The organism is Pseudomonas lurida (assembly GCF_002563895.1).
Classification (GTDB): domain Bacteria; phylum Pseudomonadota; class Gammaproteobacteria; order Pseudomonadales; family Pseudomonadaceae; genus Aquipseudomonas; species Aquipseudomonas lurida.
Window position 1 is genome coordinate 741,428 of record NZ_PDJB01000001.1, and the last position, 57,008, is coordinate 798,435.

The 57,008-nt window shown below is 61.0% G+C and carries 48 protein-coding genes, 2 tRNA genes and 2 rRNA genes (2 of these 52 running past the window's edge); 24 read left to right on the plus strand and 28 right to left on the minus strand.

Annotated features, from left to right (window positions below):
- Window positions 1-2,809 carry the 3' portion of an alpha-2-macroglobulin family protein gene (locus ATH90_RS03235; protein ID WP_098465692.1) on the plus strand. Its footprint begins 2,090 nt before the window's first position, so the window shows 2,809 of its 4,899 coding nt (coding positions 2,091-4,899); its start codon lies beyond the left edge, outside the window; its stop codon occupies window positions 2,807-2,809.
- A gap of 139 nt (window positions 2,810-2,948) precedes the next feature.
- On the opposite strand, the gene ATH90_RS03240 is transcribed toward ATH90_RS03235, so the two are convergent.
- Complete coding sequence (locus ATH90_RS03240) at window positions 2,949-3,242, minus strand: hypothetical protein (protein WP_029297627.1); 294 nt, start codon at window positions 3,240-3,242, stop codon at window positions 2,949-2,951.
- Between the two features lie 236 nt (window positions 3,243-3,478).
- On the opposite strand from ATH90_RS03240, the gene pbpC reads away from it, so the two are divergent.
- The 6 genes from pbpC (at window position 3,479) to ATH90_RS03270 (ending at window position 10,277) form a co-directional block, all read left to right on the plus strand.
- On the plus strand, window positions 3,479-5,791 hold the full coding sequence (pbpC, locus tag ATH90_RS03245; protein ID WP_098465693.1) for a peptidoglycan glycosyltransferase PbpC: 2,313 nt from the start codon (window positions 3,479-3,481) through the stop codon (window positions 5,789-5,791).
- Window positions 5,792-5,884: 93 nt separating this feature from the next.
- A complete protein-coding gene (locus ATH90_RS03250) occupies window positions 5,885-6,193 on the plus strand; it encodes a MazG-like family protein (RefSeq protein WP_016977009.1) in 309 nt (102 codons plus the stop codon).
- Window positions 6,186-6,935, plus strand: a complete 750-nt coding sequence (locus ATH90_RS03255) for a methyltransferase (RefSeq protein ID WP_069021445.1) — start codon at window positions 6,186-6,188, stop codon at window positions 6,933-6,935. The genes ATH90_RS03250 and ATH90_RS03255 overlap by 8 nt, the downstream gene beginning before the upstream one ends.
- A 24-nt stretch (window positions 6,936-6,959) precedes the next feature.
- Entirely contained in the window at window positions 6,960-7,562 is a 603-nt protein-coding gene (locus ATH90_RS03260; RefSeq protein ID WP_069021443.1) for a DUF4136 domain-containing protein, read from the plus strand.
- A 45-nt stretch (window positions 7,563-7,607) separates the two neighbouring features.
- The gene (locus ATH90_RS03265) at window positions 7,608-8,165 is read left to right on the plus strand and encodes a DUF4136 domain-containing protein (protein ID WP_069021441.1); all 558 of its coding nucleotides are present in this window, start codon (window positions 7,608-7,610) and stop codon (window positions 8,163-8,165) included.
- Between the two features lie 165 nt (window positions 8,166-8,330).
- Window positions 8,331-10,277, plus strand: a complete 1,947-nt coding sequence (locus tag ATH90_RS03270) for a pilus assembly protein TadG-related protein (protein WP_098465694.1) — start codon at window positions 8,331-8,333, stop codon at window positions 10,275-10,277.
- Here the strand turns inward: ATH90_RS03270 and ATH90_RS03275 are convergent.
- Window positions 10,262-13,000 (minus strand): PAS domain-containing sensor histidine kinase, encoded by a 2,739-nt coding sequence (locus ATH90_RS03275; RefSeq protein ID WP_098465695.1) that lies wholly within the window; start codon window positions 12,998-13,000, stop codon window positions 10,262-10,264. The two genes, ATH90_RS03270 and ATH90_RS03275, sit on opposite strands and share 16 nt — an antisense overlap.
- On the minus strand, window positions 12,997-13,440 hold the full coding sequence (locus ATH90_RS03280; RefSeq protein WP_098465696.1) for a TadE/TadG family type IV pilus assembly protein: 444 nt from the start codon (window positions 13,438-13,440) through the stop codon (window positions 12,997-12,999). The genes ATH90_RS03275 and ATH90_RS03280 overlap by 4 nt, the downstream gene beginning before the upstream one ends.
- A gap of 72 nt (window positions 13,441-13,512) precedes the next feature.
- Here ATH90_RS03280 and ATH90_RS03285 point away from each other — a divergent pair, with 72 nt between their 5' ends.
- Window positions 13,513-13,962: a prepilin peptidase gene (locus ATH90_RS03285; protein WP_034103212.1), complete on the plus strand. Its 450-nt coding sequence runs from the start codon at window positions 13,513-13,515 to the stop codon at window positions 13,960-13,962.
- Between the two features lie 126 nt (window positions 13,963-14,088).
- The gene (locus ATH90_RS03290) at window positions 14,089-14,877 is read left to right on the plus strand and encodes a response regulator transcription factor (protein WP_098465697.1); all 789 of its coding nucleotides are present in this window, start codon (window positions 14,089-14,091) and stop codon (window positions 14,875-14,877) included.
- An 11-nt stretch (window positions 14,878-14,888) separates the two neighbouring features.
- Here ATH90_RS03290 and ATH90_RS03295 read toward each other — a convergent pair whose 3' ends face one another.
- Genes ATH90_RS03295 through cpaB form a run of 8 tightly spaced genes read right to left on the minus strand, consistent with a single transcriptional unit; the run spans window position 14,889 to window position 22,307 of the window.
- The gene (locus ATH90_RS03295) at window positions 14,889-15,158 is read right to left on the minus strand and encodes a DUF3613 domain-containing protein (RefSeq protein ID WP_034103208.1); all 270 of its coding nucleotides are present in this window, start codon (window positions 15,156-15,158) and stop codon (window positions 14,889-14,891) included.
- A gap of 10 nt (window positions 15,159-15,168) precedes the next feature.
- The gene (locus ATH90_RS03300; protein ID WP_034103206.1) at window positions 15,169-15,879 is read right to left on the minus strand and encodes a tetratricopeptide repeat protein; all 711 of its coding nucleotides are present in this window, start codon (window positions 15,877-15,879) and stop codon (window positions 15,169-15,171) included.
- Window positions 15,880-15,889: 10 nt separating this feature from the next.
- Window positions 15,890-16,777, minus strand: coding sequence for a type II secretion system F family protein (locus ATH90_RS03305; RefSeq protein WP_034103204.1), 888 nt, complete (start codon window positions 16,775-16,777; stop codon window positions 15,890-15,892).
- Between the two features lies 1 nt (window position 16,778).
- A complete protein-coding gene (locus ATH90_RS03310; RefSeq protein WP_098465698.1) occupies window positions 16,779-17,660 on the minus strand; it encodes a type II secretion system F family protein in 882 nt (293 codons plus the stop codon).
- Window positions 17,661-17,670: 10 nt separating this feature from the next.
- The gene (locus tag ATH90_RS03315; RefSeq protein WP_034103202.1) at window positions 17,671-18,942 is read right to left on the minus strand and encodes a TadA family conjugal transfer-associated ATPase; all 1,272 of its coding nucleotides are present in this window, start codon (window positions 18,940-18,942) and stop codon (window positions 17,671-17,673) included.
- Window positions 18,939-20,132, minus strand: a complete 1,194-nt coding sequence (locus ATH90_RS03320) for a CpaE/TadZ family protein (protein ID WP_034103201.1) — start codon at window positions 20,130-20,132, stop codon at window positions 18,939-18,941. The genes ATH90_RS03315 and ATH90_RS03320 overlap by 4 nt, the downstream gene beginning before the upstream one ends.
- The gene (locus ATH90_RS03325) at window positions 20,129-21,346 is read right to left on the minus strand and encodes a type II and III secretion system protein family protein (protein ID WP_034103200.1); all 1,218 of its coding nucleotides are present in this window, start codon (window positions 21,344-21,346) and stop codon (window positions 20,129-20,131) included. Before ATH90_RS03325 ends, ATH90_RS03320 begins: the two co-directional genes overlap by 4 nt.
- 19 nt (window positions 21,347-21,365) lie before the next feature.
- Window positions 21,366-22,307, minus strand: coding sequence for a Flp pilus assembly protein CpaB (cpaB, locus tag ATH90_RS03330; RefSeq protein ID WP_034103199.1), 942 nt, complete (start codon window positions 22,305-22,307; stop codon window positions 21,366-21,368).
- Between the two features lie 331 nt (window positions 22,308-22,638).
- On the opposite strand from cpaB, the gene ATH90_RS03335 reads away from it, so the two are divergent.
- A complete protein-coding gene (locus ATH90_RS03335; RefSeq protein WP_034103197.1) occupies window positions 22,639-22,830 on the plus strand; it encodes a Flp family type IVb pilin in 192 nt (63 codons plus the stop codon).
- 58 nt (window positions 22,831-22,888) lie between these two features.
- The gene (locus tag ATH90_RS03340; RefSeq protein WP_034103195.1) at window positions 22,889-23,293 is read left to right on the plus strand and encodes a response regulator; all 405 of its coding nucleotides are present in this window, start codon (window positions 22,889-22,891) and stop codon (window positions 23,291-23,293) included.
- 80 nt (window positions 23,294-23,373) lie between these two features.
- Here ATH90_RS03340 and ATH90_RS03345 read toward each other — a convergent pair whose 3' ends face one another.
- The 4 genes from ATH90_RS03345 to ATH90_RS03360 form a co-directional block, all read right to left on the minus strand.
- Window positions 23,374-25,056, minus strand: coding sequence for a ShlB/FhaC/HecB family hemolysin secretion/activation protein (locus ATH90_RS03345; protein WP_098465699.1), 1,683 nt, complete (start codon window positions 25,054-25,056; stop codon window positions 23,374-23,376).
- Between the two features lie 185 nt (window positions 25,057-25,241).
- Window positions 25,242-26,741: a collagen-like triple helix repeat-containing protein gene (locus ATH90_RS03350; protein WP_098465700.1), complete on the minus strand. Its 1,500-nt coding sequence runs from the start codon at window positions 26,739-26,741 to the stop codon at window positions 25,242-25,244.
- A gap of 300 nt (window positions 26,742-27,041) precedes the next feature.
- A complete protein-coding gene (locus ATH90_RS03355) occupies window positions 27,042-27,890 on the minus strand; it encodes a MaoC family dehydratase (RefSeq protein WP_098465701.1) in 849 nt (282 codons plus the stop codon).
- Window positions 27,891-27,892: 2 nt separating this feature from the next.
- Complete coding sequence (locus tag ATH90_RS03360) at window positions 27,893-29,236, minus strand: 3-oxoacyl-ACP reductase (RefSeq protein ID WP_098465702.1); 1,344 nt, start codon at window positions 29,234-29,236, stop codon at window positions 27,893-27,895.
- A gap of 114 nt (window positions 29,237-29,350) precedes the next feature.
- On the opposite strand from ATH90_RS03360, the gene ATH90_RS03365 reads away from it, so the two are divergent.
- Both ATH90_RS03365 and ATH90_RS03370 read left to right on the plus strand, forming a co-directional pair.
- Complete coding sequence (locus tag ATH90_RS03365) at window positions 29,351-30,628, plus strand: acetyl-CoA C-acetyltransferase (protein WP_098465703.1); 1,278 nt, start codon at window positions 29,351-29,353, stop codon at window positions 30,626-30,628.
- 134 nt (window positions 30,629-30,762) lie between these two features.
- Window positions 30,763-31,662, plus strand: coding sequence for a PA4780 family RIO1-like protein kinase (locus ATH90_RS03370; protein WP_098465704.1), 900 nt, complete (start codon window positions 30,763-30,765; stop codon window positions 31,660-31,662).
- Between the two features lie 144 nt (window positions 31,663-31,806).
- Here ATH90_RS03370 and cueR read toward each other — a convergent pair whose 3' ends face one another.
- From cueR to ATH90_RS03385, 3 genes are all read right to left on the minus strand, one after another.
- A complete protein-coding gene (gene cueR, locus ATH90_RS03375) occupies window positions 31,807-32,208 on the minus strand; it encodes a Cu(I)-responsive transcriptional regulator (protein ID WP_034103183.1) in 402 nt (133 codons plus the stop codon).
- Complete coding sequence (locus ATH90_RS03380; protein ID WP_098465705.1) at window positions 32,205-34,406, minus strand: heavy metal translocating P-type ATPase; 2,202 nt, start codon at window positions 34,404-34,406, stop codon at window positions 32,205-32,207. The genes cueR and ATH90_RS03380 overlap by 4 nt, the downstream gene beginning before the upstream one ends.
- A gap of 110 nt (window positions 34,407-34,516) precedes the next feature.
- On the minus strand, window positions 34,517-34,897 hold the full coding sequence (locus ATH90_RS03385) for a hypothetical protein (protein ID WP_034103178.1): 381 nt from the start codon (window positions 34,895-34,897) through the stop codon (window positions 34,517-34,519).
- A gap of 147 nt (window positions 34,898-35,044) precedes the next feature.
- On the opposite strand from ATH90_RS03385, the gene ATH90_RS03390 reads away from it, so the two are divergent.
- Window positions 35,045-35,242, plus strand: coding sequence for a heavy-metal-associated domain-containing protein (locus ATH90_RS03390; RefSeq protein ID WP_034103176.1), 198 nt, complete (start codon window positions 35,045-35,047; stop codon window positions 35,240-35,242).
- A gap of 85 nt (window positions 35,243-35,327) precedes the next feature.
- Entirely contained in the window at window positions 35,328-36,521 is a 1,194-nt protein-coding gene (locus tag ATH90_RS03395) for a Bcr/CflA family multidrug efflux MFS transporter (RefSeq protein WP_034103174.1), read from the plus strand.
- 8 nt (window positions 36,522-36,529) lie between these two features.
- Here the strand turns inward: ATH90_RS03395 and ATH90_RS03400 are convergent, their stop codons facing one another.
- The 3 genes from ATH90_RS03400 to ATH90_RS03410 form a co-directional block, all read right to left on the minus strand.
- Window positions 36,530-36,712, minus strand: coding sequence for a hypothetical protein (locus ATH90_RS03400; RefSeq protein WP_010213424.1), 183 nt, complete (start codon window positions 36,710-36,712; stop codon window positions 36,530-36,532).
- Window positions 36,713-36,857: 145 nt separating this feature from the next.
- Window positions 36,858-37,871, minus strand: a complete 1,014-nt coding sequence (locus ATH90_RS03405) for a zinc-binding alcohol dehydrogenase family protein (protein ID WP_034103172.1) — start codon at window positions 37,869-37,871, stop codon at window positions 36,858-36,860.
- A 23-nt stretch (window positions 37,872-37,894) separates the two neighbouring features.
- Window positions 37,895-38,188: a putative quinol monooxygenase gene (locus ATH90_RS03410; protein WP_032887109.1), complete on the minus strand. Its 294-nt coding sequence runs from the start codon at window positions 38,186-38,188 to the stop codon at window positions 37,895-37,897.
- 118 nt (window positions 38,189-38,306) lie between these two features.
- Between ATH90_RS03410 and ATH90_RS03415 the strand changes: the two genes are divergently transcribed.
- Together ATH90_RS03415 and ATH90_RS03420 are read left to right on the plus strand one after the other, a co-directional pair.
- Window positions 38,307-39,233, plus strand: a complete 927-nt coding sequence (locus ATH90_RS03415; protein ID WP_034103168.1) for a LysR family transcriptional regulator — start codon at window positions 38,307-38,309, stop codon at window positions 39,231-39,233.
- 136 nt (window positions 39,234-39,369) lie between these two features.
- The gene (locus tag ATH90_RS03420; protein WP_098465706.1) at window positions 39,370-40,077 is read left to right on the plus strand and encodes an ArsR/SmtB family transcription factor; all 708 of its coding nucleotides are present in this window, start codon (window positions 39,370-39,372) and stop codon (window positions 40,075-40,077) included.
- A 137-nt stretch (window positions 40,078-40,214) separates the two neighbouring features.
- Here the strand turns inward: ATH90_RS03420 and ATH90_RS03425 are convergent, their stop codons facing one another.
- Window positions 40,215-41,168 carry an adenosine deaminase gene (locus ATH90_RS03425; RefSeq protein ID WP_027607950.1) on the minus strand — a complete coding sequence of 318 codons (954 nt, stop codon included), beginning with the start codon at window positions 41,166-41,168 and terminating at the stop codon, window positions 40,215-40,217.
- A gap of 194 nt (window positions 41,169-41,362) precedes the next feature.
- Here ATH90_RS03425 and ATH90_RS03430 point away from each other — a divergent pair, with 194 nt between their 5' ends.
- Entirely contained in the window at window positions 41,363-42,454 is a 1,092-nt protein-coding gene (locus ATH90_RS03430; protein ID WP_034103162.1) for a calcium:cation antiporter, read from the plus strand.
- A 74-nt stretch (window positions 42,455-42,528) separates the two neighbouring features.
- On the opposite strand, the gene ATH90_RS03435 is transcribed toward ATH90_RS03430, so the two are convergent.
- The 6 genes from ATH90_RS03435 to ATH90_RS03460 all read right to left on the minus strand — a co-directional run bounded on the left by ATH90_RS03435 (window position 42,529) and on the right by ATH90_RS03460 (window position 48,551).
- Window positions 42,529-43,887 carry an 8-oxoguanine deaminase gene (locus tag ATH90_RS03435; RefSeq protein WP_034103160.1) on the minus strand — a complete coding sequence of 453 codons (1,359 nt, stop codon included), beginning with the start codon at window positions 43,885-43,887 and terminating at the stop codon, window positions 42,529-42,531.
- A gap of 182 nt (window positions 43,888-44,069) precedes the next feature.
- The gene (locus tag ATH90_RS03440) at window positions 44,070-44,756 is read right to left on the minus strand and encodes an SDR family oxidoreductase (protein WP_098465707.1); all 687 of its coding nucleotides are present in this window, start codon (window positions 44,754-44,756) and stop codon (window positions 44,070-44,072) included.
- 50 nt (window positions 44,757-44,806) lie between these two features.
- The gene (locus ATH90_RS03445) at window positions 44,807-45,388 is read right to left on the minus strand and encodes an IMPACT family protein (protein ID WP_034103155.1); all 582 of its coding nucleotides are present in this window, start codon (window positions 45,386-45,388) and stop codon (window positions 44,807-44,809) included.
- A gap of 12 nt (window positions 45,389-45,400) precedes the next feature.
- Window positions 45,401-46,060: a TetR/AcrR family transcriptional regulator gene (locus ATH90_RS03450; protein ID WP_034103153.1), complete on the minus strand. Its 660-nt coding sequence runs from the start codon at window positions 46,058-46,060 to the stop codon at window positions 45,401-45,403.
- A gap of 87 nt (window positions 46,061-46,147) precedes the next feature.
- Entirely contained in the window at window positions 46,148-47,542 is a 1,395-nt protein-coding gene (locus tag ATH90_RS03455) for a uracil-xanthine permease family protein (protein ID WP_034103151.1), read from the minus strand.
- A gap of 88 nt (window positions 47,543-47,630) precedes the next feature.
- Window positions 47,631-48,551, minus strand: a complete 921-nt coding sequence (locus ATH90_RS03460; protein WP_034103149.1) for a LysR family transcriptional regulator — start codon at window positions 48,549-48,551, stop codon at window positions 47,631-47,633.
- Between the two features lie 125 nt (window positions 48,552-48,676).
- Between ATH90_RS03460 and aptA the strand changes: the two genes are divergently transcribed.
- The 6 genes from aptA to ATH90_RS03495 all read left to right on the plus strand — a co-directional run.
- Entirely contained in the window at window positions 48,677-50,026 is a 1,350-nt protein-coding gene (gene aptA / locus ATH90_RS03465; protein ID WP_098465708.1) for an omega-aminotransferase AptA, read from the plus strand.
- A 39-nt stretch (window positions 50,027-50,065) separates the two neighbouring features.
- Complete coding sequence (locus ATH90_RS03470; protein WP_034103145.1) at window positions 50,066-51,559, plus strand: CoA-acylating methylmalonate-semialdehyde dehydrogenase; 1,494 nt, start codon at window positions 50,066-50,068, stop codon at window positions 51,557-51,559.
- 624 nt (window positions 51,560-52,183) lie between these two features.
- Window positions 52,184-53,720 (plus strand): 16S ribosomal RNA (locus ATH90_RS03480).
- Between the two features lie 122 nt (window positions 53,721-53,842).
- Window positions 53,843-53,919 (plus strand) — tRNA-Ile (locus ATH90_RS03485).
- Between the two features lie 10 nt (window positions 53,920-53,929).
- Window positions 53,930-54,005, plus strand: a tRNA-Ala gene (locus tag ATH90_RS03490).
- Window positions 54,006-54,245: 240 nt separating this feature from the next.
- Window positions 54,246-57,008 (plus strand): 23S ribosomal RNA (locus tag ATH90_RS03495); it runs 129 nt beyond the window's last position.
- The 16S and 23S rRNA genes sit together here with 2 tRNA genes alongside, the layout of an rRNA operon.

Below are 57,008 nucleotides of genomic sequence, written 5' to 3' on the forward strand. Positions count from 1 at the left end.
CCCGTACCGCGTCGAAGTGGAAGACCCGCAGACCGGGCTGGTCAGCAGCCTGCGCTTCTGGGCTGGCTACCAGGCCCAGGACAACACCGAAGGCGGCGCCGTGCGGCCGGACCAGGTCAAGCTGGCGCTGGACAAGCCCGCGTATGGCGACGGCGATACCGCCAATGTCACCGTGACGCCACCGGCGGCCGGCAAAGGTTACCTGCTGGTAGAGTCGGCCGAAGGGCCACTGTGGTGGCAGGAAATCGATGTGCCGGCCGAAGGTAAAAGCTTCGCCGTGAAGCTCGATCCGAAATGGTCGCGCCATGATCTGTACGTGAGTGCACTGGTGATTCGCCCGGGCGAGCGCAAAGCCAATATCACTCCCAAGCGCGCCGTAGGCCTGTTGCATCTGCCCCTGGATCGCACGCAGCGCAAACTCGGCGTGACCCTCACCGCGCCGGAAAAAATGCGCCCCAAACAGCCGCTGACGGTGAAAGTCGCCGCCAGGAATGCCGATGGCAGCGTGCCGAAACAGGTGCACGTGCTGGTCGCGGCGGTGGACGTGGGTATCCTCAATATCACCGAGTACCCGACGCCAGACCCGTACTCCAGCCTGTTCGGCCGCAAGGCCTATGGCGTGGACCAATTCGATATCTACGGCCAGTTGATCGAAGCCGGGCAGGGCCGCCTCGCCAGCTTGGCATTTGGGGGCGACGCGGCATTGGCCAAGGGCGGCAAGCGCCCGGACACCAGCGTGACCATCGTCGCCCTGCAAAGCGCGCCGGTGACGTTGAACGAGCAAGGCGAGGGCGAAGTCAGCGTCAATATTCCCGACTTCAACGGCGAACTGCGCCTGATGGCCCAGGCCTGGAGTGATGATCGCTATGGCATGGCCGAAGCGAAGACGGTGATCGCTGCACCGCTGATTGCGGAGCTGTCGGCACCGCGCTTCCTCGCTGGGGGTGACCAGACGACGTTGGCGCTGGACCTGTCCAACCTGTCGGGCAAGGCGCAGAAGCTCGATGTGCAACTGAGCGCCGACGGGCAGTTGGAGTTGGTCGACAATGGCGCGCAAACCGTGGAGCTGAAACAAGGCCAGCGCACCACCCTGCGCATTCCGGTGAAAGCCTGGGGCGGGTTGGGGCAGGGCAAGGTCAAGGTGACGGTGAATGGGCTGGATCTACCGGGCGAGAACCTGCCACCGTTCACCCGTGAATGGACCCTGGGCGTGCGGCCTGCGTATCCGGCGCTGCTCAAGCATTACCGTGCGGTGCTCAAGGATCAGCCATGGACCCTGCCGGTGGGCACCCTGGAACAGTTCGATGCCTCGGGGCGCCAGGCGCTGCTGAGCCTGTCGAGTCGGCCACCGCTGAACCTCGGTGCGCAGATCAGCGCACTCAAGGCCTACCCGTACGGTTGCCTGGAACAGACGGCGAGCGGCCTGTACCCGTCGCTGTATGCCGATGATGCGTTGCTCAAGCGCCTGTCGATCAAAGGTGAGTCCGACAGCGAGCGCAAACGCAAGATCGAGCTGGGCATCGAACGCTTGCTGGGCATGCAGCGCTACAACGGCAGCTTCGGCTTGTGGGGCGCTGATGGCGAAGAAGAATACTGGCTGACGGCTTATGTCACCGACTTCCTGCTGCGTGCCCGCGACCAGGGCTTCGCCGTGCCGCCTGAAGCGTTGAAGAAGGCCAGCGAGCGCCTGCTGCGATACGTACAGGAACGCAACCTGATTGACGTCGACTACAGCGATAACGCCGACCACACCCGTTTTGCCGTGCAGGCCTACGCTGGCATGGTGCTGGCGCGCAGTCAGCAGGCGCCGTTGGGCGCGCTGCGCAGCATCTTCGAACGACGCAGCGATGCGCGCTCCGGTTTGCCGCTGGTGCAGTTGGCGATCGCATTGCAGAAAATGGGCGACCAGCCGCGTGCTGACGAAGCCTTGCTCGCCGGGTTGGCGGCGCAACGCAATGCCAATGAATGGCTGGCCGATTACGGCAGCCCGCTGCGGGACCAGGCGATGATCCTGGCGTTGCTGGAAGAGAATGACCTGGCCAAGGGCAAGCGTGAGGAGCGCTTGTTCACACTGTCGGATCAATTGGCGGCCAGCCCGTATCTGTCGACCCAGGAGCGTAACTCGCTGTTCCTGGCGGGGCGACTCGGGTTCGCCAAGCCTGACTCGAACTGGCAGGTGTCGCTCACCGGCAGTGGCGGGGTGCAGGAATTGAACAATCAGCAGCCGACGCTGGCGTTGGAGGGCAAGGCGCTGTCCAGCGACTTGAGCCTGAGCAATCAGGGCGAGACGCCGGTGTACCAGCAACTGACGATCTCGGGTTATCCACAGGTGCCTCCGGCGCCTGGCGGTGACAACCTGAGCATCCGCCGCGAATACCTGGGCATGAACGGCCAGCCGCTGAACCTGCGCAACCTCAATAGCGGTGACCTGGTGTTGGTGCACTTGGCGGTGAGCGCCAAGCAGCGTGTGCCGGACGCCCTGGTGGTAGACCTGCTACCGGCCGGGCTGGAGTTGGAAAACCAGAACCTGGCACAAAGTGCCGCCAGCCTGGAAAACGCCAGCAGCCAGGTGAAGGAGTGGCGTGAATCAATGCAGAACGCGTCGCTCAAGCACCAGGAGTTCCGCGACGACCGCTACGTGGCGGCGATCAATCTGGAAGGCTCTGGCACTACGCACCTGCTGTACCTGGCGCGTGCCGTGACGCCGGGTACCTACCGTGTGCCGCCGCCGCAGGTGGAGTCGATGTACCGGCCGAACTGGCAGGCAGTGGGGGAGACGCCGGCGGACCTGGTGATCAAGGGGCGTTGAAGCTCTTGCTCTGAAAGTGGGGACCCCATGCGGGAGGGGCTTGGTCGCGAGGCGGTGTTATCAGTCAGCTTATACGGCACCTGATACGCCACCTTCGCGAGCAAGCCCGCTCCTACAGGGGATTTGTGGTGTCTTGGGGTTAGTGGACGACCCAGCTGAGGAGCCATAGGCCCAGCAGCAACCAGATGATGCCCATGATGATCGACGCGCGCATGAAGGCGCGCACGGCCGAGTACAGCAGCATCAGGCCGATGATCAAGGTGATGATGCTGATGATCGAAGTGTCCATGCCCAAGGTGCGGGACAGGCCGTCGATGAAGTTGCCACCGGCGTTGGTCAGGGCACCGAACAAGCCGCTGAGACCATCGACGATAAAGCGGATGACGGAACCGAGCGCCTGGCCCAACCATTCGAAAAAGCTTTCTACCTGCATGTGTGTGTCCTGATGAGAAGGTGGGCGGATCTGTGCCTTTGGTTGTTATTGCGACAGGCTAGTTCCCTACAAGCATAGAGGTTTGCCGGTTTGAGTTTGCGATTAATGATGCGTTGCGTAAGTTGCAGGTGTGCGCGGTTCACTGTGGGAGCTGGCTTGCCCGCGATACCGGTGTATCTGTGACCTATCTGCCAACTGACCCACCGCTATCGCCGGCAAGCCGGCTCCTGCAGGGTTTGCGTTGGGGCCTGGGAATCGTGGTGGTGGTTGTTGCGCTGATGTGGCTGGCTGATCGGATTTGGCCGTTGCCCCTGCCCAAGGATGACTTGGCGCGGGTAGTGCTGGCTGAGGATGGTACGCCGTTGTGGCGGTTTGCCGATGCCAATGGGGTGTGGCGTTATCCCGTGCAGACGAGCGAAGTATCACCCTATTACCTGGACGCGCTGCTGACCTATGAGGACCGTTGGTTCTATCAGCATCCCGGCGTAAACCCGCTGGCGCTGGCAAGGGCGACGTGGCAGAACCTCTCGGGCGCACGGGTGGTGTCGGGTGGCAGTACTTTATCGATGCAGGTGGCGCGGTTGTTGGACCCGCATTCGCGGACGTTCCGTGGCAAGTTGCGCCAGTTGTGGCGCACGGCGCAGTTGGAATGGCATCTGTCCAAGGAGGAAATCCTCAACCTCTACCTGAATCGCGCACCCTTTGGCGGTACGTTGCAGGGTGTGGCGGCCGCCAGTTGGGCGTACCTGGGCAAGTCGCCCTCGCAACTCACCCATGCTGAAGCCGCCCTGCTCGCGGTGCTGCCCCAGGCGCCGAGCCGTCTACGCCCCGATCGGCATCCACAGCGCGCCCAGGAAGCCCGCGACAAAGTGCTGCGCCGTCTCGCCGAGTTCCAGGTGTGGCCGCACGCCGCCGTCGATGAAGCCCTGGAAGAGCCGCTGCTGCTTGCCCCGCGCCTGGAACCGAGCCTGGCGCCGTTGCTCGCGCGCCGCCTCAACCGTCCTGACAGCCCACCGCTGATCCGCACCACCCTGGACGCCACCCTGCAACGTCGCCTCGAAGACCTGCTGCTGGGCTGGCGTGCACGCTTGCCCGAGCACACTTCTGCCGCGATCCTGGTGGTAGAGGAAGAAACCATGGCCGTGCGCGCCTACCTTGGCTCGGTGGACATCAATGATGCCAAGCGTTTTGGCCATGTGGACATGATCAGTGCCCTGCGTTCGCCGGGTTCCACCTTGAAACCCTTCCTGTACGGCATGGCCCTGGACGAGGGGCTGATACATTCCGAATCGCTGCTGCAGGACGTGCCCCGGCGTTATGGTGACTACCGGCCGGGCAATTTCTCCATGGGCTTTACCGGTGCCGTGCCGGCGAGTACGGCGCTGTCCAGTTCGCTCAACCTGCCGGCGGTGCAGCTGCTGGAAGCCTATGGGCCGAAACGGTTCGCCGCCGAGATGCGTATGGGGGGCGTGCCTTTGGCTTTGCCCGCATTGGCCGAGCCGAACCTGGCGCTGATCCTGGGCGGCGCAGGCAGTCGCCTCGAAGATTTGGTGAGCGGCTACAGCGCGTTCGCCCGGGACGGCAAGAGTGCCACCCTTCGATTACAGCCGGACGATACGCTCAGAGAACGCCCCTTACTGTCGCCAGGGGCTGCCTGGATTGTGCGGCGTATCCTCAGTGGCCAGGCCCGGCCGGATCGCGATCCGCGTGCGGAGCTGGTGCAACGCCCGGTGTTGGCCTGGAAAACCGGCACCAGCTACGGTTTTCGCGATGCCTGGGCGATTGGCGTAGGCCCCCGTTATTTGATCGGCGTGTGGATCGGCCGCCCGGACGGCACGCCGGTGCCGGGGCAGTTCGGCCTGGCCTCGGCAGCGCCGTTGATGTTGCAGGTGCACGATGTACTGACCAACCGCGACAGCCAGCGCGGCATCAGCGCGCCGGTCAAACCGGTGCCGGCCAACGTCGGCGTGGCGGCGATCTGTTGGCCACTGGGACAGCCCATGAGCCGAAGCGATCCCAATTGCCGTCGCCAGCGCTTCGCCTGGACGCTGGACAACACCACGCCGCCGACCTTGCAGGCCCTGGACCAACCCTTGAGCGTGGGCTTGATGGAAAGCGTGTGGGTCAATGCCAAGGGCCTGCGGGTAGACGCTCACTGCCCTGGCGCCGAGCGCAAGAACATTGCCCTGTGGCCCGCGCCCCTGGAGCCCTGGCTGCCCAGGGCCGAGCGACGTGAAGCGCGCATCCCTGCGGCTGACCCCGATTGCCCGCCACCGGCGCTGGCTGCGTCTTCGCCGCTGTCGATCGTCGGCGTCCGTGAAGGCGACCAACTGCGCCTGCCCGCCGCCAGCCAACAGGCACTGCGGCTGAAAATCTCCGCCCTGGGCGGCAGTGGCCGGCGTTGGTGGTTTCTCAACGGTGCGCCCCTTGGCGACAGCGCCAACCAGGACTTTATCAGCGCCAGTTTCGAACAGCTCGGTCGCTACCAGCTCAGCGTTCTCGACGAGGCAGGCCAAACCGCCAGGCTTGAGTTCAGCGTCGTCGACTGAATCGCCATCGCCGGCAAGCCTCAAGGGCATCCAGAGATTCACTTGCCTTCACGTCTAATCCCCCCGAAGCTATCCACCTTCAGGAGCCCCCGCATGAACCTCGAACACCTCACCGAACGCCTGCACCGCATCCGCGATAACAACGACTGGAAGCAGTTCCACAGCCCGAAAAACCTGGCCATGGCCGCCAGCGTGGAAATGGCCGAGCTGGTGGAAATCTTCCAATGGCTGACCGAAGACCAATCGCGCCAGCTGCCGGCCGACACACTCGCCCATGCCGGGCAGGAAGTCGGCGATATCGTGTTGTACCTGCTGTTGCTGTGCAGCGAGCTGGGCCTGGACATGAACGAGGTGGTGCGCGCCAAACTGGCCGACAGCGAACGGCGGTTTGCCCATGAGTGATCGTCATTTCGACCAGCTCGCCACGCGCTTCGCCGAGAAGATCTATGGGGGCGCCAAAGGTGCTATCCGCCTGGCGGTGCTCCAGGCCGACCTGACCGAAGCCCTGCCAAAACGTCCGTTGCGAGTACTGGATATCGGCGCGGGCCTGGGCCACATGTCGCTGTGGCTGGCCGAGCAAGGCCATGACGTCACCCTGGCCGAACCTGCCGAACCGATGCTCGAGGGCGCGCGTCAACGTTTCGCCGACGCCGGGCAGGCTGCCACCTTCATCCATGCGCCCTGGCAAGACCTGCTCGGCCAGCTCACCGAACCTTACGACTTGGTGCTGTGCCACGCGGTGCTGGAGTGGCTGGCCGAACCCCATGCGATCCTGCCGGTGCTGCACCAGCTCACGGTGCCCGGTGGCTGGTTGTCGTTGGCGTTCTACAACCGCGATGCGCTGATTTACCGCAACCTGCTCAAAGGCCACTTCCGCAAAATGCGCAAGAACGACATGGCCGGTGAAAAGCAAAGCCTCACGCCGCAGCAACCGCTCGACCCTCGTGAGTTGGCGGCGCAACTCGACGGGCTTTGGCAGGTCGAAAGCCAAAGTGGTGTGCGGGTATTCCACGACTATATGCCGGTGGAGTTCCAGGCCCGCGCGGATGTGCAGGACCTTTTGGAGATGGAACTCGCTCACCGTCGTCACCCAAGCTTTGCCGGACTTGGGCGTTATTTGCACTGGATCTGCCGTCCGGTTTAAGCGGCCCAGTCTGCGGAGGTCGAAATGCGTCGTCTCTGTTTGATCCTGTTGTCCCTTGGGCTGGCCGCGTGTTCCAGCCCTAATCCTTATGTGGCGGCCTCGGCACCGATCCCGCCGGCGCCGCCCCAGGCCGCCAACACCTTTGATGCCAGCGCCTACCCGGCGCCCGTGCGCGATTATGGTGCCTACCGCAATTGGGCCTGGCGTAACGGCCAACTACCCGCGGGCACGGCCTGGGCGGATTCGGCGCAGGTTGCCGAAGCCGTCAGCGGCGCCCTCGACCAGCGCGGCCTGCGCCCCCTGCACGACAACCGTCCGGCAGACCTGCTGGTGAGCGCGGACGTGCGCTTGGAGAAGCGTCTCAAGCAAGTGCAGGATGACTATGGCTACGGTTATGGCGGTTATAACCGTTATGGCAATGGCTACGGCATGTACAACTCGGTGCCCATCGTGCGCACCTATGAAGTCCAGGTCGTGGTGGTTCGCGTCAACTTGTTCGATGCGCGCACCGGTCAGCCAGTGTGGAGTGCCAGCGCGGAGACGGGCAGCCAGGGAAGCCTCAGCGAGCGAGGAGATGCCTTGCGCCAGGCGGTGCAAAAGGCAATGACGGCGTATCCTCCCAGTTAACAGCTATTCTCATTTAAAGCGCGGGTCGCTCTCTGGAGAAAAACCATGTTTCGTCGTATCGCTACACTCGCCTTTGTCGTGCTGCTGGGCGGTTGCCAGACCAGCCAGGTGAACCACGATTTTGATGCCAGCCGGGATTTCGGCGCCTATCGGAATTGGGCCTGGAAAGACCCGGCGCTGCAGTATCGCCCCGATGATCCGCGCATCAAGAGCGACCTCACCGAACAGCGCATTCGCCAGGCCGTGACTGAACAACTCGACCAGCGCGGCCTGCGCCCGGCGGCTCCCGGCACCAAGGCTGACCTGAATGTTCAGGCCTACCTGATCGTCGAAGAACGCCAGCAACAAGTCACTACCAACTACGGTGGCGCCTGGGGCGGGCCGTGGAATGGCTACTGGGGCGCGCCGATGTACAACGAAACGCGCAACATCACCTACAAAGTCGCGACCATCCAGATTGACCTGCTCGACGGCAAGGACGGCAAACTCGTGTGGCGCGGCAGCGACGAGCAAATGATGGCCACCTCGCCCAACCCCCAGGATCGTGACAAAGCCATCCGCACCACCGTCACCCGCGTCCTCTCCAGTTACCCGCCACACTGACCCCTGTGGGAGCTGGCTTGCCTGCGAAAGCATCACCTCGGTATTACCGACCCACCAAGGTAATCGTCTCGCAGGCAAGCCAGTTCCCCCATTGATTTGTGGCGACTGGCCAGCCCTTGTCTACACTCCAAGCAACTACGGAGAGTAAGCGCTAAGGAGTGCCAGATGTCTCCCGGACTTCCTTCCAGGCAGCGTGGTGCGATTGGCTTGATGGCAGCAGGCACCCTGGCGGTGGCCTTGGTGTTCATGTTGCTTGCAGTGGACAGCGGTCGCCTGTACCTGGAAAAGCGTAAGTTGCAGTCCATAGCCGACACCGCGGCCCTTGAGGCGGCCAGCCGTGGCGGCCTGTGCACCCCTACCACCTCGGCCAACGACTACGCCAAGGAAAACGCCGCGCGCAATGGCTTCACCGTGGTCGCCGGCGACAACAGCCGGGGCCTGGCTGTGACCTGCGGCTCACTGGTGACCAATGCCAGCAATGTTCGCGTATTCACCCCTGACGCCAGCAAAAACGATGCAGTCCGGGTGGTGGCCACCCGCAGCGTGATGACCAGCATCGCCAGTGGCATTTGGAATATGTTCAGTGGCGCGCCCATGGCGACAGAAACACTCCTGAGTGCAACCGCTGTGGCAGCCTATGCGCCACCGGTCGCGCAGCTGACGATTCGCAGTAGCCTTGCCACGGTCGACTCCACAAAGTCTCCCCTGCTCAACGCCACCATTGGCGGTTTATTGGGCGGCAGTCTTTCGCTCACTGCGGCGGGGTGGAATGGGTTGATCCAAACCAACTTGAACCTGCTCAGCTACCTTGATCAATTGGCGATTCAATTAAGCGTCAAGGCGGGCGACTACGACGCATTGCTCAACACTGCCGTGTCCGCGACCCAGTTGATCGACGCCGCGGTGAAAGTGTTGCAAAAGAACGGCGCGGTGGCCACGGCGATCATCAACGATGTGATTTCATTGAAAGCCATTGCGCCCAATACCCAGCTTTTGAAGGTTGGGGATCTACTCAAGGTCGTGACTGGAACCCCGGCGGCGGCCTTGAATACCAACGTGCAGCTGTTTCAGCTGCTTGAGGCCGTCGCACAGGTGTCCAGCAGCAAGAGTGCGGTGAGTGCAGCGGTCCAGTTGAATATTCCACTGATTGGCAATGTTTCGATTCAAACCAAGGTGATCGAGCCGCCGCAGATGTCTGCCATAGGCAATCCAGCGAAGGCGAAGGCGGGATTGTTGAATACCCCGCAGACGGATCAGATTTACGTTCGCACGGCGCAGGTCAGGACGTTGGTTTCCATCGACATGTCCGTGTTGAAACTGGTCTCTGGGCTGGCCTCGACAGTCACCAGTCTTGCCACTCCCGTTGCAGGTGTGGTCAATAATTTGCTGCACTTGAATCTTGCGGGGGTCGTCAGTTCAGTATTGTGTGCGGTCGCGTGCGATTCCACCGATGTCGAGATCGCTAACAAGTTGGATATCCTGATTGAAGCGGGTGGCGCGGAAAGCCGCGTGACCGATTTCAGTTGCGCCAGTAGCACCACCAAGTCGCTCACTGTGCAAGCCACAACCACCGTAGCCACGCTGGCGGTCGGGAGTATCGATGCGACCTCCGCGTTCTCTTCTTCGGCACCGATTGCTGTGCAGCCCATACGCCTGATAGATATCGGCTCCAGGCATTGCCTGCTGGTGGTCCTGTGCGGGCCGCGCACGCCTAACGTGGGCGGCGGGCTGATGTTGAAGGCCCAATCCACCCTCGGTTCTCAAACAGGCACGCTGTTCTATTTACCGGTCGCAGAGATGAATCTGGCACCGACCTACAAGACGCTCCAGCCCGCCGGAGACATTGTTGCGAGCCTGAGCGCGACCCTGAGCGGTCTTCAAGTGACTTATGTACCGCCCAGTGGGTCGGTTTCAAGCGGTGCGCTTGCTGGCGTCGCAGGCCTTTTGACGACGATCACCACGACGCTCGTGGGGGCGATTCAGAATCTGCTGGCGCCGATCCTGGATCCCATCATCAACACCTTGTTAAAGGCCCTGGGCATCAGCCTCGGCAACGCTGAAGTCGGCGCCAACCTCACCTGTCGCATGGGGTATGCCTACCTGGTGATCTGATCCACCGGCAACTCCACGCAAAACCGCGCACCTTCCTGCCCGTTGACGACGCTCAGGCGTCCGCCCATGTTTTCCACAATCCCATAGCTCACCGACAGCCCCAACCCTGTGCCTACGCCGATGGGCTTGGTCGTAAAGAACGGTTCGAAAATCCGTTCCAGCAACCGGGGGTCAATGCCGCCAGCGTTGTCTTCGACCCAGATCCGCACATGGCGGCTGTCATGCTCGCAATGCACCGCGATCCAAGGGCGAAAGGCCGAATCCTTGTCCCGTTTGCTCAACAGCGCGTCACGCGCATTGACCATCAGGTTGATCAATACCTGCTCAAGTTGGTCGGCATACCCTCTGACTTGCACCGTAAAGTCCGCCGGGGTGATTCGCAGCTCCACGCCCTTGCCGCGCAGGCCTTCGCTCAGCAGCGACAGCGTGCCTTCCACGGCCTGGTAGGGGTCGAAGGGCTGCTGTTCGATTTCCGAGCGGCGGCCGAATACGCGCATGTGGTCCACTACCCGCGCCGCGCGCTGTACCTGGGTGTCGATGCGCTGGAGTTTTTCGGTGAGGTAGTCGATCTGTGCATCGCCGTTGCCCAGGCGCTTGAGCACATTGACGACGGCCATGCGCATCACATTCAGCGGCTGGTTGATTTCGTGGGCCAGGCCGGTGGCCATTTCGCCGAGCGTGGCCATCTTGGCGCTCTGGGTCAGTTGTTGCTGGGAGCGGCGCACTTCAGTGTTGTCGCGGCCCACCGCTTGCACCTCCACCAGCGTGCCGTGTTCGTCGAACACGCCGCGGTCCGACCACACCCACCAGGCATGCTCGCGCCCGGGCAATTGCAGGCTGATTTCGGCGGTGCTGACCGGGAATTCCGGGGTCAGCTGGCCGATGCGTTGCACAAATGCCAGGCGTTGTTCCTGCGACAACCAATGCCCCAGGTTCAATCCTGGCAGTTGCGCGGGCAGGCATTCCAGGTAGTTGGCCAGCGGCGTGTTACCGAAGGTCAGGGTCAGGTCGGGACGATAACGGCAGATCATGGCCGGTGAGTCTTCCACCAGGATGCGGTAGCGTTCTTCGCTCTGCTTGATCTGTTCGGCGGCCAGGGTTGCTTCGGTCACATCGAGCCATAGCCCGACCGCTTCCACCGGCAGGCCGAGGTCATCGCGCAGCAACTTGGCTTCGTCGAGCAGCCAGTGGTAATCGCCCTGCTTGTCCCGCACCCGGTAGCGGCTGCGCACGCTGCCTTCGCGCAGCAGTTGGCGGGTACGCTCGAAGTACAGGTCGCGGTCTTCGGGGTGAACCAATGACGCCAGGCTGTCGTGGCAGCAGTCGTCCAGGGTCCAGCCCAGCAGCGGCACCAGGCTGGCGCTGAAGAATGCCGGGTGCAGCGCACCGCTGGCATAGCGCTGCACGTAGATCACTGCCGGCGAGCTGGCGATCAGGTTATCCAGGCGCGCGTGTGCGGCGGCGGCTTGGAGTTGCTGATTCTTGATGTCGCTGATGTCGAGCATGAAGCCGATACAGCGCCGGCTGTCGCCCACGCCCAGCACTTGGCCCTGCACCCGATACCAGAGGGGGTTGTGCTCGGCGTCGGTGCGTTGCAGGCGCACGTTGGTCAGTAGCGGTCTGCCGAGGGCTTGCAGGTCGTGCAAGCGGCTGTGCAATTCCTCGCGATCGGCAGGGTGGATCCGTTCCAGCCAGAGGTCCAGCGGCTGGCGTACCGCCCCGTCTTCCTGGCCAAGGCTGTGCAGCAACTGCGGGGCCAGCTGGACTTCCTGAGTGGCCGGCAGCAGCTCCCACCAGCCAGTGCCGAGCAGGCCTTGCAGGGCTTCCATGCGCTCCAGGTGTTGGTGGTTGCGTTGTTCGCGCAGGCGGCTGAGCAGCGGCGCGGCGAGGGCGGCGGTGAGGTCCAGCCAGTCGCGTTCGCGGGTGTCTTGCGGGTCGCTGTAGAGGCCGCAAAGTAGCCAGGCGGCGACGCCCTGGCTGTCACGGTAGGGCACCAGCAATCCGTCGGTATTGCCGAAGACGCTGTGCAGGCGCGGGTTGTCGCTGAGCGCTCGGGCCAGGCCAAGCGGCGCGTTGCCATGGGCACTGTCCAGTCGGGTGCCGAGGTGCTGGCCCGTCTGCCACAAGGCCGGGGCGTCGTGTGCAGCGTATTGACCGTAGACCCGCCACCCCAGGTCTTCTTCATCGAGCAACGCCAGGGCGATACAGGGGATTCGCCAGCGCTGCGCCAGGTCGCGCAAATGCTCGCCGGTCACCTCGGCTAATCGGCTCAGGCTGCACACTCGCAGTTGCTCGCTCATCCGGCAGGCGAGTTGATGATTCTGCTCGCGGTGTTCGGCCAGTTGCCTGTCGCCGAGCAAGTCGCTGACGTCCAGCAGGCGCAGGAGCCAGCCGTCACCCTCGGGTTCGACCCAGCCACGCGTGTGCAAGATCCGCCCGGTCGCGCCCTGGAAGTCCAGGTCCAGGTGCTGGTGCTGCCAGTCGGCGGGGTTGCCTTCGATACTCAGGGCACTGCTGGCGCACAGCAGTTCACGCAGCGACGGCCGGTGCTCGCCTACCCCGTGCGGGACAAGCTGCGGATGCAGGGTGCCGCTGATGCTCAACACATGGCCCTGACCATCCAGTTGCAGCTGCAGCCCTGGCGTCGGCGCGGCTGGCATGTCGAGGGCAAGGGTGCTGGTGCGGCCGAGCAGGCGCCCGAAGAGCTTATCCCCCGAGGTCAAAACTGCAGACTCGAACGGGCGATCAGGTTTGCTGGCAGGTTCGGAACCGGACCGATGCCAGGCACCATCAGGGCCGGGAATACCGAATAGATATTGGTGGTGGGATACCTGATCTCCACGGTCAGCAATGTGCCGTTGTAGGTGGCGGTGATGAAGTCGGGGGAGAATTGAAAGCTGGGTGGAATCCAGCTCAATTGGTTGATCACCGTGGTTTTAGCGCGGTCTCGCACCTGGGTGGAATAAGCGGTGCCGGCGGCCACCGGGTCCACCGCCATGGCCTGGCGCACGGCTTCGGCTGCCGCCTGGTTGAACGACTGCATCAGCAGCAATGGCAGGCTATAGCTGATCAACCCATAGAACACCGCAAAAAAGATCCCGAAGACCAGGGCGAATTCGATCGCCGCGGCACCTTTTTGCTTTCTGGGGAGGCCTGTTTTCATGACTGCGTCTACCCTGACGGCTACTACTTGATATCAGCATAGAATCATTCAGCGAAAAGGGATGTTTTTTACGTGATCCATAGCGTGGCAATGCTGCTCTGGCTGGGGCTCTGTGCGGTGCAGGATGGGCGTCAGCGGCAGATCGCCAACAGCTTGACCCTGGGGGCGGCCCTGCTGGCGCTGATCTACCTGCTGTGGGTAGGCACTACCTGGCTGGGAGCACCCGCCAGCGAAGGGGGATGGGCCTTTGCCGTGGCACTGCTGCTGACCTTGCCCGGCTATGCGCTGGGCCGCTTTGGCGCGGGGGACGTCAAGCTGCTGGCTGCCCTGGCCCTGGCCAGTTCGCTGGACGTTTTGTTGTGGTCGCTGATCGGTGCCGCGGTGTTCCAGGGCGCCTGGGTGCTTGTCAGTCAAAGGCTTAGCGTGCGCCGACAACGGTCGGAGACGGGGGTGTCAACAAAGCAGCCTTTTGCGCCGTTTGTATTGACAGGGTTCGCGCTGTACTGGTTTTGGATCCATTAGTCGCAGCAGGTCGCTATCGCTATGTACATAGTCTGAAAGTACGTCTACGTTTATTGGGTAGATCTATAGGATTCTTCGTCAAAAGGGATAGGTCAATCTTTTGGCTTGCCAGGCATGGAGTAGCGCGTGAACAAGCTTACCTCGGCGGTGAAAGTGCTCGTGGTCGACGATCAGCCGTTGATCGTGGAAGAGCTCTGCGAATTTCTTGAAGGCAGTGGTTACCGCTGCGTCCCTTGTGAGTCCAGCCGGCACGCCTTGCAGCGTTTCAGTGAGGACGCCGAGATCGGCCTGGTGCTGTGCGACCTGCATATGCCGGACATGGACGGCATCGAGCTGGTGCAAGCCATGCAGAAAGTGGCTGGCAAGCAACGGGCGTTCGAGGCGATCATGCTGACCGGGCGTGCCGACAAACAGGACGTGATCAAGGCCCTGCGTGCGGGGATCTCGGATTACTACCAGAAGCCGATCAACCTCGATGAATTGCTCGAAGGCCTGCAACGCCAGGAAGCGGCATTGGAGGAGCGGCAAAAAGAGCTGCAACTGGGGCACCTGAACCAGAAGCTGCAGTACCTCTCCGAATCCATCAATGACCTGTACCAGGACCTCGACAAAGTACGTCGCAGCCCGAGTACTGGGTCAGTGGATGAGGGCGAGCTGGCCACCGAAGAAGCCGGTCCGGTGGAAATCCCGACCATCTTCAACCAACTGTCACCCCGCCAGCTGGACGTTGCGCGCTTGGTGGGCAAGGGCCAGACCAACTACCAGATCGCCTGTGAGCTGGGGATCACGGAGAACACGGTCAAGCTGTACGTGTCCCAGGTATTGCGCCTGACGCATATGCATAACCGTACCCAACTGGCACTGGCCTTGTCGCCGAACAACGTCGCGATGCGCCAGCGGATGACGGCGCACTGAAGCACCAGGCACTATTGACTCTTACCGCCGTTGGACGACCCACCGGATTGTGATTCAAAAAACTCCGGAATCGGGTGCTTGTGAGTGTCCAGCCAACGCTGCAAGGCCTGCTCCCGTTCCGCGGGGGTGGTCCTTTGCGGCGTGGGCGAAGCGACACGCCCATCGACCTGCACGGCCAGCCAGTTTTCCGTTTCCGCCTGCTGCGGGGACGACGGGCCGGGTTCGATGGCCAGTGCGCTCAGCGGCAGCAACGCCAGGCCGACAAGGTAATGTGCTTTCATCGATCACTCCTCACTTGATGGTCATCGGCAGGGCATCGCGGACCGCCGCGACTTTGCGAGCCGCCACACGGGTTCCTTTGAGCTTCTTCGCGCGAGCCTGGGCATCGGTGACTTGTTCTGGGCTCAGGCCCAATTGGCTGACCACCTTCGCCGCTTGCCCCCAGTCTTCCTGATAGATCAGCAAGGTCACCAGGTTGACGGCGGCCAAGGGGTCGCTTTGCTTGAGCTCGATGGCGGTCATGAATTCAAAGCGCGCGTCCTCCATGCGCAGTTGGTTGAGGTACACCACGCCCAGGTCATTGCGGATCTTTTCGTCGGTGGGCGCCAGTTGCGCTGCCCGTTGCATATGCGCCACGGCCTCACCGTTGTCGCCCCTGGCCGCCGCCAGTTGCCCCAGGCCGTGCTCGCCTTCGGCGGTCATGCAGGTGCCGAGCAGGCTGCGGTACAACGGCTCGGCCTCGCTGCGCCCGAGCAGGCGATAGTTACGGGCCTTGCGCTGGCGTACCTGGGGCAAGGCCTCGGGCAGGTTTTGCAGGTTGGCCAGGCTGGCGTGCAGCTTGCCTTCGTTGGCGAGGTCATCGGACAGGTTGAGCGCCAACTCCTGTTCCGAACTCGGCTTGGCGCAACTGCCGGGTGTGGTCAACGCCGCCCACGGTGATTGGCCATTGGTGGCGCAGCCGCCGAGCATCAGCAGGGCCATACCGGCGATCAGTGCTTTCATCAATGACTCCTTAAAAGTGACTCAACGCGCGGGCGATGCCGATGAAGGCCGGGCCGCCGAGCACGATCAGCAAAGCAGGGAATAGAAACACCATCATCACCACCGACATTTTGGCCGACATCTTCGAGATGTATTCCTGCAAGCGGGTCAGGCGTCGGTCGTCCAGCAGTTGCTTGAGGGCCAGCAGGGACTTCATCGCGCCGCCGCCTTGGTGGATCAATTGCTGCAGGATGATGCAGGTGTCGGTGAATTCATCCACTTCCAGCAATCGCGCGGTCTTGCCCAGTTCTTCGCTCAACTCCAGCCCGGAATCGACCCGCGCCAGGATCAGGCGCAGTTCATGCGTGAGGTTAGGGAGTAAACGCTGGGCTTCATTGCCCAGCACGCGCAGCGACTGCTCGACCGCCATCCCCGACTCGAACAGGATGCGCAGCAGCGGAATGAACGTTGAGATTTCCTTGGCAATGGCTTGCTGGCGATGTTTGGCGGCAGCGGCCAGCACGCGTTTGGGCAGCAGGTAGCCAATGCCCAAGGCAAACATCGGCGCGATCCATGCGGGGTCCGCGTGAGGAAAAAGTATCTGCTGGCTGAGGAGGGTCAGGCCCAGTAGCACGATGGGCGTACCGATCTGGAAGGCCGCAAACAGTGAGCGTTGACTTGCCTTGCGCCAGCCAACCCGGTTGAGCAGGGTCTGGGACTCGTTGTCCAGGCTGACCGAGCGCTGTGCCAGGGCGCTACTCCCGAGTTGGCGCATGAGCGTGCCGAGTCGGTCGTCGCTGCCCATTCGCCCTTGCAAGCGCTCAGCCACCCTGCGCTCGCGCCGGCGGTTCTCGAGCAACTGGCCCCCCACCATTACCGCAGCGGCAAGCAACAACAGCGCGCAGGCCAGAAGTGCCATTTCAGACACTCCTCAGCATGCGCCACATCACGAAGGTGCCACCCAGGTCCATCGCCAGCGCGCTGAACAGCATGATGCGCCCCGTGCCGTCATTCCACATGGTCATCAAGTAGCTCGGATTGACCAGCATGAAATAGCCCACGATCAGCACCGGCAGCCCACCCAGCACGTAGGCGGTCATGCGTGTTTCGCCAGTCATGGCCTTGAGTTGACGGGCACCCTGTTCGCGCTCGCGAATCATCTTGATCAAATTTTCCAGCAGCTCGCTGGCGTTGCCGCCGTAACGGTGATTGACCTTCAGCCCCAGGGCGAACAGGCGGAATTCATCCTGTTCGTAGAATTCCGCAAAGTCGTTGACTGAGTCCGGCAGGCTGACCCCCATGCGTACGTTGCGCTGCACGCGGGCCATGGCGTCCTTGAGTGGGTTCTCGACACCCTCGACACCTCCCAGAACCGCATCTGCCAAGGTTCTGCCGGACTTGAGGCTGCGTACACTGTGGTCCAGCAGTTGCGGAAGCTGCTCGACCATGCGCTGTACGCGACGTTGGTAACGCCAGCTGATGTACACGCGCAGTACCAGGGGCGGTCCTATGATCATCGTCATCAAGCCCAGCCCGTCGGCGAGTAGCCAGCCGAGCAACGCGCCGATCACCCAGGCGCTTAGCCACAGGCCCAGGCGGTCCGTGGGTTTGCCCAGCCCGGCGCGTTGGAACATGCGCTCCAGGCCCGTCCACGTGGTGTTGGGTTCCTGGGGCTCGGGCTGGCCATCACCGAGCCGCTCCAGCACACGGTCCGTCCGGGCCTTGCGCAGGCCATGATGAAACTGCCAGAACGACAGGCCGATCAGCAGCAGGCAGATGAGCAACAACACCGGTCCGGTCATCAAGCACCCCCTAAGACTGCAACGTCGATTCGCGGCGCAGCTTGTCGCCGGCTGGGTTGAGGGCCTCGCGCAGGAAGCCGAACCCGGTGCGCCGGTCCAGCCGGAAGAGCGTATTGGTGACATACACGTCATCGCGCACGCCGACCACTTCGACCACTTCGCTGACGCAGCGCCGGCCATCGGGCATTCGCGTCAACTGGATAATCACGTCCAGTGCGGCGCAGATCATCTGGCGCAGGGTTTTCTCCGCGACCACGCGGCCGGTCAGGCCCACCAGGGTTTCCAGGCGCAGCAAGGCATCCTGGGCATTGTTGGCGTGCACGGTGCTCATGGAACCGTCGTGGCCGGTGTTCATTGCCGTCATCACGTCGAGCACTTCCACGCCACGGATCTCCCCGAGGATGATGCGGTCCGGGCGCATCCGCAGGGCATTGCGGATCAGGTCGCTGGACCTGACCTCGCCGTGGCCTTCGGCATTCGGCGGGCGGGTTTCCAGGCGCACGACGTGGGGGTGGCCCAGTTGCAGTTCGGCCACATCCTCGATAGTTACCAGGCGCTCGTGCGGGTTGATCAACTGGCTGAGGATATTCAGCAGCGTGGTCTTGCCGGTGCCGGTACCGCCGCTGATCAGGATGTTGCAGCGCTTGCCCACGGCCTCCTGGAAGAATTCGAAAATGCTCTGGTCGATGGTCTGCATGGCCACCAGGTCACTGCTCTTGAGCATGTCCTTGCGAAATTTCCGAATCGACAGGCACGGCCCGTCCAGGGCAATCGGCGGGATAATCGCGTTGACCCGGCTGCCGTCGGGCAGGCGCGCGTCCACCATCGGCGAGGACTCATCCAGGCGTCGGCCCAATGGCGCGAGGATACGTTGCATCACGCGTTCGACATGGTGGTCGTCGATGAAACGCAGGTCGCTCTGGTGCAGCAGGCCGTCACGTTCGATAAATACCCGGTGCGGTCCGTTGACCAGGATCTCGGTCACCGAGGGGTCGCGCAGCAGCACTTCCAGGGGACCGAAGCCGGTGAGTTCGTCGACGATCTCTTCGGCCAGGCGCTCCATCTCGTAGCGGGAGATCGCCAAGCGCATGCGCGTGATGTATTCCGAGACCTTGTCGATGACAAACTGGGCCAGGGATTGGCGCGTGCCTTCGAGCAGGTTTTTACCCGACTCCTCGATGGCGTCGATGATGTAGCGGTGCAGCACCAGTTTCAGGCCGTCGTGATCGCTGTTGCCACTGGCACTGCGCGCCGGGCCGCCAAACAGTTTTTCGCCGCTCATCGTCCCGACCCCAGGAAGCGCTCAAACCAGCGCATGGAGGGTTTTGCAAGGCCCTCGGAGCGTTTTGCCAGGCGTTCGCCCAGGGTACGCACGGCTTGGGTCAAGGGTTCTCGTGGGGCCAGGGCAAACAGGGTCTGGCCCTGGTTTTTTACATTCAGGCGCAACTCGGCGCTCAGGGGCAGTACGGCGATGCATTCGAGGCCGAAGCTTTTTTCCAGGGCCTCGGTGTCGGGTGCACAGGCCTTGATGTAGCGGTCCACCACCAGCTTGGCGTGATCGAGCTTCATGCCTTTTTCACGCCAGCGGTTGATGACCGCCAGGTTGCGGCGGCAGTCCAGCACGCTCTGGTCGGTGCACCACAGCAGCTTGTCGCAGTGGCTGACAAAGGTGCGCAGTGCTTCGCTGTCCGGCTGCCCGGTAATATTCACGACGATGTGCTGGAAGTGTTGGCGCAGGGCACTGAGCAACATGAACAACTCGGCAGCGCTGGTGAGCTTGAGCGGTTCGTCGCCGGTGGCGTACGCCAGGATGCGCAGGCCATCCAGGGCGGTGGTGAAGGCACTGTTGATCAAGGTCGTGTCGAGGCGGCGCAAATGCCGCAAGGCATCACCGAAATTGAACGTGCTTTCCAGGCCCAGCAGCGCCAGGCTGTCGCTGCGCGGCAGGCCCAGGTCGAGGAGCAGTGTCTGCTGGCCGCTCCGCTGTACCACCAGCGCCAGGTGGGTAGCCAGCATCGCCCCATCCGCGTTGCTCTGGGTACCAAACAAGACGGTCAGGCCACCCAGCTGGGCATTGGGCGTGACCGTCGGCAGGCGCTTGCTCAGGCGCCGCACCAGCCCTGCCACTTCACTGGAGCGCGAGCCGTAGGCAACGAAGTCGCGGGCACCGGCACGCATGGCGTTCAGGACAAGCTGGTTGTCCATGCCATCGCCGAGAGCCACCACCGCGAGCATCGGCTTGGCTTCCAGGGCGCCTTCGATCAGCGCGCTCTGGGCCACCACGTTTTCCCGGTCCAGGCCGACAAACACCAGGTTGGCAAAGGTCACGTCGACCAGTGCCAGCAGTTCGTCCAGGCTGCCGGTGCCGGCGCTCACGACTTGGCCCAGGGGCGCGAGTGCACCCTGCAGCCACTCCAGGTCAGTGGTGTTGCGGGTGATGGCGAGGAAGGTCTGGCTCAGGCTATCGCTCATTGGGAAAGTCCACTGCGACGGTCAAAGTTGCCGTTTTCCAGGAAGAACAGGCGGTACCAGTTCGGGTCGTAGTTGCGCAGTTTTTCGCCGGGCAAGGAGGGCAGTTGGGCGTTGGCGGCCAACGGCTGCACCAGGTGCGGCGTAACGATCATCAACAGTTCTTTTTCCTCGCGGCTGATAGTGGAGTCGCGGAAAAACGCGCCGAGGATCGGGATGTCGCCCAGCCCGGGAAACTTGCTGATGGTGGAGCGGTTGTTGGTGCTGATCAGGCCGCTGATCACGAAGCTTTCGCCATCGGCCAGGGACACGCTGGTGTCGGTGCGGCGTACGGTCAGCGCCGGCACTTGAATGCCTTGGATCTGCACGGCGTTGCTGTAGTCCAACTCGCTGACTTCCGGCGCCACCTTGAGGGTGATGCGGTTACGGTCGATCACCGTGGGGGTCAGGGTCAGGCGGATGCCGAACTCCTTGTACTCGATGGAGATGGTATCGCTGCCGGCGCTGGGCACCGGCACCGGCACCTCGCCGCCGGCCAGGAAGGAGGCACTCTGGCCGCTCATCGCCACCAGGCTCGGGCGTGCCAGGGTGTAGGCGAAGCCACTGCGCTCCAGGGCGTTGATCATGGCCGAGACCCGCCCGCCGCCAAAACCGATATTGAAGTTGCTGCTGCTGATCTGCAGCGCCTGGGTGGTGGGCGTGGGGAACAGCAAATTAGGGCTGCCGAAAAAGGCGTTCTTGGCGGTACCGAGAATCGTGGTGCTGGCTTCCTTGAGCTTGGTGCGGCTGACTTCCACAAAACGGATATCGGTCTGCACCTGGCTGGGCAGCAGTGGATCTTCCGACGGCGACAGCGACAGGCTGGTCAGTGCCGAGGTGGCCTTGCCCTTGACGAACACCATGCTCTGGCGCGGCGCGCTGGCGCAGGCGGTCCAGACCATCAGGCTGGTGGCGCCGGACGCGACACCGGTCAGCAGGAAATTACGGTCGCCGTTGACCCGCACATCGGCGATTTTCGGATCGCCGATGGCCAGGCGCGTGATAGCTACCGGCGATTGCAGCTCCTGTTGCAGGCCTTCTCCCACTTCAACGACGGCGGGCAACTGGCCGAGCGCGCTGCAATTGCCCGGCGCCGCCAGCGCCATGCCGACCGGCAGGCTCGACAGCATCAGGGCCCAGGCCAGTTGCGTGAACAGGGGTGCGTAGCGATGGCTCATTCAAGGCATCCTTGCTCGATCACGGAGTTTGTGGCGCCGATTGGGCGCCGCGAATCACTTCAACACCACGGCGTACACCAGGCTGACCACCCGCTGCGGCGACTCGTTTGGGCGGGCCGGTCAGGGCCAGTTGAGTAAATTGGTAGAGGTCGCGGTTGGCACTTTCCAGTTTGTCCGGCGCATCGCTTTCACCGGCCCAGTAGCGACTGAGCAGTTGCTCTTCGGCGCTGCGTACGGCCAGGCGCAACACACCCGCTTGCGCCGCGAGCATCAGGCGGCTTAATAGAGGCTCCGGCACGGCCAGCACGACGGTGCGTGCGCTCGCCCGACGTTGGGCGGCCTGGGCGCGCTCTTCGGCCGTGGCCGGCGGTGGGACAGCCGGCCGGCCATCGTTGGCCAGGCCCAATTGGTCGCCGACGCTGAGCAGGCGCATGGCGGGCAGCACGATCTGGGCCGATTGCTCGGCATTGCTGGTGTCCTGACGCAGGAACAACAGCACATCCACGTAATCGCCTGGGCTGAGTTGGCCTGCGGCGCCGATCACCTCATCCACGGCCACGGCCAGGGCGCGTTCGTCGGGGCGAATCATGCGGGCGAGCGGGCCGCCGCCGGTGAAGCTTTCTTCGGTGAGCCAGGTGCCGGCACCGAGGGTGCGCAGTGGCGTGCGGCCGATGGCTTGGTCAAGCCGAGTCAGGCTGCCAGCGGGCACGGTGCGCAGTTTTTCCACGGCCAGGTCAGCGGCGGTCAGCGGGATAAGGGCAGGCACGTCGTGCACCAGGACCACTACGGGTTGGCGGGTCTGGTCTTCGACGGTAGCGACGGTATTTTCCACGGAAACGACAGGTGCAGCGGGGGCGGCGACAGGCTCCGGCGCGCGGCTCAAGACCAGCCCCCAGTACCCGGCGATCAGCGCCCCGATCAGCAGCAACCCGGCCAGGACCATGCTGATACGACTGTTCATGACGGCTCTCCCTATCCCGTTGCACTGCGCGCCCGTTTAATCCAAACGGGTTAATCCGCAACCTGGCTGTGATGAACATCTAACGATTTCGCTATTTGAAGGTAGCTCAGCTAGGACGAAATGCCATTACCGTGGGAAAAATTTATCTGAACTAGAGCAGCAGCTGTTTAGCGTGCGGTTTTGTGGCGTCAACGTTGTGACTAATACTTTGTGATTAATCCGTTATTACAGTTGTGAGGGTGGGGTTTGTTGACAATGCTCTAGTAGCAAGCCGCGATCATCTGGTACTAGAGCCGTTCCGGCTTCCGGTAGCGTTTTTTGGAGAAGTCTTATGTTCATTGACCTGATGTTGAAACTGTATGTCCACACTCAACTATTCTTTCAACGCAAAGACGGTGCTTCAGGTATTGAATACGCGATTATCGTGGCGATGGTTGCACTGGTGATCGTGGGCGCTGGTTCTGGGCTTGGAACTAAGATCAAGTCCATTTTTGATAGCGTCGCGACCAAGATGACGACTTGATAGTCTGCTTGTAAATGTGGAAAACCCTCATTGACGTTCTTCAAGACCAGGTACAGCCATGAGCGCCTCATCGCTTTCCCGCCAACAAATTCTTTTGGTGGACGACGAAGAGGACGCCCTGATTGAACTCGCCGAATCCCTCGGGAACGAGGGGTTTGTCTGTTTTACCGCCAACTCCGTCACCTTCGCCCTGCAAGAATTGACACTTCACCCCGACATCGCCCTGGTCATTACTGACCTGCGCATGCCTGAGGAAAGTGGCATCTCTTTGATCAAGCGCCTGCGCGAGCACACCTCACGTTCTCACCTGCCGGTGATTGTGATGTCCGGTCATGCAGAAATGGACGACGTCAGCGACATGCTGCGCCTACAGGTGCTGGATCTGTTCCGTAAGCCGATCTACCTGGTGCGGTTGATCGATACGTTGAACAATCTGTTTCCTCTCCCTAAAGCCAGGCCCTAGGCGTCAGGCTTGTCGAATCGTCCTTGCGGCGATGGCGTCGATAAAATCGCCATCGCCGGGAAGCCGGCTCCTGCCGAAGGTTACAGCTGATAACTGAAACTCAACGAATACCGCGGCCGTCGATCGAAGCTGTCCAGCGCCACGTCCGACATCGGCTTGGCGACTTCCAGCGCGATGTTGTAGTACTTGGCGTCGCCGAAGCGCAGCCCCAGCGCTGCCGATGACATGTCGTTACCCTTGACTGGCAAGTCGTTGAACCAGGTCTTGGCGCGGTCGAACACCACATAGGGTTGCAGGATCCTTACCCAATCACCGGCGCGGTTGTAGCTGTAGTTGACCTCGTAGGCCACGCCCCAGCCCTTGTCGCCCGTGCCTTGGTCATCGGGATAGCCGCGGCCGAAACTTTGCCCGCCGAAGGTAGCGCGTTCGCTGTCAGGCAGGTCGTCGTTGCTCCAGTAGAGCGCGCCAGACAGCACGCCTTGCCAGTTATCGAACAGCTTGTTGCTCTGCACGCCAGACAAGCGCAGGCGGAAGAAGTCGAGGTCGGGTTTGAGGCCACCGAAATCCGTATGGGTCTTGGCGCCCATGCCATTGATGCCTTGGTACACACCGCCGCTGATGATGCGTAGTTGGGTGGTGTCAGCCTTGCGCCAGTCCCCTTCGAAGGCCAGGGCGCGCAGGTTGGTTTCCAGTTCAAACCGTTGGGGGAAACCCTCCAGTTTGTAACGGTTGGTCTGGTCGACGGCGTAGAGGCGCGTACCCAGGCTGAGCGACTCGCTGGGCGAGGCGATGAAGGGGTGGCTGATGCCAATGGAGTAACGGTCGATCTGCTGGTGCGGCTTGAGTTCCAGGCCGTCGCCCAATTGCAGGCTGGTGCTTGGATCGGCGCGGTAGCGTTCCCCCGAGAGTGCAAGCTGGGTGCCCTCGGCGTTGATGAACTGGCTATAGGCCGCGCGGTAGTAGTGCTCTTTGTCTTCGCCAGGCGGAAACAGGCCGCTGACGCTCAGTTGTTCACCCATGGATGTCCATGAATTGCTGGTGCCAGTCAACAATGCCTGGGTACCGCCACGGCTGGCCTCGTTGAGGCTCATGCTGGTGGTGAAGGGCTTGCGGCTGGCACTGATTTGCATGTGGGTGCCGCCATCGGTGGTGCTTGGCGGTGGCACCTGGGCCTGCAAAGTCACGCCTGGAATGGCACTCATCAGTGTGGTGTAGCGCTCGAAGGTCTTGCGTGTGAGCGGGCGCTCGGCCTTGAGTTTTTCCGCCAGTTTGTCGACGTAGGACGAGACCGCGCCGATGTCGCCTTGCAGTTGGTAATCACGGATGTAGCCTTCTACCAACACCACTTGCACCAGGCCGTCCTCGAAACGTTGTTCCGGCAGGAAAGCGTAGGACAGCAGGTAGCCGTCTTCCTGGTAGCGTCGGGTGATGCTGCGTGTGGCTTCGATCAGTTGCGCCAGGTTGGTTTCATGGCCAATCAGCGGCTCGAATACCTGGGCGACCTCCTTGAGCGGGTAGACCGTGCCGCCGTCGATCTGCAGTTTGCGGATGGTCACTTTGGTGTCCATCAGCAACGGCTGCCCGGCGGTGGGCGCCGGCGTCGGCACCTGGGTTGGCGTGGCAGCCGGCCGATAGGCGTCGGCGGGCAGGTTGGGCACGGGCAGGTTGCGGATGGTGTCGTTGCTATTGAGGAAGCTGGGTAGGGTATCGGCGTGGGCGTAAGCACTGAGGGTGAGCATTAACATCGGCGTCAAGGCGCGCATAGGACACTCCATGGTCATAACTGCAGCAGCATTCGCAGATTCCCGCCGGGCTCTGGGGGCGCGGTTCGGGTGTTTTCAGGGATCGATCATTGATCCATAAAAAAGACGAGAGACTTAATGGGGTCTCTCGTCTCAACCAAGCGTAGGCGCTGTAGGTGAGGCCGTCTAATCGGCCAGGTGCAATTCTATTTTTTGCCGCCCAGGCCACCCAACAGCCCGCCCAGAAGACCACCATTTGCGCTGCCGCTCGCCCCCGCAGAAGCCCCGGCGCCTGCACCGACACCCAGGTTCAGGCCTCCACCGAGCAAGCCGCCACCGGTGTTGGTGCCGCCGGTGACCAGGCCACCGATCGACGCCACCGTGCCGCCCACTGCACTCACGGTACCGCCCAGGGCGTTGGTGACCGGGTTGGCGTTGGTGCCGCTGATTTTGCCGCCCAGGTTGCTGACGGCGCTGCCGACATTGGTTACCAGGCCATTGACCGGAGCACCCAGGCCGGTGGCGCCGCCGATGTTTTGAGTCAGGCTCTGTACGCCGCTGGTAACGGGGTTGAGTGCGTTGCCGATAGGGCCGGTCAACCCTGCAACGGGAACGCTTGTCTGGGTGCTTGGCGTGCCGCCTCCGAGTGCGGCCACGGTGGTGCCCGCTTTGACACCGGTCACCCCAGCTGCGCTGACCACGCCGTTGGTGCTGCCTGCATCCAGGCCGCTGCCAGCACCGGCGATCACGCCACCAATGAGTTCGGCCAGGTTCAGACTGCCGCTGCTACCGCCTGTACCACCGCCGTTGCCGCCACCACTGTTATCCGCATCCGGGTCGACGTAGCCACTGGCCTTGCCGGCCGCAGTGCCCACACCATTGAGCACATTGCCCAACGCGCCGGTCACAGGGTTGCCGGTGCCGCCGGTGTCGGCCACTTTATCGCCCAGGCCGTCGACGGTATCGCCGACTTTTTTCAGCAAGCCGCCTACCGGTGAGTCCAGGCCTGTCGCGGTGCCGACTTTACCGGTGGTTTTTTCCACCAGGGATACCACAGGCACCAGGACTTTTGCGCCGACGGTATTAGTGACCGAACCCAGCGGACCGGTGGTGCTGGCAGTGCTCAGGGTGTCGCCCAGCATGGTCACGGCATTGCCGACCTTGCCGACGGTATTGCCCACCAGCGGTGCAGCGCCGCTGACCACAGGCACTTTGCCCAACAGGGTGGCGACGTTAGTACCGGTAACGGTCACGCCGTCGCCCAGGTCAGAAACCCCGTTGGCCACGCCAGCGACGGTTTTGCCCAAGGCATTGCTGTCGGTACCCAGCGTACCCAGGCCATCTGACAGACCGGTGCCGATGCTGCCGACCGCGTTGCCGGTGGCGGTCACCAGGCCGCCAGCGGTTGCGCCAACAATCGGCAGGCTGCCGAGGGTGGTGCCCAGGCTCCTGACGGTGCCGCCGAGGCCTGTCACGGTATCGCCAACGGTGTCGACCACGGTCGCGGTGACCAGTGGCGTTGCAGTTCCCCCTGGGGTGCCAGGGTCGGTACCGCCACCGCCCGTGCCGCCGCCACCAGCGCCAGCGCTTGAGGAAGAACCACCACTCTTATGCCCACCACCACCGCTGCTGCAGCCGCCGAGTGCCAATGCTACTGCCAGGGCCAGCGCGGTACTTGCTTTCCAAAACACGACGTGAGTTTTCATGATTGAGTTCCCTGCACCTGTACAACCTTAGTTGTCTTCAAACGCTCACTATTTCTAGGGATAGCGATACGTTTGTCCGTGTGGCTATAACAGCCCCGGCGGTGCGTTCTCTCAATGCTCAACTTGGTATTAACGATTTATATATCGTGCGGATGTACCGTTTAAGTAACTAATACCAAGGGTGTAGTGTGAGGATGTATCAAGATGTATATCTGTTTAAAATCAAATAGTTGAATAAAAGAGCGGACGTTAAAAAGTCCGCTATCACTTAGGTTGTATATATACAATTAATCAGTTTTTTCAGGCGATCGGCTGCCACTTGCCTACCATGTGTTCAATATCGCCTGCGCCTTTCAAGCACAACTCACCGCTGGAGCCGGCGGCGCTGGCCAGTAAGGTCACTTCACTGGGCAGGCGTACGGGTTTCCTGAACTCGACGTGTATCTCTATATTGGCGGCGGGCAAGTGTTCGCCAAGTGCGGCGAGAGTGTGTGCCTTGTTCCACAGGCCGTGGGCGATGGCTTGGGGGAATCCAAACAGCTTGGCGGTCAGGGCGCTGAGGTGGATCGGGTTGTAGTCGCCAGAGACCCGTGCATAACGGCGGCCGATGTCGGCGGGAGCCTGCCAGCGGGACAATTCGCTGACCTGGGTGGGGGAGGGTTGGGCGGTATCTTCTGCCTCACCGTACAGTTTCACGCCCCGGCACAGCATGCGGCTCTCGGCTTCCCACAGCAGGCCGAGGGCATCTTCGACGGTGGTGATCAGGTCGAAGGTCGCGCCCTTGGGGTGAGGCTTGAGGTTTTGCGCGCAGACACCGACGGACAGTTGGCTCACACCCCCCATCGGGCGGTGGATGCGGATTCGGTTGCTCAGGTGAATCAACCCCAGCAGCGGGAAAGGAAAGCCTTTATCGGTGAGCAGCTGCATCTGCAGGCCGAACGCCAAGACATGCGGATAAGTCGCCGGCAGGATCGGGCTGTCGGCAAAACCACAAACCTTGCGGTACGCGGCCACCTGCGTGGGGTTGATGCTCACCCGGCAGCGCAGTCCCTGCTCAGGCAGGGTGCTGCCGGTGATCTTGCGCTTGAGCGCGGCGCGCCAATACAGCGGCGGCAGAAACGGCGTATTGCCCAGTGTCTTCCATTGCATGTCTATGCTCCCAGGAGACTTTGCCCACACACGCGCAGCGCTTGCCCGCTGACCGCACCGGAACCCGGTTGACCCAGCCACGCCACCGCTTCGGCGACGTCCTGTGGCAGGCCGCCCTGGCCCAGTGAACTCATGCGTCGCCCGGCTTCACGCAAGGCGAACGGAATATGCGCGGTCATTTGGGTTTCGATAAAACCCGGCGCCACGGCGTTGATGGTGATGCCGCGCTCCTTGAGCAGCGGCGCCCAGGCCTGTGCCAGGCCGATCAACCCCGCCTTGCTCGCCGCATAGTTGGTTTGCCCACGGTTACCGGCGATGCCGCTGATGGACGCCAGCAACACCACGCGCGCGTTGTCGTGCAAAGAACCGCTGTCGAGCAGCGCCTTGGTTAGGACTTGGGGCGCATTGAGGTTGACCGCCAGCACCGCGTCCCAGTATTCAGGGGTCATGTTTGCCAGGGTCTTGTCACGGGTGATACCGGCGTTGTGCACCAGGATGTCGAGGCCATCGGGCAGGTGCTCGATCAATTGGCTGGCGGCGTCCTCAGCGCAGATATCCAGTGTGACGGTGCGTGCTCCCAGGCGCGCCGCCAGGGCTTCGAGGTCGGCCTTGGCCTGGGGCACGTCGAGCAGGATCACCTCGGCGCCATCGCGGGCCAGGGTTTCGGCGATGGATGCACCAATGCCTCGGGCGGCGCCGGTAACCAGTGCCTTGCATCCGGCGAGGGGCCGGGTCCAGTCTTCGACCGGCGTGGCGCAGGCTTCCAGGCGAATCACCTGGCCGGAGATATACGCGCTCTTTGGTGACAGGAAGAAGCGCAGGGCCCCCTCTAACTGAGCTTCGGCACCCTCGCCGACGTAGAGCAGTTGCAGCACGCCGCCATTGCGCAGCTCTTTGGCCAGCGAGCGGCTGAAACCCTCCAGGGCGCGCTGGGCGCTGGCGGCGAAAGGATCGCTGAGGCTTTCTGGCGCCCGCCCGAGGATTACCAGGTGCGCGCTGTTATCCAGGTTTTTCAGTAATGGCTGGAAGAATTCGCGCAGCTGCTTGAGTTGATCCGTGTGTTGCAAATCGCTGGCGTCGAACACCACCGCCTTGAGTTTGGGGCCGTGGCCGGGAATCCAGGTCGACGTCTCGGCGCCGTAGGTGTAGATGGCGTCGGTGAGCCGGTTGGCAAACGCCTGTACCTGAGTTGCCAGCGCACCGCCGCCCAGCAGCAACGCACCTTCCACCGGACGCAGGCGCCCGGCTTGCCAGCGTTCCAGGCGTACCGGTGACGGCAGGCCAATGGCGGCGACCAGGCGATGGCCGAGGCTTGAGTTGGCGAAGTCGATATAACGGTCAGACATGGAACGCTCTCCGAAGGCTGGGGTTCAAAGGGTTGACCACCCCGGGGTGGCAGTCGTTCGATTGAGCCTAGGCTAGGCTTGGTGATTCCACCCACAACCATCAGGGAGCTTTCCATGACTCAATTGCGCCGTGTAGCGATCATTGGCGGTAACCGCATTCCATTCGCCCGCTCCAATGGCCCCTATGCCACGGCGAGCAACCAGGCGATGCTGACCGCCGCCCTGGAAGGCCTGATCGAACGCTACAACCTGCACGGCCTGCGCATCGGCGAAGTGGCTGCCGGTGCGGTGCTCAAGCATTCCCGCGACTTCAACCTCACCCGCGAATGCGTGCTGGGCTCGCGCTTGTCCCCGCAAACCCCCGCCTATGACATTCAGCAGGCGTGTGGCACCGGCCTGGAAGCGGCGTTGCTGGTGGCTAACAAAATCGCCCTGGGGCAGATCGAATGCGGGATTGCTGGCGGGGTGGACACCACGTCCGATGCACCTATCGGCGTGAATGAAGGCCTGCGCAAGATCTTGTTGCAAGCCAACCGCAGCAAGTCCATGGCGGATAAATTAAAAGTCTTGTTACAAGTTCGTCCCCATCACCTCAAGCCGGAACTGCCGCGCAACGGCGAACCACGGACGGGTTTATCCATGGGCCAGCACTGCGAATTAATGGCGCAGACCTGGCAGATCCCCCGCGCGGAGCAGGACCAGCTGGCCCTGGAAAGCCACCAGAAAATGGCCGCTGCCTACGCCGAAGGCTGGCACAACGATTTGCTCACGCCGTTCCTGGGCCTGACCCGCGACAACAACCTGCGCCCGGACCTCACCCTGGAAAAACTCGCTGCGCTCAAGCCCGCCTTCGAGCGCAGCGAAAAGGGCACGCTCACCGCCGGCAACTCCACGCCCCTCACGGATGGCGCGTCGCTGGTGCTGCTGGGCAGTGAGGAATGGGCCGAGGCGCGTGGCTTGCCGATCCTCGCGTATTTGCGCGATGGCGAGGCGGCGGCGGTGGACTTCGTCAATGGCGCCGAAGGCCTGCTGATGGCGCCGGTCTACGCGGTGCCGCGGTTGCTGGCCAGGAATGGTCTGACGCTGCAGGACTTCGATTACTACGAGATCCACGAAGCGTTCGCTGCCCAGGTTTTGTGCACGCTCAAGGCGTGGGAGGATGCGGACTACTGCAAGACGCACCTTGGGCTGGATGCACCGTTGGGGTCGATCGACCGTAGCCGGCTCAATGTGAAGGGCAGCTCCCTGGCCGCCGGGCACCCGTTCGCCGCCACAGGGGGGCGTATCGTCGCCAATCTGGCCAAGTTGCTGGATGCGGCGGGCAAGGGCCGTGGTCTGATTTCGATCTGTGCCGCAGGCGGCCAGGGTGTTACGGCGATCATTGAACGATGATTGCGCCGAAAATTGGCCTATTGGATGCATTCTTGAGTGGTCAGAGGTCGGTAGCCTCTCCCACCGGCGAGCCGATTGCCGTATAACGAGTGCCATAAGCGTATTTGGTAATAAAGGACCCACAATAAAAGCTGATGAAGACTCCTAAACGCATTGAACCCCTGATCGAAGACGGTCTGGTCGACGAAGTGCTGCGCCCACTCATGAGTGGTAAAGAAGCAGCTGTTTATGTGGTGCGCTGCGGCAACGAATTGCGTTGCGCCAAGGTTTACAAGGAGGCGAACAAACGAAGTTTTCGTCAAGCGTCCGAATACCAGGAAGGCCGTAAGGTCCGTAACAGCCGGCAGGCCCGGGCCATGGCCAAAGGCTCCAAGTTCGGCAAGAAAGAAACCGAGGATGCCTGGCAGAACGCCGAAGTGGCGGCGTTGTTCCGCCTGGCGGGTGCCGGCGTTCGTGTGCCTCAGCCGTTCGACTTCCTTGAAGGCGTGCTGCTGATGGAGCTGGTGGCCGACGAGTACGGCGATGCGGCGCCGCGTCTGAACGACGTGGTGCTGGAGCCGGACCAGGCGCGTGAGTACCACGCCTTCCTGATTTCCCAGATCGTGCTGATGCTGTGTACCGGCCTGGTGCACGGTGACCTGTCCGAGTTCAACGTGCTGCTCACGCCAACGGGCCCGGTGATCATCGACCTGCCCCAGGCGGTGGATGCGGCGGGTAATAACCACGCGTTCAGCATGCTCGAACGGGATGTGGGCAACATGGCTTCCTATTTCGGGCGCTTTGCCCCGGAGTTGAAGAAGACCAAGTACGCCAAGGAAATGTGGGCCCTGTACGAAGCCGGCACCTTGCACCCGGCCAGCGTGTTGACCGGTGAGTTCGACGAGCCGGAAGAGCTGGCGGATGTGGGCGGTGTGATCCGTGAGATCGAAGCGGCGCGGCTGGATGACGAGCGTCGCCAGGCGATTCGGGCGGCGGACGACGCGCCACCGAGCAAGGTGCCGGACGAGCCACCGCCGCCGCCTTGGATGCAATAACGCAATCCAGTGTAGGAGCTGGCTTGCCTGCGATGCAGGCGCCTCGGTATGTCAGTCACACCGAAGTCATGCTATCGCCGGCAAGCCAGCTCCCACAAAAGCCCGCTCCCACATTGGGTTGTGTGCCTGTCCAGCGAGGTTCGATCAGGTGCAACAGTGACCGGACGCCAATTCCTTGAGTATCGGACAGTCCGGCCGATGATCGCCCTGGCAGTGCTCCACCAGGTCCTGCAACGTATCGCGCAGTTGCCCCAGCTCCAGAATCTTCTGGTTGAGCGCATCGATATGCTGGCGTGCCAACGCTTTCACGTCGGCGCTGGCCCGTTGTCGATCCTGCCACAGGGTCAGCAGCTTGCCGACTTCCTCCAATGAAAACCCCAGGTCCCGCGAGCGTTTGATGAACGCCAGGGTGTGCAAGTCGTCGCTGCCATACACGCGGTAGCCGCTGTCGGTACGGTGGGCGGCTTTGAGCAGGCCGATGGATTCGTAGTAGCGAATCATCTTGGCGCTGAGCCCGCTCTGGCGTGCGGCTTGGCCGATGTTCATGGACGTTGATCCTCCAGGTCCTTGGGTTTCCAAGTCTTCAACAGTAATGCGTTGCTGACCACGCTGACGCTGGACAAGGCCATCGCCGCGCCAGCCAACACCGGGTTGAGCAAGCCGAATGCCGCGAGTGGAATGCCGATCAAGTTATACACAAAGGCCCAGAACAGGTTCTGACGGATTTTTGCGTAGGTTTTGCGGCTGATCTCCAGGGCCGCCGGCACCAGGCGCGGGTCGCCGCGCATCAGGGTGATACCGGCCGCGTGCATGGCCACATCGGTACCGCCGCCCATGGCGATGCCGATATCGGCAGCAGCCAGGGCCGGGGCGTCGTTGATACCGTCGCCGACCATGGCCACCACACCGGTTTTTTTCAGTTCGGCGACGGTGGCGGCTTTGTCGGCGGGCAGCACTTCGGCGTGCACATCGTCGATGCCCAGGGCTTGCGCGACCACGCGGGCGCTGCCGCGATTATCGCCGGTGAGCAAATGGCTGGTGATGTGCTGGGCCTTGAGTTGCTGCACGGCTTCCAGCGCACCGGACTTGAGGGTGTCGCCAAAGGCGAACAGCCCCAGCACACGCGGTTGCGCACCTTGCTCGATCAGCCAGGACAAGGTGCGACCCTCGGCTTCCCAGGCGTTGGCGGAGTCGGCGAGGTCGCCCGCGCTCAAGCCGTTTTCTTCCAGCAGCCGACGATTGCCCAGGGCCAGCGGTTGCCCATTGAGCGTGCCAGCAATGCCGCGCCCGGCCAGGGATTGGCTGGCCGTCACATCGGCTACGGCCAGTGCTTTTTCGTGGCATGTATCCAGCACCGCCTTGGCCAATGGGTGTTCGCTGCCGCGTTGCAGCGCGCCGGCTTGTTGCAGCAGTACATCTTCGTTGCCATCGACTGCCGCCAGGTGGGCAATTTTGGGTGTGCCGGAGGTGAGGGTGCCCGTCTTGTCGAACACCACGGCGCACACTTCATGGGCACGCTCCAGCGCCTCGGCGTCCTTGATCAGGATACCGTGGCGCGCGGCAACGCCCGTGCCCGCCATGATCGCAGTCGGCGTGGCCAGGCCCAAGGCGCAGGGGCAGGCGATCACCAGCACGGCGACGGCATTGATGATTGCGGTCTCCACGGACGCACCATACAGCCACCAGCCCACCAGGGTGATCAGCGTCAGTAGCAGCACGGCCGGCACGAAGACCTGGCTGACTTTGTCGACCAGCTTCTGGATCGGAGCCTTGGCGGCCTGGGCGTCTTCCACCAGGCGGATGATCCGCGCCAATACACTTTCTGCGCCGAGGGCCAGGGTGCGAACCAGCAGCCGGCCCTCGCCATTGATGGCGCCGCCGGTGACCTTGTCGCCCGGTTGTTTTGGTACGGGCAGGCTTTCGCCGCTGATCAAGGCTTCGTCGGCATGGCTCTGGCCGTCCACCACCTCACCGTCCACCGGGAAGCGCTCGCCAGGCTTGACCATGACCAGGTCACCCAGCTTCAACGCATTGATGGCGACATTTTCTTCACGGCCTGCAATGACCCGAATCGCCCGTTCAGGTCGCAAGGCTTCCAGGGCGCGGATGGCGCTGGCGGTCTGGCGCTTGGCGCGGCTCTCCAGGTATTTGCCCAGCAGCACCAGCGCAATCACCACCGCCGAGGCTTCGAAGTACAGGTGCGGCGCCATGCCTGGGTGAGCGGTGAGCCACTCATAGATACTCAGGCCGTAACCGGCGCTGGTGCCGATGGCTACCAGCAGGTCCATATTGCCGGCACCGGCACGTACGGCTTTCCAGGCGGCGATGTAGAAGCGTGCGCCGAAGATGAACTGCACCGGTGTGGCCAGCGCGAATTGAGCCCAGGCGGGCAGCATCCAGTGCAGGCCGAAGGGGGCGACCAGCATCGGCAGCACCAGCGGCAATGCCAGCAGGATCGCCAGCAGCAGCGCCCAACGCTCGCGGTGCAGGCGCTGGGCCTGGTTGGCCTCGGTGGTGGTTTCGCTTTGGGGCAGGGTAGCGGTGTAGCCCGCTTTGTCGACGGCGGCGATCAGCGCGCCGGGGTCCATCTGGCCCAGCACTTCAACATGGGCGCGCTCGTTGGCCAGGTTGACGCTGACGCTTTGCACCCCCGGCACCTTGCCCAGCGCGCGCTCGACCCGGCCAGCACAACTGGCGCAGGTCATGCCGCTGATGGGCAGGTCAAAGGTGGTGGATCCATTCATGGGGCAGTCCTCCAGGAGAAGTCGCCCTTAGGATCAACCTTGACCTGTAGGGAAGGTCAAGCACCTGTTTATTGCAGGCATCGGCTTGCCGGCGCCTACAGGGTGGATACTTAATATTCGAGGGCGGCGGGTTTGAGGTACATGCCGTCCGGGCCTTGGGCAATGCGCAATTTGCGCACGTCACCAGCCTTGAGCGTGATGTTTTGCGCGGGCGGCGCCAGCAATCCCGGCAGGCAGCCTGGCGACTGGCCCGGCAGCAGCTTCAGGCGCAAGGACAGGTTGCCCGCCGGCAGGTTGAACGAAGTGGCTTGTTCCTGGAACAGCCGGCCTGCCAGCTGGTCATTCAGGTACAGGCCGATTTCGCAGTTGGTCGGCACTTCCAGGCGTTCCCGGGAAATGATCAGCACCGCATAGTCTTCGGCGGCGACAGCCGGCGGTGCAGCGGCAGACAAACTCATCAGGCCGAGAAGGGCAAAGAACGACCAGCGCATGGCGAATGCTCCGTGGTGTGAATCGAAGAGAGGTGAAGCTTGGCCGACGATGCCAACGATTACCAGCCCGGCAGCTATTCCAGGAACTTGACCTTGCCATCGTGGCAAGGTCGAGACTGGGTCCAACCTCATCAAAGGAGTCATGTCATGCAAGTATTCAGTGTTGACGGAATGACCTGCGGCCATTGCGTTCGAGCGGTGACCCAGGCGGTACAGAGCCAGGACCCGGCGGCCAGTGTGAAAGTCGACTTGGCGGCAAAGGAAGTGGGCGTCGAAAGCCGCCTTTCTGCCGAGCAAGTCATCCGCCTGATCACCGAAGAGGGCTACAGCGCCAAGCTTGCCTGACGCGGTAAAATAGTTAGCGAGCTATCGTGTTCAATGCGCTCCAGCGCGGCTAGACTATCGGGCTGCCGTCTCACTTGGGTGCCCGATGAACCTCCGCATAATCCTGATTCTGGGTGCCTTGAGCGCCTTCGCGCCGCTGGCGATCGATTTTTACCTGCCGGGCTTCCCGGCGATGGCCAAGGCGTTCGCGACCGATGAAAAACACATCCAGTTGACCCTGGCGGTGTATTTCGGTGGCCTGGCCATCGGCCAATTGATCTACGGCCCGTTGGCTGACCGCTTTGGTCGGCGCGGCCCGTTGCTCAGTGGTGTCACGTTGTTCACCTTGGCGTCCTTTGCGTGTGCCTTCGCGCCATCGCTGGAGTGGCTGATCGCTGCGCGCTTTGTGCAGGCCCTGGGTGGGTGCGCGGGCATGGTGATTTCTCGCGCGGTGGTCAGCGACAAATGCGACGCGGTGGGCTCGGCCAAAGTGTTTTCCCAGCTGATGCTGGTCACCGGCCTGGCGCCGATCCTCGCCCCGCTGGCGGGTGGGTTGATGGTGGGGCTGTGGGGCTGGCAGTCGATTTTCCTGGCACTGTCGATATTCAGTGTAATGGCGGCCGTCGCCGTGGCGGTCGGGCTGCCGGAGACCTTCCCGGCTCATCAGCCGCGCCAGCCGTTGTCCGGCTCGCTGCGCCGCTACGCTGCATTGTTGTCAGACCGTGTCTACCTGGGTTACGCGCTGACCGGCGGTATCTCGATTGCCGGGATGTTTGCCTACATCGCCGGATCACCTTTTGTCTTTATCCAACTCTATGGCGTGCCTGCCGAGCATTACGGCTGGCTGTTCGGCTCCAATGCTGCTGGCTTTATTCTGGTCGCGCAGGTCAATGCGCGGTTGCTGTCCAAGCGTGGCCCGGCGTTTCTGCTGTCGCGCAGTGTATGGGTCTACCTGCTGGCAGCGCTGACGCTGCTTGGCATCGCTGCCTTGCGCACCGACGCGCTGTGGCCATTGCTGGTGCCGTTGTTTATCTGCATCGCCAGCCTGGGTTGCATTTTGCCGAACACCTCGGCATGCGCCATGAGCGGGCAGGGGGCACGGGCGGGTAGCGCTTCGGCGTTGCTCGGCTGCATCCAGTTTGGCGTGGCGGCGGGGGCGGCATCGTTGGTGGGGATCTTGCACGACGGCACAGCGATGCCGATGGCAATGGTCATCAGCTTGTGCGGTGTATTGGCGGTGACGATTGCGATGTCGACCCAGCGCCTGCAACGCAAACGGGCCTTGCAGGCGCAGGCCTGAAGCACGGGTCAGCCAGCGGCGGAGCGTTGCTGGCTGTTCGGAAAGCGGTGAGGCGCCTGGATACGGGCTTGCAGGGTGTCGGCAAAGGCACGGGCCTCGGCTTCGGTGCGGAAGGTGAACGCGTCCTGGTCGAGACGTACCTGCCATTTATTGCCTGCGGATTTTGCTAACGCTTTTATCAGGATTTTCATTGCTGACTTCCTCACGTAAAAGAATCGTGGCAAAGGCGGCCAATATAAACCCGATAGCGCTCACAAATGTGACAAGGATCAACTCTCTGACTAGCGGTGCCGTCCATTACTCAAATGAATAATGGACGGCACTGAAAACCGCCTCTCAGAACCCTTCGAGCACGATCTTGCCCTTGGCCTTGCCGCTTTCCAGCAGTGCATGGGCGCGGCGCAGGTTGGCTGCGTTGATCACACCGAAGTGCTCGCCCACAGTGGTTTTCAGGGTGCCGGCGTCGATCAGCTCAGCCACGCGATTGAGCAGGTTGTGCTGTTCGATCATGTCCGGGGTCTCGAACATCGAGCGTGTGTACATGAACTCCCAGTGCAGCGACAGGCTCTTGCGCTTGAGCTTGCTGACGTCCAGCGCCTTGGGGTCGTCGATCAATGCCAGCTTGCCTTGTGGTTGCAACGCTTCCACCAGTTGGTCCAGGTGATGATCGGTCTGGGTCAGGCTGGCGACGTGGGTCACTTGCGGGTGACCAGCGGCTTTCAACGCGTCGCTCAGCGGTTGGCTGTGGTCGATCACCAGGTCGGCACCCAGGGCCTTGGTCCATTCCTGTGTTTCCGGGCGCGACGCCGTGCCGATCACTTTCAAGGCAGTGAGCTGGCTGGCCAGTTGGGTCAGGATCGATCCCACGCCACCGGCGGCGCCAACGATCAAAAGGCTCTGGCCTTCGTCCTGCTTGCCCTCACGCACGTGCAGGCGTTCGAACAGCAGTTCCCAGGCGGTAATGGCGGTCAGCGGCAGCGCGGCGGCTTCGGCAAAGCCCAGGCTCTTGGGCATGTGGCCGACGATGCGCTCATCCACGGTGTGCAGTTCGCTGTTGCCGCCCGGGCGCACCAGGGAGCCAGCGTAGAACACCTTGTCACCGGCCTTGAACAGCGTCACTTCGCTGCCGACCGCCTTGACCACACCGGCCACGTCCCAGCCCAGCACTTTGGCGGCGCCGTTTTCCGGGGCGACGTTCTGGCGCACCTTGGTGTCCACCGGGTTGACCGAGATGGCTTTGACTTCCACCAGTAGGTCGCGGGGGCCGGCGACGGGCGCTGGTAGTTCGATGTCTTGCAGGGCGCTTGGATCGTTGATCGGCAGTGAGGCGTAGTAGGCAATGGCTTTCATAGGGGCTCCGAAAGGGCGGGTGATCAGGCGAGAAATTTCAGGCGCTTGAGTTCGAAATGTTCGAGCACATCAGCGGCCTTGGCGCGGAAGCTCTGGATATGTGCGCTCTGGTCGTGGTCGGCCAACGCCGCGTCGTCGCTCCAGCGTTCGAGCATGTAGAAGGTTTCGGGGTGTTGCAGGTCCTGGTGAAGGTCGTACTGCTCGCAACCGGCTTCCAGGCGCGTGGGTTCCAACAGGCCGCGTAGCAGGGTTTCCAGAGTGGCCTGTTGGCCGGGCTTGGCGATCAGCGTGGCGATGACGTTAAAGGCAGTGGGCATATTCAACTCCAGACACGTGATGAACGGGATGCACAGATGATTGGCTATTTCCCGGGCAGATAAAAGCGGCTAAAACAGCAGTCTGTTTCAACGAAATTTTGATAATGAGTGGGAAAGCATGCTGCGTTTTGATGATTTGCAGTTGTTTGTACGTGCGGCGGACCTGGGCAGCCTGTCTGCTGCGGCGCGGGTCATGGACCTGTCGCCGGCCGTGGCCAGTGCGGCGCTCAAGCGTATCGAGCAGCAATTGGGCACGCGCTTGCTGGCACGCTCCACGCGCAGCCTGCGCTTGACCGCCGAAGGTGAAGGCTTCCTGGAATATGCCCGCGCTGCCTTGAGCTCGCTGGATGAAGGGCGACGCTTATTGGCCAGCGGGCAAGACCATGTCAGCGGGGTGCTGCAGCTGTCAGCCCCTTCGGATTTCGGGCGCAACCAACTGCTGCCATGGCTGGACGAGTTCCAGCATGAGTACCCGCAACTTACGGTGCGACTGTTATTGGGCGATCGTATTGCCGACCTGTTCCGCCAACCGGTGGATATCGCCCTGCGTTACGGCGAGCCCGAGGACTCCAGCCTTATCGCGCTCCCCGTTGCGCCGGATAACGTCCGCGTGCTGTGTGCGTCCCCCCGTTACCTTGCGCGTTTTGGTGAGCCTCGGCATCTGGAGCAACTGGCCCAGCACAATTGCCTGCTGTATATGCTCGGCAGTCGGGTCCACGACCACTGGACCTTCCGCGACGGCAAGCGCGAAGTCAGCCTGACCGTCACCGGTGACCGCTTCAGTGACGATGCCGATGTGGTCCGTCGCTGGGCAGTGGCGGGTGTGGGGATTGCCTACAAGTCGTGGCTCGATGTCAGCTGCGACGTGCTGGCCGGGCGCTTGCGTCTAATACTGCCGGAGCTGCGTGGCGAGCGTACGCCGCTCAATTTGTTGTGTGCCCATCGTGCACAACTGAGCAAACCCATCAACTTGTTGCGGGAAATGCTCGTGTCCCGCTGTGCGACGTTGACTGCCCAGCTGCCGGAGCGATTGAGCACGACGTAACGGCCTCCATCACAACAGGAAATTTCACTCAGTTACTGTCCCTATCCGGACTGTCAGACGCCATGGAACCGGCAGTTTGCGCCCCTATACTTTGGCGCCAACCTCAGCAGAAAAATAATCAACAGGGAGTGAAAAGATGGAAGCAGCACTGTGCATCAGTCAAATCGCCAGCTTGCTCGCCGATCCCAAACGTACTGCGATGCTGTGGGCGTTGATGGATGGCTCGGCCAAGTCGCCGGTGGAGTTGGCGACACTCGCCGGGTTGTCGCCGACATCCGCCAACGCGCACCTCGCGCGACTGGCCGCAGGGGGGTTGCTGCGCGTGGAGGCCCGGCGTGGCAAGCGTTTGTTTCGTGTGGCGGCGCCTGATGTCAGCGCGGCGATCGATGCCATGGCCAAGACCACCGTGGCCTGCGCCACACGCAATGCACCGAATACGTTGCCGCCCCCCTTGGTTGCACCGCCGTCGTTGCGCCATGCCCGATTGTGCCATGGGCACCTAGGCGGCGAGCTGGGCGCGCAGCTGTATCAACACTTGCTCGAGGCGGGTTGGATCGAGCGCTATGAACAGCGTACCGATGTCACACTCAAGGGCGCGCAGCGCCTGGCGGGCTTGGGTATTTTCACTCAGGCGCTGGCGTCGCCGTTGGTGTGCAACTGCTTCGACTGGAGCCAGGAGCAACCTCACTTGGGCGGTGCTTTAGGGGCAGGGTTGTTGCAACTGTTTTTGCAGTCGAACTGGATCAGTGTGATCAATGATTCCCAGGCGTTGCAGGTCAAAGCCCCCGGGCAGCTGGAAATCACCCGACTGGGCATGCCGGTGAGACCGGGGGCGGGTGCGTGATGGCGGTGCCGGGCGGGATGGGGATGAAGGCTTTGTGCGTCGACTGTGCTGGAACGGGCTTGCCGGCGATAGCATCACCTCGGTCATCCTGAAACACCGAGGGGGCTGCATCGCCGGCAAGCCGGCTTGCGTGGGTATTACGGTTTGACCAGTCGCGCATCCAGGCTGTTTTGCGCCAGGCGTTTGGCCTGGTCCTGGGTCATGCCCAGCGAGGTGTACAGCGCGTGGAAGTTCTCGGTGACATAACCGCCGAAGTACGCCGGGTCATCGGAGTTCACCGTGACCTTAACGCCGCGCTCGAGCATGTCGAGGATGTTGTGCTGGGCCATGTCATCAAACACGCACAGCTTGGTGTTGGACAGCGGGCACACGGTCAGCGGGATCTGCTCGTCGATGATGCGCTGCATCAGGCGCTCGTCTTCGATGGCGCGTACGCCATGGTCGATACGCTGGATTTTCAGCAGGTCGATGGCTTCCCAGATGTACTCCGGCGGGCCTTCTTCGCCGGCGTGGGCCACGGTGAGGAAGCCTTCGTGGCGCGCACGGTCGAACACGCGCTGGAACTTGCTCGGCGGGTGACCCATTTCCGAACTGTCCAGGCCCACGGCCACGAACGCGTCCCTGAACGGCAATGCCTGGTCGAGGGTTTTCTCTGCTTCGGCTTCGCTCAGGTGGCGCAGGAAGCTGAGAATCAAACCGCTGGTGATCCCCAGCTGCTGCTCGCCATCTTTAAGTGCAGCGGCGATGCCGTTGAGCACCACCTCGAACGGTATGCCACGGTCGGTGTGGGTTTGCGGATCGAAGAACGGTTCGGTGTGGATCACGTTTTGCGCTTTGCAGCGCAGCAGGTAGGCCCAGGTCAGGTCGTAGAAATCCTGGGAAGTGCGCAGCACGTCAGCGCCCTTGTAATACAGGTCGAGGAACTCTTGCAGGTTGTTGAAGGCGTAGGCCTTGCGCAGGGTTTCGACGTCGTTCCACGGCAGCGCAATCTTGTTGCGCTCGGCCAGGGCAAACAACAACTCCGGCTCCAGCGAACCTTCCAGGTGCAGGTGCAATTCAGCCTTTGGCAGGGCATTGAGCCAATCGTACATTTTCTAAATTCTCATCAGGTGCAATGGCGGCATTCTACAGGCCATCGCCGAAATAATCGGCAAAACCTGACCAGCAGGAGAGTTTTGCTTTCATTCACGCAAGGGCCGCGTGAACTAAGGTGTAACGAAACGTTAGCGGCTTGGCGCAGTCTGTACCCCATCAATGACTGATTTGCCGTATTAAAAGGCCCGGAATGCTCACATCCCTCAAGCAAGAAAAATTCATGTTGCTGGCGCTGATTGCCGCCGTCGCCGCCTATCCATTGGAGCACTGGATGCTCCATAGCGGGCAAGCGGTGGCGTTGCTGTCGGGCGTGGTGCTCATTGGCTTTATCGTGGTGGCGTCGATGCGCGTGGCCCATCATGCCGAGCAACTCGCGGAAAAAGTCGGCGACCCCTACGGCACCATGATCCTCACCCTCGCCGCCGTGCTGGTGGAAGTGGTGATCCTGGCGATCATGATGAGCAATGAGCCGTCGCCCACCCTGGTGCGCGATACCATCTACTCGGCGGTGATGCTCGACATCAACGGGATTCTCGGCCTGGCAGCGCTGATGGGCGGCATCAAGCATGGAGAACAGTCCTACAACGACGATTCGGCGCGAACCTACAGCGTGATGATCCTCACTGCCATGGGCGTGTCGATGGTGGTGCCGGAATTTATCCCCGAAGCTGACTGGAAAATTTACTCGGCCTTCACCATTGGCGCGATGGTGGTCTTGTACACCCTGTTCCTGCGCATGCAGGTAGGGCCACACAGTTACTTCTTCAGCTACAGCTACCCGGAAAAGCGTCGCAAGAAGCAGCCCGAAGAAGAGCAGGCGCCATCGGTCAACCTGGCATTTTCCATCGGTACGCTGGTGTTCGGGGTGATTGTGATCGGCGCGCTGGCCGAGGTGATGTCCAAGACTCTGGACCTAGGCCTGGAAGGCACAGGCGCACCGCCGGTGATCACGGCGATTGTGGTCGCGGCCATTTCGGCAGCGCCGGAGATCCTCACCGCGTTGCGCGCGGCGTTGGCGAACCGCATGCAGTCGGTGGTGAATATCGCGCTGGGTGCTTCGCTGTCGACGGTGATCCTGACGGTACCGGTGATGGAGGCCATGGCGCTCTACACCGGCCAGCCGTTCCAGATGGCAATGACGCCAGTGCAGACCGTGATGGTGTTTATCACGCTGATTGTCAGTGCGATCAACCTTAACGATGGCGAAACCAACGCCATCGAAGGCATGACCCATTTCGTATTGTTCGCGACCTTTATCATGCTGTCGCTGCTGGGTTTGTAACTGACCTGAACAGCACCGCAGAGCCCATGTGGGAGCGGGTTTGCCCGCTCCCACATTCTTGATCGCTACTCGGCCTAGGTCCCGGCGATCAGTTCCCGCGCCGCCTGGCGGTGATCGGCGATCAGGCCTTTCAGATCCAGGCCTTCCACTTGGCCGTCGATCACCCGCCATTGGCCGCCGATCATCACCCGATCCGCACGGTCCGCGCCGCACAACAGCAGCGCCGAGATCGGATCGTGGCTGCCCGAGAAGCGCAGTTCATCCAGCTTGAACAGCGCCAGGTCGGCCTGTTTGCCGACAGCCAGTTCACCGATGTCCGTGCGGCCGAGCAACTGCGCCGAGCCTTTGGTAGCCCAGCCCAGCACGCCTTCGGGCGTGATTTTTTGCGCACCATAGCGCAGGCGCTGGATATACAGGGCCTGGCGGGTCTCAAGGATCATATTCGATGCATCGTTGGAGGCGGAACCGTCCACACCCAGGCCGATAGGCGCGCCCGCTGCGAGCAGGTCCAGGGTCGGGCAGATGCCGGACGCCAGGCGCATGTTCGAGCTTGGGCAATGACAGATGCCGGTGCCGGCGGCGCCCAGGCGCGCGATTTCATCCGGGTTGAAGTGAATGCCATGAGCCAGCCAGGTACGCGGGCCGAGCCAGCCGACGCTGTCGAGGTAATCCACGGTGCGCAGTCCGAAACGCTGCAGGCAGAAATCTTCCTCGTCGAGGGTTTCCGCCAGGTGCGTGTGCAGGCGCACGTCCAGGCGGTTAGCCAGTTCGGCGCTGGCCTCCATGATGTGCGGAGTGACGGAAAACGGCGAGCAGGGTGCCAGGGCAATCTGGATCTGCGCGCCGTCACCACGCTCGTGGTATTCGCGGATCAGGCGCTGGCTGTCGTCGAGAATGACTTGGCCTTGCTGCACGGTCTGTTGTGGCGGCAGCCCACCGTCGGCTTCGCCCAGGCTCATGGAGCCGCGAGTGAGCATGGCGCGCATGCCCAATTCGCGCACGCTGGCGACTTGCACATCAATGGCGTTTTCCAGGCCGTCGGGGAACAGGTAGTGGTGGTCTGCCGCTGTGGTACAACCCGAGAGCAGCAACTCCGCGAGGGCCACCTTCGATGCCAGCGCGAGTTTTTCCGGCGTCAGCCGCGCCCATACCGGGTACAGGGTTTTCAGCCAGGGAAACAACGGCTGGTTGACCACCGGTGCCCAAGCGCGTGTCAGGGTCTGATAGAAATGATGGTGGGTATTGATCAGCCCGGGTAGGACCACATGCTCGCGCGCATCGAACACTTGGGCGCAGGGCTGTGTGGGTGCTTGTCCCAGGGCCAGCACTTCGCTGATCACTCCGTCGTGCAGCACCAGGCCGCCACGGGCGTCGAGGTCGTTGGCAGTGAAAATCGCGAGGGGGTTTTTTAACCAGATACGGGTCGCAGGCATTGGCCGGCTCCTCTGAATGATGGGTTCAGGTTTGCCAGCTCAGTGTTGCCCTGTCTGCTGATCCAGGGTCGCCGGTGAGGGCGAGGGCACAGTCTACTGCTAGTCGGTGCTCGGGTCTATTTGCAGGAGCGAGGTGCTCTTGAGAACATCGCGGGCAAGCCCGCTCCCACAGGGCCTTGCCCTTACCAGGCGATGGTGTCGCCTTTGTAGTCGATGAAATGATGACCGCCTTTGCCGGTGTAGGCATTCACCTGGTCAACCAGGCCGCGCACGCTGGTGTCGACGTCGATGTGCGCGTTTTCGCCGCCCATGTCAGTCTTCACCCAGCCCGGATGCAGTGACAGTACCGTCAACGTGTGATCACCCAGTTGGTTGATAAAACTGTTGGTCATGGAGTTGAGTGCGGCCTTGCTGGCTTTGTACAGCGCCAGGTCGGAGCCGTCGGGGATGGTCACGCTACCCAGTACCGAACTCATGAAGGCGAGTACGCCAGTGTCCTTGCGGATCTGCCCGACAAAACGCTGGGCCAGGTTGATCGGCGCAACGGCGTTGGTGAAGAACAGTTGGCCGACCTCTGCCAGGGTGGCGTGCCCCGGCTCCTGATTGGCGGGGCCCTTGACGCCCGCATTGACGAACAGCAGGTCGAAGGTGCGCGCCTTGAGCCGCTGGCTCAGGGCGATCACGGCTTGCTGATCGTCCATGTCGAGTTTCTCGATCTGTACCGGGCCGACTGCTTTCAGGGCATCGGCCTTGCTCGGATCACGCACGGTGGCGGTCACGTCCCAACCGTCCTGAAGCAGTTGCTTGACCAGGCCAAGGCCCAGGCCGCGCGAGGCACCGATGATCAATGCGGTTTTTGGCGTAGACATGAAGGCTTCCTTTTAAGCGTCGCTGTTCAGGGAGTTCAACATTAGCAGTTTCAGCGTTGTAGCAGGATACGTCCACGGCTGAGGTCGGCGAGTTGGGTTTGCAGGGTATCGATATGCGCTTCGCCCACTGCGAGTTGCAACTCGACACCGTTGGCGGTGAAGGTTTCTTCGACCACCAGCCCACCCAGTTCAGCGACGCGAAGTTTCACCAGGTTCAGCTCGGCGAACCCACAGGCGCAACTCAACGGGACGCGGCTGATCAGTTCGATGCGTTCGGCACTTTGCAGGCATTTATTCGCGCCGCCACCGTAGGCCCGGGCGAGGCCGCCGGTTCCCAGCTGGATGCCGCCGTACCAGCGAATCACCAGCACCGCGACCTGATCAAACCCCTGCGCCTCGATGGCGGCGAGGATCGGCCGCCCGGCGGTGCCACCGGGTTCGCCGTCGTCATTGCTGCGGTATTGGTCGGCAAGTTTCCAGGCCCAGCAATTGTGCGTGGCGTTCAGGTCGCTGTGTTGCTCGAAAAACGCCTGGGCGTCTTGCGGGCTAGTGATGGGGGCGGCGAGGGTGATAAAGCGGCTTTTGCGTATTTCTTCGCGAAACTCGCAAAGGCCGGTAAGCGTGAAAGGCATAAGTCGCTTCGTTTAATAGGCGGGCTTGATGCCACAGCCCTTGAGAATGATGTGGATCAAGTTGGTGCCGGCGTCTTCCATGTCTTGCTTGGTCAGCTTGGTGCGACCCGTGACGCGGCAGATCTGGGTGGCAAAGTCGGCGTAGTGCTGGGTGCTGCCCCACAGCAGGAAGATCAAGTGCACGGGGTCTATCGGGTCCATCTTGCCGGCGTCGATCCAGGCTTGGAACACGGCAGCGCGGCCACTGAACCAGGCGCGATAGTCCTGGCTGAAATATTCGGTAAGGCATTCGCCGCCGCTGATGATCTCCATGGCGAAGATCCGTGAAGCCTGGGGGTGGCGCCGTGAAAACTCCATCTTGGTACGGATGTAGCGCGTGAGGGCCACGGCCGGGTCATCCTCTGCAGTGAGCGCGTTGAAGGTGCTGTCCCACAGTTCGAGGATGTTGCTGAGCACCGCGATATACAGGCCCAGCTTGTTGGTGAAGTAGTAATGCAGGTTGGCCTTCGGTAGGCCGGCACTGGCAGCAATGGTGTTCATGCTGGTGCCTTTGAAGCCATGGCGCGCGAACTCATCTTCAGCAGCCTGGAGAATCGCTTGTTCGTTCTTTTGCCGAATGCGGCTGGCGGGTTTACCGGCTTGGTTGCTGTGGGCAGGAACTTCGAGGCTCATGGAGGTTTCCGTGCTGATCGATAGAGACGACGTGTGCACAGATAACCCACCCTCAAGCCTCAGACAAGTCCTGATGCAATAAAACCGTCAAAGCGGTTCCAGGCTGTCGCTTTCCGGCACTGTGTTTGCGGCAGCCGTGGCTACCTTGCTTTCCGGCAGCAGCAGGCACAACACGATCGCCGTCAGCCCGCCGCTGGTGATGGCCGAGTCAAACAGGTTCTGCACCAGCGCCGGCATCAGATGCAGCAGGTTCGGCTGGGCGGCGATACCCAGGCCCACGCCGAACGAGGTGGCGATGATCAACATGCTGCGACGGTCCAGCGGTGCCTGGGCGAGAATGCGTACGCCGGCGGCGGCCACACTGCCGAACATCACCAGGGTCGCGCCGCCCAATACCGGCTTGGGGATTTGCTGCAGCACCGCACCAATCAACGGAAACAGACCGAGACAAAACAGCACGACGCCGATGTAGAGGCCTACGTAGCGACTGGCCACGCCGGTGAGTTGGATCACGCCATTGTTCTGCGCGAAGGTGGTGTTGGGGAAGGCGCTGAAGGTGGCAGCGATCATGCAGCTCACACCATCGCCGAGTACGCCGCCCTTGAGTCGGCTTATATAGGAAGGGCCGCTGATGGGTTGGCGGGCGATCATGCAGTTGGCGGTGAGGTCGCCGACGGTTTCGATACTACTGATCAGATAAATCAGCGCGATCGGCAGGAAAGCGCTCCAGTCGAAGTTGAAACCGAAGCGGAAAGGTATCGGCAGGCTGACCAGCGGCAACTCAGGCAAGGCTTGGGGCACGAGCTTACCGCTGAACCAGGCGGCCAGGCTGCCGAGGGCAAGGCCGATGATGATTGCCGAGAGGCGCACCCAGGGCGTGTTGGAGCGGTTGAGCAAAATGATCGTCAGCACCACGAACAGGCCCAGCGCCAGGTTGATGGGCGCACCGAAGTCAGGCGCGTTGAAACCGCCTCCCAGGTCAGTGATGCCGACCTTGATCAAGCTGATGCCGATCAGGGTGATGACAATTCCGGTAACCAAAGGCGTGATGACCCGGCGCAGTTGACCGATGAACCGGCTCAGCACGATCTGTACCGCTGCGCCGAAGAAGCACACGCCAAAGATCATCGCCATGATGTCTTCCGGGCTACCGCCACGTTGCTTTACCAGAAAACCCGCCGACAGCACCGCGCCGAGAAACGCGAAGCTGGTGCCTTGCAGGCAGATCATCCCGGCGCCGATGCCAAATGGCCTGCGCGCCTGGATGAACGTACCCACGCCGGAAACCATCAGCGCCATGCTGATCAGGTACGGCAAGTGCGCGGTGAGTCCCAAGGTGGAACCGATGATCAGCGGCGGGGTGATGATGCCGACGAAGGCGGCCAGCACGTGTTGCAATGCAGCCAGGAAGGCCGGTGCAGGTTTCGGGCGGTCGTTGAGGCCGTAGATCAGGTCGCTGGGGCTGGAGGATTCTGGTGGCATGGCGGGCAAACTCGAGTCGGACGGTTCTAGGTCCTTGCGTGCTTGCAAAAAGCTGTCCAGTTGCTCAGCTTTTTGCGCGAGGCCCGGTTTAGCGCGTCGCGGCCAGGCTTTCGAGGAAACTTTCCAGCACCAAATGGGGGCGACGGCCCTTGCGCGTGACCGATGCGAGGCTTAAATCGTAAAACCGTGTAGCCGGTTTCAGCGCACGCAGCCGGCCTTGCTGTACCCACAGGCTGGCATAGTGATCGGGCAGGTAGCCGATGTAGCGGCCGGTGAGAATCAGGAACGCCATGCCTTCGCGGTCGGAGGCGCTGGCAGTGCAGTTGAGCGGCTGGTAATGGGCCTGGATATCGGCGGGTAGGCGGAATGTGGGGGCAATGGCGTCCTGGGCATCGATGCGTGCATCGTCCAGCTGTTTGTCTTCGGCGTAGAACAACGGGTGGCCCACTGCGCAGTAGAGCAATGAACGCTCGCTGTACAGCGGCTGGTATTCCAACCCCGACAGCGCGCTGGCCTGGGGCACCACACCGACATGCAGACGGCCGTCGAGTACGCCCTGTTCAACCTCGTTGGGCGCGATCATGCGGATCTGGATCTGCACATCCGGGCCGCGCTCCTTCAATTGCGCGAGCGCGTGGGTGATGCGCATGTGGGGCAGGGTGACGAGGTTGTCGGTGAGGCCAATGATCAGCTCGCCGCGCAGATGCTGGTGCAGGCCGTTGACCTCGGTGCGAAAGCTTTCCAACGCACTGAGGAGTTGCAGGACCGACTGGTAGACCTCGCGGCCCTCTTCAGTCAGGGAAAAACCGGCGCGGCCGCGCTGGCACAGTCTGAGTCCGAGCCGTTGTTCGAGATCGCTCATTTGCTGGCTGATCGCCGAGCGCCCGATGCCCAGTACGGTTTCTGCCGCCGAAAAGCCGCCGCACTCCACCACGCTGCGAAAGATGCGCAGCAGGCGGATATCGAAGTCGCTGACTTGGGCCAGGGGATCGGGTCGACGGCTGCTCATAGTTTAGTGAAGGCCTGACTGAAGGTTAGAAGAGTTGGATTTCACCGACTTTATCGCCGTGGCAATTTAGCTGCAACAACGCTTTTCAATCCCGACGCTGCCTTTTGCCTTGCGAGGTTTTGCTGATGAACATGCCCGAAAACGCCCCATCGTCCCTGGCCAGCCAATTGAAGCTGGACGCGCACTGGATGCCATACACCGCCAACCGAAACTTTCAGCGTGACCCACGCCTGATCGTGGCTGCCGAAGGTAGCTGGTTGACCGATGACAAGGGCCGCAAGGTGTATGACTCGTTGTCGGGCCTATGGACGTGCGGCGCCGGGCACACGCGCAAGGAAATCCAGGAGGCGGTTGCCAAGCAACTGGGCACGCTGGACTACTCCCCGGGCTTTCAATACGGCCATCCACTGTCCTTCCGACTGGCGGAAAAGATCACCGACCTGACCCCAGGCAACCTGAACCATGTGTTCTTCACTGACTCCGGCTCCGAGTGTGCCGATACCGCGGTGAAAATGGTGCGTGCGTACTGGCGCCTCAAAGGCCAGGCCACCAAGACCAAGATGATCGGCCGTGCCCGTGGTTATCACGGCGTGAACATCGCCGGCACCAGCCTGGGGGGTGTCAACGGTAACCGTAAGCTGTTTGGTCAGGGCCTGATGGACGTTGACCATCTGCCGCACACCTTGCTGGCAAGCAATGCCTTCTCCCGTGGCATGCCGGAGCAGGGCGGTATCGCGTTGGCAGACGAATTGCTCAAGTTGATCGAATTGCACGATGCGTCGAACATCGCGGCGGTGTTTGTCGAACCAATGGCCGGCTCCGCTGGCGTGCTGGTGCCGCCTCAGGGTTACCTCAAGCGCCTGCGTGAGATCTGCGACCAACACAACATCCTGCTGGTGTTCGACGAAGTCATCACCGGGTTCGGCCGTACCGGCTCGATGTTCGGTGCCGACAGCTTCGGCGTGACCCCGGACCTGATGTGCATCGCCAAGCAAGTCACCAACGGCGCGATTCCGATGGGCGCGGTGATTGCCAGCAGCGAGATCTATCAAACCTTCATGAACCAGGCGACGCCGGAGTACGCGGTGGAATTCCCCCACGGCTACACCTACTCGGCGCACCCGGTTGCCTGCGCGGCTGGCCTGGCGGCATTGGACCTGTTGCAAAAGGAAAACCTGGTGCAGAGCGTTGCTGAAGTCGCCCCGCACTTTGAGAATGCGCTGCATGGTCTGAAGGGCAGCAAGAACGTGATCGACATCCGCAACTACGGCCTGGCCGGTGCGATCCAGATCGCCCCGCGTGACGGTGATGCCATCGTGCGTCCGTTCGAGGCTGGCATGGCTTTGTGGAAAGCCGGTTTCTACGTGCGCTTTGGCGGCGACACCCTGCAGTTCGGGCCAACCTTCAACAGCAAGCCGCAGGACCTGGATCGCCTGTTCGATGCGGTCGGCGAAGTGCTGAACAAGATCGACTGATTTCTCCTTCTATATAGAACAACTTTTCAGGAGCCCTGCATGAGCCTTATCCAGCATTTGATCAACGGAGAGTTGGTCAACGACAGCGGTCGCAGCGCCGACGTGTACAACCCGTCCACCGGCCAGGTGATCCACCAGGTGCCGCTGGCCAGCCGTGAAACCATTCAACAGGCGATCGACTCGGCCAAGGCGGCGTTCCCGGCCTGGCGTAATACCCCGCCGGCCAAGCGCGCCCAGGTGATGTTCCGTTTCAAGCAGTTGTTGGAGCAGAACGAAGCGCGTATCTCGCAATTGATCAGCGAAGAGCACGGCAAGACGCTGGAAGATGCCGCCGGTGAGCTGAAGCGCGGGATCGAGAACGTCGAGTATGCGTGCTCTGCACCGGAGATTCTGAAGGGCGAGTACAGCCGCAACGTAGGACCGAACATTGATGCGTGGTCGGATTTCCAGCCTCTGGGCGTGGTGGCCGGTATTACGCCGTTCAACTTCCCGGCGATGGTGCCGCTGTGGATGTATCCGCTGGCGATCGTCTGCGGTAACTGTTTCATCCTGAAACCATCGGAGCGTGATCCGAGCTCAACGCTCTTGATCGCACAACTGCTGCAGGAGGCCGGCCTGCCTAAAGGCGTGCTGAGTGTGGTGCACGGTGACAAGGGCGCGGTGGACGCGCTGATCGAAGCACCGGAAGTGAAAGCGCTGAGCTTCGTGGGCTCGACGCCGATTGCCGAGTACATCTATTCGGAAGCGACCAAGCGCGGCAAACGCGTGCAGGCGCTGGGTGGCGCGAAGAATCACGCGGTACTGATGCCGGATGCGGATCTGGATAACGCCGTGAGTGCATTAATGGGCGCGGCATACGGTTCTTGCGGCGAGCGTTGCATGGCGATCTCGGTGGCCGTGTGCGTGGGTGATCAGGTGGCGGATGCGTTGATTGCCAAGCTGGTGCCGCAGGTCAAGGCCTTGAAGATTGGTGCGGGCACTTCTTGCGGCCTGGATATGGGGCCGCTGGTGACAGGGCAGGCGCGAGACAAGGTCAGTGGCTATATAGAAGACGGTGTGTCTTCGGGCGCCAAGTTGGTGGTCGATGGTCGCGGACTGAGCGTCGCGGGCCATGAAGAAGGTTTCTTCCTGGGCGGCAGTCTGTTTGATCATGTGACGCCTGAAATGCGTATCTACAAAGAAGAGATCTTTGGGCCGGTGCTGTGCGTGGTACGGGTCGATAGCCTGGAAGCGGCGATGCAGCTGATCAACGATCACGAATACGGTAACGGTACGTGCATCTTCACCCGTGACGGCGAGGCGGCGCGTCTGTTCTGTGACGAGATTGAAGTGGGCATGGTGGGTGTTAACGTGCCACTGCCGGTGCCAGTGGCCTATCACAGCTTTGGTGGCTGGAAGCGTTCGCTGTTTGGCGACTTGCATGCGTATGGGCCGGATGGGGTGCGTTTCTATACCCGTCGCAAGGCGATTACCCAGCGTTGGCCGCAACGGGCCAGCCATGAAGCGTCGCAGTTTGCCTTCCCTAGCTTGTAAGGCTGACTAGAAAGCCGGCCCCTTGGGGCCGGCTTTTGCGTTTTTTGGCCTTTTTGACCGATATGACAGAAATGTGAAAAAAGGTGTTGACGGCAGATTCTAGAAGTCTATAATTCGCCCCACTTCCGGCGCAGTCGAAACGGAAAACTCCTTGGTAAACAAGTAGTTACGCAGAATTCGACAGCGAGTTGCTTCGGTTCATCGAAGCCCAGAAGGAGTTGGTAGGGCGGTGTTGTTTGGCTCTATTAACGTTTCGATCTTCTCGGTCGAAAGCGGAGAAAAAGAGGTGTTGACAGCAGCGTGTAACGCTGTAGAATTCGCCTCCCGCTAACGAGAGATCGGAAGCGCAAGTGGTTGAAGTTGTTGAAGAATTCTTCGAAAACTTCTGAAAATAATCACTTGACAGCAAATGAGGCTGCTGTAGAATGCGCGCCTCGGTTGAGACGAAAGATCTTAACCAACCGCTCTTTAACAACTGAATCAAGCAATTCGTGTGGGTGCTTGTGGAGTCAGACTGATAGTCAACAAGATTATCAGCATCACAAGTTACTCCGCGAGAAATCAAAGATGTAACCAACGATTGCTGAGCCAAGTTTAGGGTTTCTTAAAAACCCAAAGATGTTTGAACTGAAGAGTTTGATCATGGCTCAGATTGAACGCTGGCGGCAGGCCTAACACATGCAAGTCGAGCGGTAGAGAGAAGCTTGCTTCTCTTGAGAGCGGCGGACGGGTGAGTAATGCCTAGGAATCTGCCTGGTAGTGGGGGATAACGTTCGGAAACGGACGCTAATACCGCATACGTCCTACGGGAGAAAGCAGGGGACCTTCGGGCCTTGCGCTATCAGATGAGCCTAGGTCGGATTAGCTAGTTGGTGGGGTAATGGCTCACCAAGGCGACGATCCGTAACTGGTCTGAGAGGATGATCAGTCACACTGGAACTGAGACACGGTCCAGACTCCTACGGGAGGCAGCAGTGGGGAATATTGGACAATGGGCGAAAGCCTGATCCAGCCATGCCGCGTGTGTGAAGAAGGTCTTCGGATTGTAAAGCACTTTAAGTTGGGAGGAAGGGCAGTTGCCTAATACGTAACTGTTTTGACGTTACCGACAGAATAAGCACCGGCTAACTCTGTGCCAGCAGCCGCGGTAATACAGAGGGTGCAAGCGTTAATCGGAATTACTGGGCGTAAAGCGCGCGTAGGTGGTTTGTTAAGTTGGATGTGAAATCCCCGGGCTCAACCTGGGAACTGCATTCAAAACTGACTGACTAGAGTATGGTAGAGGGTGGTGGAATTTCCTGTGTAGCGGTGAAATGCGTAGATATAGGAAGGAACACCAGTGGCGAAGGCGACCACCTGGACTAATACTGACACTGAGGTGCGAAAGCGTGGGGAGCAAACAGGATTAGATACCCTGGTAGTCCACGCCGTAAACGATGTCAACTAGCCGTTGGAAGCCTTGAGCTTTTAGTGGCGCAGCTAACGCATTAAGTTGACCGCCTGGGGAGTACGGCCGCAAGGTTAAAACTCAAATGAATTGACGGGGGCCCGCACAAGCGGTGGAGCATGTGGTTTAATTCGAAGCAACGCGAAGAACCTTACCAGGCCTTGACATCCAATGAACTTTCTAGAGATAGATTGGTGCCTTCGGGAACATTGAGACAGGTGCTGCATGGCTGTCGTCAGCTCGTGTCGTGAGATGTTGGGTTAAGTCCCGTAACGAGCGCAACCCTTGTCCTTAGTTACCAGCACGTAATGGTGGGCACTCTAAGGAGACTGCCGGTGACAAACCGGAGGAAGGTGGGGATGACGTCAAGTCATCATGGCCCTTACGGCCTGGGCTACACACGTGCTACAATGGTCGGTACAGAGGGTTGCCAAGCCGCGAGGTGGAGCTAATCCCATAAAACCGATCGTAGTCCGGATCGCAGTCTGCAACTCGACTGCGTGAAGTCGGAATCGCTAGTAATCGCGAATCAGAATGTCGCGGTGAATACGTTCCCGGGCCTTGTACACACCGCCCGTCACACCATGGGAGTGGGTTGCACCAGAAGTAGCTAGTCTAACCTTCGGGAGGACGGTTACCACGGTGTGATTCATGACTGGGGTGAAGTCGTAACAAGGTAGCCGTAGGGGAACCTGCGGCTGGATCACCTCCTTAATCGACGACATCAGCTGCTCCATAAGTTCCCACACGAATTGCTTGATTCATTGAAGAAGACGATAGAAGCAGCTTTAAGCTCCAAGCTGATAGCTCTTAGCTAATCAGTTGCGCTCGAAATTGGGTCTGTAGCTCAGTTGGTTAGAGCGCACCCCTGATAAGGGTGAGGTCGGCAGTTCGAATCTGCCCAGACCCACCAATTTTGTTATGGGGCCATAGCTCAGCTGGGAGAGCGCCTGCCTTGCACGCAGGAGGTCAACGGTTCGATCCCGTTTGGCTCCACCATTTAACTGCTTCTGCTGTTAGAGTTTAGAAATGAATATTCTGAAGTGAATATTGATTTCTAGTCTTTGATTAGATCGTTCTTTAAAAATTTGGGTATGTGATAGAAAGATAGACTGAACGTTACTTTCACTGGTAACGGATCAGGCTAAGGTAAAATTTGTGAGTTACTCGTAATTGAGTATTATCGAATTTTCGGCGAATGTCGTCTTCACAGTATAACCAGATTGCTTGGGGTTATATGGTCAAGTGAAGAAGCGCATACGGTGGATGCCTTGGCAGTCAGAGGCGATGAAAGACGTGGTAGCCTGCGAAAAGCTTCGGGGAGTCGGCAAACAGACTTTGATCCGGAGATGTCTGAATGGGGGAACCCAGCCATCATAAGATGGTTATCTTGTACTGAATACATAGGTGCAAGAGGCGAACCAGGGGAACTGAAACATCTAAGTACCCTGAGGAAAAGAAATCAACCGAGATTCCCTTAGTAGTGGCGAGCGAACGGGGACTAGCCCTTAAGTGGCTTTGAGATTAGCGGAACGCTCTGGAAAGTGCGGCCATAGTGGGTGATAGCCCTGTACGCGAAAATCTCTTAGTCATGAAATCGAGTAGGACGGAGCACGAGAAACTTTGTCTGAATATGGGGGGACCATCCTCCAAGGCTAAATACTACTGACTGACCGATAGTGAACTAGTACCGTGAGGGAAAGGCGAAAAGAACCCCGGAGAGGGGAGTGAAATAGATCCTGAAACCGTATGCGTACAAGCAGTGGGAGCAGACTTTGTTCTGTGACTGCGTACCTTTTGTATAATGGGTCAGCGACTTATTTTCAGTGGCGAGCTTAACCGAATAGGGGAGGCGTAGCGAAAGCGAGTCTTAATAGGGCGTCTAGTCGCTGGGAATAGACCCGAAACCGGGCGATCTATCCATGGGCAGGTTGAAGGTTGGGTAACACTAACTGGAGGACCGAACCGACTACCGTTGAAAAGTTAGCGGATGACCTGTGGATCGGAGTGAAAGGCTAATCAAGCTCGGAGATAGCTGGTTCTCCTCGAAAGCTATTTAGGTAGCGCCTCATGTATCACTGTAGGGGGTAGAGCACTGTTTCGGCTAGGGGGTCATCCCGACTTACCAAACCGATGCAAACTCCGAATACCTACAAGTGCCGAGCATGGGAGACACACGGCGGGTGCTAACGTCCGTCGTGAAAAGGGAAACAACCCAGACCGTCAGCTAAGGTCCCAAAGTTATGGTTAAGTGGGAAACGATGTGGGAAGGCTTAGACAGCTAGGAGGTTGGCTTAGAAGCAGCCACCCTTTAAAGAAAGCGTAATAGCTCACTAGTCGAGTCGGCCTGCGCGGAAGATGTAACGGGGCTCAAACCATACACCGAAGCTACGGGTATCACGTAAGTGATGCGGTAGAGGAGCGTTCTGTAAGCCTGTGAAGGTGAGTTGAGAAGCTTGCTGGAGGTATCAGAAGTGCGAATGCTGACATGAGTAACGACAATGGGTGTGAAAAACACCCACGCCGAAAGACCAAGGTTTCCTGCGCAACGTTAATCGACGCAGGGTTAGTCGGTCCCTAAGGCGAGGCTGAAAAGCGTAGTCGATGGAAAACAGGTTAATATTCCTGTACTTCTGGTTATTGCGATGGAGGGACGGAGAAGGCTAGGCCAGCTTGGCGTTGGTTGTCCAAGTTTAAGGTGGTAGGCTGGAATCTTAGGTAAATCCGGGATTCTAAGGCCGAGAGCTGATGACGAGTTAACTTTTAGTTAACGAAGTGGTTGATGCCATGCTTCCAAGAAAAGCTTCTAAGCTTCAGGTAACCAGGAACCGTACCCCAAACCGACACAGGTGGTTGGGTAGAGAATACCAAGGCGCTTGAGAGAACTCGGGTGAAGGAACTAGGCAAAATGGCACCGTAACTTCGGGAGAAGGTGCGCCGGTGAGGGTGAAGGACTTGCTCCGTAAGCTCATGCCGGTCGAAGATACCAGGCCGCTGCGACTGTTTATTAAAAACACAGCACTCTGCAAACACGAAAGTGGACGTATAGGGTGTGACGCCTGCCCGGTGCCGGAAGGTTAATTGATGGGGTTAGCTAACGCGAAGCTCTTGATCGAAGCCCCGGTAAACGGCGGCCGTAACTATAACGGTCCTAAGGTAGCGAAATTCCTTGTCGGGTAAGTTCCGACCTGCACGAATGGCGTAACGATGGCGGCGCTGTCTCCACCCGAGACTCAGTGAAATTGAAATCGCTGTGAAGATGCAGTGTATCCGCGGCTAGACGGAAAGACCCCGTGAACCTTTACTATAGCTTTGCACTGGACTTTGAATTTGCTTGTGTAGGATAGGTGGGAGGCTTTGAAGCGTGGACGCCAGTTCGCGTGGAGCCATCCTTGAAATACCACCCTGGCAACTTTGAGGTTCTAACTCAGGTCCGTTATCCGGATCGAGGACAGTGTATGGTGGGTAGTTTGACTGGGGCGGTCTCCTCCTAAAGAGTAACGGAGGAGTACGAAGGTGCGCTCAGACCGGTCGGAAATCGGTCGTAGAGTATAAAGGCAAAAGCGCGCTTGACTGCGAGACAGACACGTCGAGCAGGTACGAAAGTAGGTCTTAGTGATCCGGTGGTTCTGTATGGAAGGGCCATCGCTCAACGGATAAAAGGTACTCCGGGGATAACAGGCTGATACCGCCCAAGAGTTCATATCGACGGCGGTGTTTGGCACCTCGATGTCGGCTCATCACATCCTGGGGCTGAAGCCGGTCCCAAGGGTATGGCTGTTCGCCATTTAAAGTGGTACGCGAGCTGGGTTTAGAACGTCGTGAGACAGTTCGGTCCCTATCTGCCGTGGACGTTTGAGATTTGAGAGGGGCTGCTCCTAGTACGAGAGGACCGGAGTGGACGAACCTCTGGTGTTCCGGTTGTCACGCCAGTGGCATTGCCGGGTAGCTATGTTCGGAATAGATAACCGCTGAAAGCATCTAAGCGGGAAACTAGCCTCA

Bases quoted from the DNA above. Each gene is read 5' to 3' on its own strand.
- ATH90_RS03240 (WP_029297627.1), bottom strand. From the start codon at position 3,242: ATGCAGGTAGAAAGCTTTTTCGAATGGTTGGGCCAGGCGCTCGGTTCC.
- ATH90_RS03250 (WP_016977009.1), top strand. From the start codon at position 5,885: ATGAACCTCGAACACCTCACCGAACGCCTGCACCGCATCCGCGATAAC.
- ATH90_RS03255 (WP_069021445.1), top strand. From the start codon at position 6,186: ATGAGTGATCGTCATTTCGACCAGCTCGCCACGCGCTTCGCCGAGAAG.
- ATH90_RS03260 (WP_069021443.1), top strand. From the start codon at position 6,960: ATGCGTCGTCTCTGTTTGATCCTGTTGTCCCTTGGGCTGGCCGCGTGT.
- ATH90_RS03265 (WP_069021441.1), top strand. From the start codon at position 7,608: ATGTTTCGTCGTATCGCTACACTCGCCTTTGTCGTGCTGCTGGGCGGT.
- ATH90_RS03270 (WP_098465694.1), top strand. From the start codon at position 8,331: ATGTCTCCCGGACTTCCTTCCAGGCAGCGTGGTGCGATTGGCTTGATG.
- ATH90_RS03280 (WP_098465696.1), bottom strand. From the start codon at position 13,440: ATGAAAACAGGCCTCCCCAGAAAGCAAAAAGGTGCCGCGGCGATCGAA.
- ATH90_RS03295 (WP_034103208.1), bottom strand. From the start codon at position 15,158: ATGAAAGCACATTACCTTGTCGGCCTGGCGTTGCTGCCGCTGAGCGCA.
- ATH90_RS03300 (WP_034103206.1), bottom strand. From the start codon at position 15,879: ATGAAAGCACTGATCGCCGGTATGGCCCTGCTGATGCTCGGCGGCTGC.
- ATH90_RS03305 (WP_034103204.1), bottom strand. From the start codon at position 16,777: ATGGCACTTCTGGCCTGCGCGCTGTTGTTGCTTGCCGCTGCGGTAATG.
- ATH90_RS03310 (WP_098465698.1), bottom strand. From the start codon at position 17,660: ATGACCGGACCGGTGTTGTTGCTCATCTGCCTGCTGCTGATCGGCCTG.
- ATH90_RS03315 (WP_034103202.1), bottom strand. From the start codon at position 18,942: ATGAGCGGCGAAAAACTGTTTGGCGGCCCGGCGCGCAGTGCCAGTGGC.
- ATH90_RS03320 (WP_034103201.1), bottom strand. From the start codon at position 20,132: ATGAGCGATAGCCTGAGCCAGACCTTCCTCGCCATCACCCGCAACACC.
- ATH90_RS03325 (WP_034103200.1), bottom strand. From the start codon at position 21,346: ATGAGCCATCGCTACGCACCCCTGTTCACGCAACTGGCCTGGGCCCTG.
- cpaB (WP_034103199.1), bottom strand. From the start codon at position 22,307: ATGAACAGTCGTATCAGCATGGTCCTGGCCGGGTTGCTGCTGATCGGG.
- ATH90_RS03335 (WP_034103197.1), top strand. From the start codon at position 22,639: ATGTTCATTGACCTGATGTTGAAACTGTATGTCCACACTCAACTATTC.
- ATH90_RS03340 (WP_034103195.1), top strand. From the start codon at position 22,889: ATGAGCGCCTCATCGCTTTCCCGCCAACAAATTCTTTTGGTGGACGAC.
- ATH90_RS03345 (WP_098465699.1), bottom strand. From the start codon at position 25,056: ATGCGCGCCTTGACGCCGATGTTAATGCTCACCCTCAGTGCTTACGCC.
- ATH90_RS03350 (WP_098465700.1), bottom strand. From the start codon at position 26,741: ATGAAAACTCACGTCGTGTTTTGGAAAGCAAGTACCGCGCTGGCCCTG.
- ATH90_RS03355 (WP_098465701.1), bottom strand. From the start codon at position 27,890: ATGCAATGGAAGACACTGGGCAATACGCCGTTTCTGCCGCCGCTGTAT.
- ATH90_RS03360 (WP_098465702.1), bottom strand. From the start codon at position 29,236: ATGTCTGACCGTTATATCGACTTCGCCAACTCAAGCCTCGGCCATCGC.
- ATH90_RS03365 (WP_098465703.1), top strand. From the start codon at position 29,351: ATGACTCAATTGCGCCGTGTAGCGATCATTGGCGGTAACCGCATTCCA.
- ATH90_RS03370 (WP_098465704.1), top strand. From the start codon at position 30,763: ATGAAGACTCCTAAACGCATTGAACCCCTGATCGAAGACGGTCTGGTC.
- cueR (WP_034103183.1), bottom strand. From the start codon at position 32,208: ATGAACATCGGCCAAGCCGCACGCCAGAGCGGGCTCAGCGCCAAGATG.
- ATH90_RS03380 (WP_098465705.1), bottom strand. From the start codon at position 34,406: ATGAATGGATCCACCACCTTTGACCTGCCCATCAGCGGCATGACCTGC.
- ATH90_RS03385 (WP_034103178.1), bottom strand. From the start codon at position 34,897: ATGCGCTGGTCGTTCTTTGCCCTTCTCGGCCTGATGAGTTTGTCTGCC.
- ATH90_RS03390 (WP_034103176.1), top strand. From the start codon at position 35,045: ATGCAAGTATTCAGTGTTGACGGAATGACCTGCGGCCATTGCGTTCGA.
- ATH90_RS03395 (WP_034103174.1), top strand. From the start codon at position 35,328: ATGAACCTCCGCATAATCCTGATTCTGGGTGCCTTGAGCGCCTTCGCG.
- ATH90_RS03400 (WP_010213424.1), bottom strand. From the start codon at position 36,712: ATGAAAATCCTGATAAAAGCGTTAGCAAAATCCGCAGGCAATAAATGG.
- ATH90_RS03405 (WP_034103172.1), bottom strand. From the start codon at position 37,871: ATGAAAGCCATTGCCTACTACGCCTCACTGCCGATCAACGATCCAAGC.
- ATH90_RS03410 (WP_032887109.1), bottom strand. From the start codon at position 38,188: ATGCCCACTGCCTTTAACGTCATCGCCACGCTGATCGCCAAGCCCGGC.
- ATH90_RS03415 (WP_034103168.1), top strand. From the start codon at position 38,307: ATGCTGCGTTTTGATGATTTGCAGTTGTTTGTACGTGCGGCGGACCTG.
- ATH90_RS03420 (WP_098465706.1), top strand. From the start codon at position 39,370: ATGGAAGCAGCACTGTGCATCAGTCAAATCGCCAGCTTGCTCGCCGAT.
- ATH90_RS03425 (WP_027607950.1), bottom strand. From the start codon at position 41,168: ATGTACGATTGGCTCAATGCCCTGCCAAAGGCTGAATTGCACCTGCAC.
- ATH90_RS03430 (WP_034103162.1), top strand. From the start codon at position 41,363: ATGCTCACATCCCTCAAGCAAGAAAAATTCATGTTGCTGGCGCTGATT.
- ATH90_RS03435 (WP_034103160.1), bottom strand. From the start codon at position 43,887: ATGCCTGCGACCCGTATCTGGTTAAAAAACCCCCTCGCGATTTTCACT.
- ATH90_RS03440 (WP_098465707.1), bottom strand. From the start codon at position 44,756: ATGTCTACGCCAAAAACCGCATTGATCATCGGTGCCTCGCGCGGCCTG.
- ATH90_RS03445 (WP_034103155.1), bottom strand. From the start codon at position 45,388: ATGCCTTTCACGCTTACCGGCCTTTGCGAGTTTCGCGAAGAAATACGC.
- ATH90_RS03450 (WP_034103153.1), bottom strand. From the start codon at position 46,060: ATGAGCCTCGAAGTTCCTGCCCACAGCAACCAAGCCGGTAAACCCGCC.
- ATH90_RS03455 (WP_034103151.1), bottom strand. From the start codon at position 47,542: ATGCCACCAGAATCCTCCAGCCCCAGCGACCTGATCTACGGCCTCAAC.
- ATH90_RS03460 (WP_034103149.1), bottom strand. From the start codon at position 48,551: ATGAGCAGCCGTCGACCCGATCCCCTGGCCCAAGTCAGCGACTTCGAT.
- aptA (WP_098465708.1), top strand. From the start codon at position 48,677: ATGAACATGCCCGAAAACGCCCCATCGTCCCTGGCCAGCCAATTGAAG.
- ATH90_RS03470 (WP_034103145.1), top strand. From the start codon at position 50,066: ATGAGCCTTATCCAGCATTTGATCAACGGAGAGTTGGTCAACGACAGC.